Annotated in this window: 60 protein-coding genes and 1 tRNA gene (2 of these 61 cut by a window edge); 41 read left to right on the forward strand and 20 right to left on the reverse strand. The window is 44.0% G+C overall.

Annotated features, from left to right (window positions below; genetic code table 11):
- A protein-coding gene (locus tag OH456_RS21775) for a YaiI/YqxD family protein (protein WP_038229268.1) crosses the window boundary here: on the reverse strand, positions 1-441 show its 5' portion. Its footprint begins 12 nt before the window's first position; the window shows 441 of its 453 coding nt (coding positions 1-441); its start codon is at positions 439-441; the stop codon falls past the left edge of the window.
- The gene (locus OH456_RS21780) at positions 434-721 is read right to left on the reverse strand and encodes a hypothetical protein (RefSeq protein ID WP_006069864.1); all 288 of its coding nucleotides are present in this window, start codon (positions 719-721) and stop codon (positions 434-436) included. Before OH456_RS21780 ends, OH456_RS21775 begins: the two co-directional genes overlap by 8 nt.
- Positions 722-1571: 850 nt before the next feature.
- Here OH456_RS21780 and OH456_RS21785 point away from each other — a divergent pair.
- Complete coding sequence (locus OH456_RS21785; RefSeq protein ID WP_333482768.1) at positions 1572-2084, forward strand: GNAT family N-acetyltransferase; 513 nt, start codon at positions 1572-1574, stop codon at positions 2082-2084.
- Here OH456_RS21785 and OH456_RS21790 read toward each other — a convergent pair.
- Together OH456_RS21790 and OH456_RS21795 are read right to left on the reverse strand one after the other, a co-directional pair.
- Positions 1975-2274: a DUF3301 domain-containing protein gene (locus OH456_RS21790; protein WP_081875866.1), complete on the reverse strand. Its 300-nt coding sequence runs from the start codon at positions 2272-2274 to the stop codon at positions 1975-1977. The two genes, OH456_RS21785 and OH456_RS21790, sit on opposite strands and share 110 nt — an antisense overlap.
- 12 nt (positions 2275-2286) lie before the next feature.
- Positions 2287-3336, reverse strand: coding sequence for a DUF3549 family protein (locus OH456_RS21795; RefSeq protein WP_270034248.1), 1050 nt, complete (start codon positions 3334-3336; stop codon positions 2287-2289).
- Between the two features lie 124 nt (positions 3337-3460).
- Here OH456_RS21795 and OH456_RS21800 point away from each other — a divergent pair, with 124 nt between their 5' ends.
- The 11 genes from OH456_RS21800 (at position 3461) to OH456_RS21850 (ending at position 11711) form a co-directional block, all read left to right on the forward strand.
- Positions 3461-3757, forward strand: coding sequence for a YqcC family protein (locus OH456_RS21800; RefSeq protein WP_031497161.1), 297 nt, complete (start codon positions 3461-3463; stop codon positions 3755-3757).
- The gene (truC, locus tag OH456_RS21805) at positions 3754-4530 is read left to right on the forward strand and encodes a tRNA pseudouridine(65) synthase TruC (RefSeq protein ID WP_270034249.1); all 777 of its coding nucleotides are present in this window, start codon (positions 3754-3756) and stop codon (positions 4528-4530) included. The genes OH456_RS21800 and truC overlap by 4 nt, the downstream gene beginning before the upstream one ends.
- A 78-nt stretch (positions 4531-4608) precedes the next feature.
- Positions 4609-5058, forward strand: coding sequence for a transcriptional regulator NrdR (gene nrdR, locus OH456_RS21810; RefSeq protein WP_006069872.1), 450 nt, complete (start codon positions 4609-4611; stop codon positions 5056-5058).
- Between the two features lie 37 nt (positions 5059-5095).
- Positions 5096-6205 (forward strand): bifunctional diaminohydroxyphosphoribosylaminopyrimidine deaminase/5-amino-6-(5-phosphoribosylamino)uracil reductase RibD, encoded by a 1110-nt coding sequence (ribD, locus tag OH456_RS21815; protein WP_270034250.1) that lies wholly within the window; start codon positions 5096-5098, stop codon positions 6203-6205.
- Positions 6206-6209: 4 nt separating this feature from the next.
- Positions 6210-6863 carry a riboflavin synthase gene (locus tag OH456_RS21820; RefSeq protein WP_038229276.1) on the forward strand — a complete coding sequence of 218 codons (654 nt, stop codon included), beginning with the start codon at positions 6210-6212 and terminating at the stop codon, positions 6861-6863.
- A gap of 48 nt (positions 6864-6911) precedes the next feature.
- Positions 6912-8021: a bifunctional 3,4-dihydroxy-2-butanone-4-phosphate synthase/GTP cyclohydrolase II gene (gene ribBA / locus OH456_RS21825; protein WP_270034251.1), complete on the forward strand. Its 1110-nt coding sequence runs from the start codon at positions 6912-6914 to the stop codon at positions 8019-8021.
- A gap of 176 nt (positions 8022-8197) precedes the next feature.
- Positions 8198-8668, forward strand: coding sequence for a 6,7-dimethyl-8-ribityllumazine synthase (gene ribH, locus OH456_RS21830; RefSeq protein WP_004415274.1), 471 nt, complete (start codon positions 8198-8200; stop codon positions 8666-8668).
- Positions 8668-9135 (forward strand): transcription antitermination factor NusB, encoded by a 468-nt coding sequence (gene nusB / locus OH456_RS21835; RefSeq protein ID WP_006069876.1) that lies wholly within the window; start codon positions 8668-8670, stop codon positions 9133-9135. Before ribH ends, nusB begins: the two co-directional genes overlap by 1 nt.
- 90 nt (positions 9136-9225) lie before the next feature.
- The gene (thiL, locus tag OH456_RS21840; protein ID WP_171391828.1) at positions 9226-10197 is read left to right on the forward strand and encodes a thiamine-phosphate kinase; all 972 of its coding nucleotides are present in this window, start codon (positions 9226-9228) and stop codon (positions 10195-10197) included.
- Positions 10194-10697: a phosphatidylglycerophosphatase A gene (gene pgpA / locus OH456_RS21845; protein ID WP_270034252.1), complete on the forward strand. Its 504-nt coding sequence runs from the start codon at positions 10194-10196 to the stop codon at positions 10695-10697. Before thiL ends, pgpA begins: the two co-directional genes overlap by 4 nt.
- A gap of 129 nt (positions 10698-10826) precedes the next feature.
- Complete coding sequence (locus OH456_RS21850) at positions 10827-11711, forward strand: acyltransferase (RefSeq protein WP_252038285.1); 885 nt, start codon at positions 10827-10829, stop codon at positions 11709-11711.
- Between the two features lie 82 nt (positions 11712-11793).
- On the opposite strand, the gene OH456_RS21855 is transcribed toward OH456_RS21850, so the two are convergent.
- Complete coding sequence (locus OH456_RS21855; RefSeq protein ID WP_038167169.1) at positions 11794-12036, reverse strand: hypothetical protein; 243 nt, start codon at positions 12034-12036, stop codon at positions 11794-11796.
- Between the two features lie 199 nt (positions 12037-12235).
- Positions 12236-12532, reverse strand: a complete 297-nt coding sequence (locus tag OH456_RS21860; protein WP_031494511.1) for a hypothetical protein — start codon at positions 12530-12532, stop codon at positions 12236-12238.
- 301 nt (positions 12533-12833) lie between these two features.
- Here OH456_RS21860 and OH456_RS21865 point away from each other — a divergent pair, with 301 nt between their 5' ends.
- The 16 genes from OH456_RS21865 (at position 12834) to OH456_RS21940 (ending at position 31365) form a co-directional block, all read left to right on the forward strand.
- Positions 12834-13640 (forward strand): crotonase/enoyl-CoA hydratase family protein, encoded by an 807-nt coding sequence (locus OH456_RS21865; protein ID WP_006069881.1) that lies wholly within the window; start codon positions 12834-12836, stop codon positions 13638-13640.
- Positions 13641-13937: 297 nt separating this feature from the next.
- Entirely contained in the window at positions 13938-14771 is an 834-nt protein-coding gene (gene kduI, locus OH456_RS21870; protein WP_198558155.1) for a 5-dehydro-4-deoxy-D-glucuronate isomerase, read from the forward strand.
- 22 nt (positions 14772-14793) lie between these two features.
- Positions 14794-15777 (forward strand): TRAP transporter substrate-binding protein, encoded by a 984-nt coding sequence (locus tag OH456_RS21875; protein ID WP_006069883.1) that lies wholly within the window; start codon positions 14794-14796, stop codon positions 15775-15777.
- Positions 15778-15830: 53 nt separating this feature from the next.
- The gene (locus tag OH456_RS21880; protein ID WP_006069884.1) at positions 15831-16340 is read left to right on the forward strand and encodes a TRAP transporter small permease; all 510 of its coding nucleotides are present in this window, start codon (positions 15831-15833) and stop codon (positions 16338-16340) included.
- Between the two features lie 4 nt (positions 16341-16344).
- Positions 16345-17652, forward strand: a complete 1308-nt coding sequence (locus OH456_RS21885) for a TRAP transporter large permease (RefSeq protein ID WP_270034253.1) — start codon at positions 16345-16347, stop codon at positions 17650-17652.
- A gap of 11 nt (positions 17653-17663) precedes the next feature.
- Complete coding sequence (locus OH456_RS21890) at positions 17664-18437, forward strand: IclR family transcriptional regulator (RefSeq protein WP_006069886.1); 774 nt, start codon at positions 17664-17666, stop codon at positions 18435-18437.
- Between the two features lie 238 nt (positions 18438-18675).
- Entirely contained in the window at positions 18676-20022 is a 1347-nt protein-coding gene (locus OH456_RS21895) for a magnesium transporter (RefSeq protein ID WP_038229294.1), read from the forward strand.
- 378 nt (positions 20023-20400) lie between these two features.
- Positions 20401-20901 carry a DUF3332 domain-containing protein gene (locus OH456_RS21900; RefSeq protein ID WP_096443200.1) on the forward strand — a complete coding sequence of 167 codons (501 nt, stop codon included), beginning with the start codon at positions 20401-20403 and terminating at the stop codon, positions 20899-20901.
- A gap of 162 nt (positions 20902-21063) precedes the next feature.
- Complete coding sequence (locus OH456_RS21905) at positions 21064-22284, forward strand: DEAD/DEAH box helicase (RefSeq protein ID WP_240206903.1); 1221 nt, start codon at positions 21064-21066, stop codon at positions 22282-22284.
- 38 nt (positions 22285-22322) lie between these two features.
- Positions 22323-23327: a LacI family DNA-binding transcriptional regulator gene (locus OH456_RS21910; RefSeq protein WP_239920789.1), complete on the forward strand. Its 1005-nt coding sequence runs from the start codon at positions 22323-22325 to the stop codon at positions 23325-23327.
- Positions 23328-23475: 148 nt separating this feature from the next.
- A complete protein-coding gene (gene nhaC / locus OH456_RS21915; RefSeq protein WP_006069891.1) occupies positions 23476-24939 on the forward strand; it encodes a Na+/H+ antiporter NhaC in 1464 nt (487 codons plus the stop codon).
- A 12-nt stretch (positions 24940-24951) separates the two neighbouring features.
- Positions 24952-26124, forward strand: coding sequence for a MalY/PatB family protein (locus OH456_RS21920; RefSeq protein ID WP_240206901.1), 1173 nt, complete (start codon positions 24952-24954; stop codon positions 26122-26124).
- 245 nt (positions 26125-26369) lie between these two features.
- Positions 26370-27761 carry a hexose-6-phosphate:phosphate antiporter gene (gene uhpT / locus OH456_RS21925; RefSeq protein ID WP_006069893.1) on the forward strand — a complete coding sequence of 464 codons (1392 nt, stop codon included), beginning with the start codon at positions 26370-26372 and terminating at the stop codon, positions 27759-27761.
- A gap of 159 nt (positions 27762-27920) precedes the next feature.
- Positions 27921-28532, forward strand: a complete 612-nt coding sequence (uhpA, locus tag OH456_RS21930) for a transcriptional regulator UhpA (protein ID WP_006069894.1) — start codon at positions 27921-27923, stop codon at positions 28530-28532.
- On the forward strand, positions 28532-30043 hold the full coding sequence (gene uhpB, locus OH456_RS21935; RefSeq protein ID WP_270034256.1) for a signal transduction histidine-protein kinase/phosphatase UhpB: 1512 nt from the start codon (positions 28532-28534) through the stop codon (positions 30041-30043). Before uhpA ends, uhpB begins: the two co-directional genes overlap by 1 nt.
- Before the next feature lie 11 nt (positions 30044-30054).
- The gene (locus OH456_RS21940) at positions 30055-31365 is read left to right on the forward strand and encodes an MFS transporter (protein WP_006069896.1); all 1311 of its coding nucleotides are present in this window, start codon (positions 30055-30057) and stop codon (positions 31363-31365) included.
- Between the two features lie 22 nt (positions 31366-31387).
- Here the strand turns inward: OH456_RS21940 and OH456_RS21945 are convergent, their stop codons facing one another.
- From OH456_RS21945 to OH456_RS21975, 7 genes are all read right to left on the reverse strand, one after another.
- Positions 31388-32302 (reverse strand): LysR family transcriptional regulator, encoded by a 915-nt coding sequence (locus OH456_RS21945; RefSeq protein WP_270034257.1) that lies wholly within the window; start codon positions 32300-32302, stop codon positions 31388-31390.
- A 75-nt stretch (positions 32303-32377) separates the two neighbouring features.
- Positions 32378-32908 (reverse strand): DUF3332 family protein, encoded by a 531-nt coding sequence (locus tag OH456_RS21950; RefSeq protein ID WP_006069898.1) that lies wholly within the window; start codon positions 32906-32908, stop codon positions 32378-32380.
- A 412-nt stretch (positions 32909-33320) separates the two neighbouring features.
- Entirely contained in the window at positions 33321-34913 is a 1593-nt protein-coding gene (locus OH456_RS21955; RefSeq protein WP_270034258.1) for a BCCT family transporter, read from the reverse strand.
- A 456-nt stretch (positions 34914-35369) separates the two neighbouring features.
- Positions 35370-36455 carry a membrane-bound lytic murein transglycosylase MltC gene (gene mltC, locus OH456_RS21960; RefSeq protein WP_270034259.1) on the reverse strand — a complete coding sequence of 362 codons (1086 nt, stop codon included), beginning with the start codon at positions 36453-36455 and terminating at the stop codon, positions 35370-35372.
- Between the two features lie 194 nt (positions 36456-36649).
- Positions 36650-37015, reverse strand: a complete 366-nt coding sequence (locus tag OH456_RS21965; RefSeq protein WP_006069902.1) for a hypothetical protein — start codon at positions 37013-37015, stop codon at positions 36650-36652.
- A gap of 190 nt (positions 37016-37205) precedes the next feature.
- On the reverse strand, positions 37206-37922 hold the full coding sequence (locus OH456_RS21970; RefSeq protein ID WP_031493980.1) for a sugar isomerase domain-containing protein: 717 nt from the start codon (positions 37920-37922) through the stop codon (positions 37206-37208).
- Between the two features lie 174 nt (positions 37923-38096).
- Positions 38097-38495, reverse strand: a complete 399-nt coding sequence (locus tag OH456_RS21975) for a YgiW/YdeI family stress tolerance OB fold protein (protein WP_006069912.1) — start codon at positions 38493-38495, stop codon at positions 38097-38099.
- A 279-nt stretch (positions 38496-38774) separates the two neighbouring features.
- Here OH456_RS21975 and OH456_RS21980 point away from each other — a divergent pair, with 279 nt between their 5' ends.
- The 5 genes from OH456_RS21980 to OH456_RS22000 all read left to right on the forward strand — a co-directional run bounded on the left by OH456_RS21980 (position 38775) and on the right by OH456_RS22000 (position 42495).
- On the forward strand, positions 38775-39149 hold the full coding sequence (locus tag OH456_RS21980; protein ID WP_270034260.1) for a hypothetical protein: 375 nt from the start codon (positions 38775-38777) through the stop codon (positions 39147-39149).
- Positions 39150-39205: 56 nt separating this feature from the next.
- A complete protein-coding gene (locus OH456_RS21985) occupies positions 39206-39883 on the forward strand; it encodes a DedA family protein (RefSeq protein ID WP_124940123.1) in 678 nt (225 codons plus the stop codon).
- Between the two features lie 83 nt (positions 39884-39966).
- Complete coding sequence (rodA, locus tag OH456_RS21990; protein ID WP_006069915.1) at positions 39967-41052, forward strand: rod shape-determining protein RodA; 1086 nt, start codon at positions 39967-39969, stop codon at positions 41050-41052.
- Between the two features lie 97 nt (positions 41053-41149).
- The gene (gene dmeF, locus OH456_RS21995) at positions 41150-42079 is read left to right on the forward strand and encodes a CDF family Co(II)/Ni(II) efflux transporter DmeF (RefSeq protein ID WP_268665652.1); all 930 of its coding nucleotides are present in this window, start codon (positions 41150-41152) and stop codon (positions 42077-42079) included.
- On the forward strand, positions 42079-42495 hold the full coding sequence (locus OH456_RS22000) for a MarR family winged helix-turn-helix transcriptional regulator (RefSeq protein WP_006069917.1): 417 nt from the start codon (positions 42079-42081) through the stop codon (positions 42493-42495). Before dmeF ends, OH456_RS22000 begins: the two co-directional genes overlap by 1 nt.
- A gap of 1 nt (position 42496) precedes the next feature.
- Here OH456_RS22000 and OH456_RS22005 read toward each other — a convergent pair whose 3' ends face one another.
- Positions 42497-42868 (reverse strand): hypothetical protein, encoded by a 372-nt coding sequence (locus OH456_RS22005; RefSeq protein ID WP_088876053.1) that lies wholly within the window; start codon positions 42866-42868, stop codon positions 42497-42499.
- 596 nt (positions 42869-43464) lie between these two features.
- Here OH456_RS22005 and OH456_RS22010 point away from each other — a divergent pair.
- Both OH456_RS22010 and OH456_RS22015 read left to right on the forward strand, forming a co-directional pair.
- Positions 43465-45813 carry a S8 family serine peptidase gene (locus OH456_RS22010; protein ID WP_270034261.1) on the forward strand — a complete coding sequence of 783 codons (2349 nt, stop codon included), beginning with the start codon at positions 43465-43467 and terminating at the stop codon, positions 45811-45813.
- Between the two features lie 9 nt (positions 45814-45822).
- A complete protein-coding gene (locus tag OH456_RS22015) occupies positions 45823-46173 on the forward strand; it encodes a hypothetical protein (protein WP_006069920.1) in 351 nt (116 codons plus the stop codon).
- Between the two features lie 128 nt (positions 46174-46301).
- Here OH456_RS22015 and OH456_RS22020 read toward each other — a convergent pair whose 3' ends face one another.
- Complete coding sequence (locus OH456_RS22020) at positions 46302-46844, reverse strand: nuclear transport factor 2 family protein (RefSeq protein ID WP_124940119.1); 543 nt, start codon at positions 46842-46844, stop codon at positions 46302-46304.
- A 149-nt stretch (positions 46845-46993) separates the two neighbouring features.
- Here OH456_RS22020 and OH456_RS22025 point away from each other — a divergent pair, with 149 nt between their 5' ends.
- Complete coding sequence (locus OH456_RS22025) at positions 46994-47380, forward strand: winged helix-turn-helix transcriptional regulator (RefSeq protein WP_006069922.1); 387 nt, start codon at positions 46994-46996, stop codon at positions 47378-47380.
- Positions 47381-47536: 156 nt separating this feature from the next.
- Here the strand turns inward: OH456_RS22025 and OH456_RS22030 are convergent, their stop codons facing one another.
- Both OH456_RS22030 and OH456_RS22035 read right to left on the reverse strand, forming a co-directional pair.
- Positions 47537-47932 carry a PaaI family thioesterase gene (locus OH456_RS22030; RefSeq protein WP_006069923.1) on the reverse strand — a complete coding sequence of 132 codons (396 nt, stop codon included), beginning with the start codon at positions 47930-47932 and terminating at the stop codon, positions 47537-47539.
- A 122-nt stretch (positions 47933-48054) separates the two neighbouring features.
- The gene (locus tag OH456_RS22035; RefSeq protein ID WP_006069924.1) at positions 48055-48663 is read right to left on the reverse strand and encodes a LysE family translocator; all 609 of its coding nucleotides are present in this window, start codon (positions 48661-48663) and stop codon (positions 48055-48057) included.
- 166 nt (positions 48664-48829) lie between these two features.
- Here OH456_RS22035 and OH456_RS22040 point away from each other — a divergent pair, with 166 nt between their 5' ends.
- A complete protein-coding gene (locus OH456_RS22040) occupies positions 48830-50188 on the forward strand; it encodes an aminotransferase-like domain-containing protein (protein WP_270034263.1) in 1359 nt (452 codons plus the stop codon).
- A 141-nt stretch (positions 50189-50329) separates the two neighbouring features.
- Here OH456_RS22040 and OH456_RS22045 read toward each other — a convergent pair whose 3' ends face one another.
- Entirely contained in the window at positions 50330-50821 is a 492-nt protein-coding gene (locus tag OH456_RS22045) for a VOC family protein (RefSeq protein WP_006069926.1), read from the reverse strand.
- A 376-nt stretch (positions 50822-51197) separates the two neighbouring features.
- Here OH456_RS22045 and OH456_RS22050 point away from each other — a divergent pair, with 376 nt between their 5' ends.
- From OH456_RS22050 to OH456_RS22060, 3 genes are all read left to right on the forward strand, one after another.
- Positions 51198-51491, forward strand: a complete 294-nt coding sequence (locus tag OH456_RS22050; RefSeq protein ID WP_124940117.1) for a Fis family transcriptional regulator — start codon at positions 51198-51200, stop codon at positions 51489-51491.
- A gap of 1807 nt (positions 51492-53298) precedes the next feature.
- Complete coding sequence (locus tag OH456_RS22055) at positions 53299-53994, forward strand: hypothetical protein (protein ID WP_270034266.1); 696 nt, start codon at positions 53299-53301, stop codon at positions 53992-53994.
- A 449-nt stretch (positions 53995-54443) separates the two neighbouring features.
- Complete coding sequence (locus OH456_RS22060) at positions 54444-54947, forward strand: hypothetical protein (RefSeq protein WP_270034267.1); 504 nt, start codon at positions 54444-54446, stop codon at positions 54945-54947.
- Between the two features lie 720 nt (positions 54948-55667).
- On the opposite strand, the gene OH456_RS22065 is transcribed toward OH456_RS22060, so the two are convergent.
- Positions 55668-55744: transfer RNA gene (locus OH456_RS22065), tRNA-Arg, on the reverse strand.
- A gap of 55 nt (positions 55745-55799) precedes the next feature.
- Positions 55800-56933 (reverse strand): flagellar assembly protein FlgT, encoded by a 1134-nt coding sequence (locus OH456_RS22070; protein WP_124940115.1) that lies wholly within the window; start codon positions 56931-56933, stop codon positions 55800-55802.
- Between the two features lie 161 nt (positions 56934-57094).
- Between OH456_RS22070 and OH456_RS22075 the strand changes: the two genes are divergently transcribed.
- Positions 57095-57125 carry the beginning of a FlgO family outer membrane protein gene (locus OH456_RS22075; RefSeq protein WP_006069933.1) on the forward strand. Its footprint extends 605 nt past the window's final position, so only the first 31 of its 636 coding nucleotides appear in the window; the start codon lies at positions 57095-57097; the stop codon falls past the right edge of the window.

The raw sequence follows: 57125 nt of genomic DNA on the forward strand, positions 1-57125 counted from the left end.
TTTAGCCAAAAAGCGGTCTAAATTATTGGCAAATTCGCGTCGTTCAGTTTGTCCTAACGGTGCGGGCCCGCCAGTTTGAACGCCACTCGAGCGCATGGTATCCATAAAGTCGCGAATGTTGAGTCGTGCTTTAATTGTATCTTTAGTGTACATCTCGCCGCGCGGACTTAGCGCTAGGGCATTCTTGGTGATGACTTCATCTGCAAGCGGGATATCTGATGTGATGACTAAATCGCCCTCGCTAACACGCCTTACAATTTCATTGTCAGCGATATCAAACCCTGAAGGCACAGTGAGTGAGTGAATGTTCTCTCGTTTTGGTACAGGCACCGCGTGATTCGCCACGAATGTGCAGGTTAATCCGGTTCGCTCTGCTGCTCGACAAATAGTTTCGCGAATTACCTTTGGACACGCATCGGCATCCACCCAAATCTTAACCATTGTTCTGCTCCAGCTTGGTCAGTCTTTCCGTCAGTAGCGCGACTTGTTGTTCTAATTCCTTCACTCTGAGTTCCAATGGCTGAATCTCAGGCTCAGCAGCCACTTCAACTTTAGGAACGTGTTGGCTACTCTTCCAGGACTTAATTACAGTTATTAGTGCAGGCATAGGCACTTTGGTCTTCAAACGCGCCTTTACCAAAGCGACTGTTGGTTCCTTGCCCTCAGCATGCAATGAGTTTAAAGCCGCTTCAATTTCTGCGGAGACATCTTTCGTTAGCATGTTTTTTTCCATTCAATAAGGGATAACTAAATAGTACCTGTGATTTTGGTCGGGGTACAGAAAAGCAAAAGTCGATTCTCGTCACACTTTGGCATTGATGGCTTCATTAATAAGCGCGCTAAAACGGAAGAGGCTTGTGCGAGATCTCTCACAGCAGTTGTGAGAGAAAGAGATAAAAGCGCGAGAAATTTGGAAGAAAACAATATTAAGTGTTTGTATTTATTGATTTTTAACCGTTGTGAAACATTTTGGTGCGGAAAAAATTGAGTTTTCTGCATTGCTCAAAAACGGCAATCGCGTAAATTAGAACTTGTCGGAAGGATGCTGACACGGAACAGGAAAGACATTGGAAGGTCATCTTCAGGAAGAAGATTTGGTTACCAAGGGAATCGTAACCAGCAAGGAAGTTAGGATAGCGCGGGATGCGAACAATCATCAGGAAGATGATTTAAAAGGAAAAGGATACACTCAGGAAGAGTGAAGGAACCCCATCAGGAAGATGGTCAAGGACACCGCTCAAGGAACAAGTGAAGCGAGCTGACTGGGATGGTTAGCGTCATTGGATGAGATGGACACCGCTAGGACGGCGACGAATGGATATAGCTGAAGGATTCAGCCACTATTACGGATGATGCATGGAGCATTTTTAGTAGCCGGACTGCTGCGAGTAAGACTATAGCCCCAATACGCAAGTGTTGGGGCTTTTCTTATATCTGAGATCAATAAATCTCATGGAATCACTTGTTATAGTCTGCACGCGAAATCAAAGGAATGTAAGAACGTTATGACGATCGCCACGCTACGGACAGTATTAATCCCCTATACCGACCATCTCGAGTCGGATTTTCTCATGCTTAACGTCTGTGCTAAGAATAGAAAGCACATGAATGGCCCTCACACGTTGGCAAAAGCACGCACTATTTTTCAATCGATCTTAAGCGACCCTGATATTTATGCCATGGCAGTCTTGGACATTCGAACCAGAGACTATTTGGGTCATATATTTGTCGACAGGCATGCGAGTAGTGAAGGGGAACTGGGCTATATCTTTGATAAACAGTATTGGAATAAAGGTATTGCCACGGAAGTGTTGCGCGCGTTTATTCCTGACGTGGTTGCGGCCTTGGGATTAAGTAAATTGACGGCGAATGTCGATACTGACCATGAACCTTCCATCAGACTACTTAAGAAGCTCGACTTTGAGCAAATAGGCCATGCAAAAGATGAACACGGCCCGTATTTGATCTTTCAATCTACATTCGGTGCGGTGGCAGATGAAAATTCAGAACATGAAAGCCTTTCATCAACAGCTTTCCTTGATAGTAATCATCGCCCAGGGCTGAAAACTCAAATTCATAAATAGTATGCCAACCCCATCTACCGTTGGCATCTCTTAGCTTGTGTGCGCCGAACGACACGCTAAGCATCTGCAGATCCAATTCTTTGCAACGCCTACTTACCGCAGCTTTAGCAATTTCACCTTGTCGCCTTTGTTGCCAAAACAAAAAGCAAAATAAGCTCAATGCTAAGATCATCAGTAAATTGTCGATCACCGTTAGGTCTCCTTAATGCGTTCGGCCCTGCGTGGCACTTTGCTGTAGCGCGACCAACGCCTGTGCCAGTTCAGGGGACGGACTAGAGTGCAACAGTGGCAGCAGAACCAAACGTAAACTTGGCATCATAACCAGATCGGCAAACAGCTGGTTGAACAGAGTCTGGTTTCCTGTTTGTGCCAGCCTAATCAGAAATTGTTCTGCCAGCGCTGGTGTCGTTAACGGTAACCAAGAGCGACCCGCGATTGCGATGAGAATTTCTTGATGACTGAGTGTCGCACTGGCTAAGATGGTAGTAATCAGTGACTCAAGTTGTTCCGGTTTTCCTCCAGATAAGGCACGGACATATGCGGATAGTAGGAACAGATCGGCATACTCTGTCTCCACCTCTTTTTGTGCCAATTCAAATAAGGTATCAGAAAGTTTTGCTGGAAGGGCAATATGCTCCAAGGCTCCAAGCAGAGCATATCTCGGCTCGTTAGCAATATGTCGTAAACTGGTTCTTACTAGTCGATTGTTATCGTCAGTACTGAGACGAGCGGCAATGTCAGTAATACCTTGTAGACCGACTGTTTGCCAATTATCCCATCCCAGTTTACCGGCAAAATATTCTTGCGCATGCGTGTAGTATTGACTGGTTGGTAGTGCTAACTCAGCACGAAGTACGCTATGAAACACGGCAAGCTTGTCGTCTTTTGGTTTGAACGTAAATGGGTTATTCGCGAGCTTTTGTTGTTGCTCTTCACTCATTTCCTTACTCAGCCGAGTCCCCATCGCTTCCATCACAAACTTAAGAAACTGGCCCACATCAGCCTGACTAAGTAGACCGCGCTCATCGAGGTTAAACTTCAGAAACCATATCCAAGGTTGTTTCTCCGCGTTCCAGTAGGCAATCGCAAACTGTGCCTGTCTTTGAATCGGATAAGGGTACGGTTGGCTTGCTTGCTCAACGTTGGCAAATTGATCATTGTCGATGCGCTGAACTCGTCGAGAAATATCATAAATGTGATATTCGCAGCCACTGTTTACCAGAAGGTCCGACAAAGTATGAATGGTATCCATGGAGTAATTCCTAGTACGGTTTGGGTATAGAACAATAGATGGTATTCTATCGCGAATTTTCAAGTCATTGGTTGCCAATTTCATCGAATGATGAGACCGCAATCTAACGAACGGCCTATTTACCATGAAGCTATTGCTCGTAGAGCTAAAAGAGTTGCTTAAAAAACATGCACTGTGGCAAATCCAAGAGCCAACAGCCAGTGCGATGAGCAGCCAACAACCTTTCTCTGTCGATACTTTGGAACCCCATGAGTGGCTACAGTGGGTTTTTATTCAGCGTATTGAATCTATGATAGAGATGGGACAGCCATTACCGAAGGGCTTTGAGATCGCTCCTTACTTTGAAGAGGTATGGAAGCTGCGCCCTGAGTATCAAGAAATAATCCTTATATTGAAAAAACTGGATGATAACGCCAAATGACCGAAACCATGACTCTACCTGCCGTGGAACCACTAGAGATCGTTTATCAAGACCAATATTTAGTCGCGGTAAATAAACCTGCGGGTATGCTTGTGCATCGTTCGTGGCTTGATAAAAACGAAACACGTTTTGTCATGCAGACATTACGAGACCAAATTGGCCAACATGTATTCCCATTGCATCGCTTAGATCGACCAACGTCTGGCGTGTTGTTATTTGCTCTGTCTAGTGAAGTCGCTTCACAGGCTATGCCGATGTTTGCTGAGCACAACATTGAGAAAACCTATCATGCCATCGTTCGAGGCTGGATCACTGAGGGTGATGTTCTCGATTACCCTCTTAAAGTGGAGCTTGACAAAATCGCCGATAAATTTGCTTCTCAAGACAAGGAAGCGCAGCCTGCAGTAACCGCTTATCAGCCATTGGCATCGGTTGAAGTGCCTTATTCAACAGGGCGATTCCCAACCAGTCGCTATTGCCTGGTCAAGATGAAACCTAAGACTGGTCGTAAACATCAACTGCGCCGACACATGCACCATCTGAGTCACCCGATTATTGGTGATACTAGTCACGGTGATGGCAAGCACAATCGTTTGTTTCGCGAACACTACGATTCGCACCGCCTATTGCTACACGCTTCTGAACTGAAGTTTGTTCATCCTATTACAGAGCAGGAAATAACCATTTCTGCAAACTTTGATGCGGTCTGGCAAAGCCTTATTGATGCATTTGATTGGCAAGAGTGTGAAGCCATTCAGCAATACCATAGATAACGGGCTTAACTGGTCAAATAGTGGATTTCTTAATAGGTGAATTTTCGCTAAACTGGGAAATCAACCACAGGAGGTGTTATGCATTGTCCCTTTTGCACTGAAAATGATACAAAAGTTATCGACTCAAGGTTGGTAGCGGATGGCCACCAAGTGCGTCGTCGTCGTCAATGTTTGGCATGTAGTGAACGTTTCACCACCTTTGAAACGGCCGAACTGGTGATGCCTAAAGTCATCAAGTCTAACGGCAATCGTGAACCGTTTAATAAAGATAAAATGGTTGGCGGTATTCAGCGTGCTTTAGAAAAGCGTCCGGTAAGTGCAGACGCTATTGAACTTGCTATCAGTCATATTGAGTCACAACTTCGTGCGACTGGAGAGCGTGAAGTACCAAGTGAGATGATTGGTAACCTTGTTATGACTCAGTTAAAAGAGTTGGATAAGGTCGCTTATATTCGCTTTGCCTCCGTTTATCGAAGCTTTGAAGATATTCGAGAGTTTGGAGAAGAAATCGCTCGTCTCGAAGACTGATCGACCCAGATGCATTTAGCCATAGATATGGAAAGTTATGAGCCAATTTAGCGCTATTGATTATCAAATGATGAGCCGTGCCATAGAGCTCGCGAAAAGAGGGCGCTTTACCACTGCGCCTAACCCAAATGTAGGTTGCGTCATTACCTTAAACAACGAGGTAGTGGGAGAAGGCTATCATAAGAAAGCCGGTGAGCCACATGCGGAAGTTCATGCCTTAAGAATGGCAGCAAAGCGAGCTAAGGGCGCGACCGCTTATGTCACATTGGAGCCATGTTCACACTATGGACGAACACCTCCATGTGCTGAAGGGCTGATAAAAGCAGGAGTGTCTAAAGTCATTTGTGCCATGTCTGATCCCAATCCGCAAGTGGCTGGCCGAGGCTTTAATATGCTTCGTGAAGCTGGTATTGAGGTGTCCGTTGGTCTTTTGGAACAAGATGCGCGAGCGCTTAACCCTGGTTTCCTGAAGAAAATGGAAACAGGGATGCCTTTTGTTCAACTGAAAATGGCAGCCAGCCTTGATGGGCAAACGGCATTAGCTAATGGCAAAAGCCAGTGGATTACTGGCCCCGAAGCACGTCGAGACGTTCAAGCATATCGTGCCCAGTCAGGAGCTATTCTATCGACCAGTCAAACAGTCGTAGAAGATAACGCCTCTTTGAATGTACGTTGGGATGAGCTTCCAAGTAATGTCACTGATGTAATTAAGCCCGATGAATTACGCCAACCTACTCGCGTGATTTTGGATAGACAAAATGCACTATCGAGAGAGCTGAAATTGTTCCAATCTGAGGGTGATATGATTCGAGTGGCTCAGGCTGGTGGCGATCTTAACGTGACAATGAACTCAGCTAATCAATTGGATTTAGCTGAAACACTGCAAGGCTTGGCTAAAGACCAACAAATTAATCATGTATGGATAGAAGCTGGGGCAACGCTAGCGGGCTCGATGATTCAACAACAGCTCGTTGATGAGCTTATTGTGTATTTAGCACCTAAGCTTATGGGGGCCGATGGGCGAGGGCTTATTGGGGCACTTGGATTGACTGAGATGCAAGACGTCATCGAGCTCGATATAAAAGATATTCGTATGGTGGGAAGCGACATTCGCATTGTCGCCACACCACAACTAAAGCAGAAGTAGAACAATGTTTACAGGAATTATTGAAGCGGTTGGCACACTGAAGGGTATCACTCCAAAAGGAGAAGATATCAGTATTCATGTTGAAGTGGGCAAACTGGACATGAGTGACGTAAAACTAGGAGACAGCATCGCGACAAATGGCGTCTGTCTTACGGTCACCAGCTTCACAGACAACAGTTACCATGCGGACTTATCCGTTGAGACGCTAAAGAAAACAGGCTTTGCTCACTACAGCGTTGGCGACAAAGTAAACCTAGAAAAAGCGATGCTACCAACGACACGATTTGGCGGGCACATCGTGTCTGGGCATGTGGATGGTGTTGGAGAAATTGTGGACCGACAACAAGTTGGTCGCGCCATAGAGTTTTGGGTGCAGATGCCGTCTGAGCTAGGCAAGTATGTAGCGGAAAAAGGTTCTATTACCGTAGATGGGATCAGTCTGACGGTAAACGACGTTCGCAAAGATGCCTTTAAACTAACGATTGTGCCCCATACATCTGAAGAAACGACCATCGACAACTTTCATGTTGGCCGAAAAATTAATTTAGAAGTGGATGTCCTAGCTCGTTATATGGAACGATTGCTGCAATCGAAAGCCAGTGACGAATCTGAGTCTCGAATTACCATGGACTTCCTACAACAAAACGGCTTCGCTTAAAATCTGACGCAAAGCTTGATGCCCAACGAACCAATACAGGAATGTGAAATGCCAATTAGTACGCCGCAAGAAATCATTGAAGACATTCGCCTTGGGAAAATGGTTATCCTAATGGACGATGAAGACCGTGAGAATGAAGGTGACCTTATTATGGCCGCTGAACATATCACACCAGAAGCCATTAACTTTATGGCGACTCATGGACGTGGATTGATCTGCTTAACCATGACAAAGAGCCGTTGTGAAGCACTAGGCTTACCACCTATGGTTCAAGACAACAACGCGCAGTACACTACTAACTTTACTGTGTCTATTGAAGCCGCGGAAGGCGTAACCACTGGTATCTCTGCGGCAGATCGCGCACGTACAGTTCAGGCCGCAGTTGCAAAAAACGCAAAGGCTGCAGACTTAGTGCAACCAGGACACATTTTCCCATTGGCAGCTCAAGACGGTGGTGTGTTAACTCGCGCTGGTCATACTGAAGCTGGCTGCGATCTGGCAAAGCTCGCGGGTTTTGAACCTGCCTCTGTGATTGTCGAGATTCTTAATGACGATGGCACTATGTCGCGCCGTCCTGACTTAGAAATATTCGCCGAAAAACACAACATTAAGTTGGGAACGATTGCTGACCTAATCGAGTATCGTAACAATAACGAGACCACTATTGAACGCGTTGCTGCGTGTCATTTGCCGACTGAATTCGGTGACTTTGAGCTAGTGACCTACCGTGACACTATCGACAATCAAATCCACTACGCGATGTGTGCTGGTGATTTGACGGCTAGCACTCCATTAGTTCGCGTGCATTTGCAAGACACCTTCACTGATATCTTACGCTCAAATCGAAACTCCGATCGCAGCTGGACTTTGGACAAAGCAATGAAGCGCATTGGAAAAGAAGGTGGTGTACTGGTGATTCTTGGTAATGAAGAAAGCACTGACGCTATTGTTCACAAGATCAAGGTATTCGAGCAACAAGACAATGGCTCAGCACCGACCATGGCTAAAAAACAAGGCACATCACGCCGAGTAGGCGTAGGGTCGCAGATTCTTGCGGATCTTGGTGTACATGAAATGAAGCTTCTGTCTTCGGCGGATAAAAAGTATCACGCACTGGGTGGCTTTGGTCTGAGTGTCACCGAATACATTACTGAGTAATTTATCCAAGCCTTTGCTTATGAAACGCAAAGGCTTTTTCTTTTTCGTCGCGCAGCAACCGATTTCAAGTATTGTGAAAGCAGTGTTTGACTAAAGTTAGCGGTGGATATTAATAATTGAGTTGTGCTAGAATCCGGCGATTCTCGCGCGATGAACATAGTTTATAAGGAAAGCATATGAAAGTTATCGAGGGTGGCTTCCCAGCACCGAACGCAAAGATTGCTATTGTAATTTCTCGTTTCAATAGTTTTATCAATGAAAGCCTATTATCTGGTGCTATCGATACTTTAAAACGTCACGGCCAAGTAAGTGAAGACAACATCACTGTTGTTCGCTGCCCTGGTGCGGTAGAGCTACCATTGGTTGCTCAGCGAGTTGCTAAAACAGGTAAGTTTGATGCAATCGTGTCTTTGGGTACAGTAATTCGTGGCGGTACACCACATTTCGACTATGTTTGTAGTGAGTGTAATAAAGGTCTTGCGCAAGTGTCTCTGGAATATAGCCTACCAGTAGCATTTGGTGTATTGACTGTTGATACTATCGATCAAGCAATTGAGCGTGCCGGAACCAAGGCTGGTAATAAAGGTGCAGAGGCTGCACTAAGCGCGCTTGAAATGATCAACGTTCTTTCTGAAATCGATTCCTAATGGGGGCCAGTGTGAAACCAGCCGCACGTCGTAATGCACGTCAATTTGCTCTGCAAGCAATTTATTCTTGGCAAATTACTAAAGAAAATGTTGCCACTGTTGAAGAACAGTTCTTATCAGGTGGTAAGTATGATGAAGAAGAGCATCATGCTGCTGAACCTGCGTTGACTGCGCCAGAGACTGACGTTGTATATTTCCGTGATTTGCTCACGGGTGTCGCGTTGAATCACACGGAACTAGACAGCAAGTTACGTCCGTTCGTTTCTCGTCCAATGCAAGATCTAGACATGATGGAGCTTGCGCTTCTTCGTCTAGCTATGTACGAAATGACGAGCCGCGAAGACGTACCTTACAAAGTGGTTATCAACGAAGCTATTGAGCTTGCGAAAGTATTCGCAGCAGAAGACAGCCACAAGTTCGTTAATGGTGTTCTAGATAAAGCAGCACCTCACGTTCGCAAAAAGTAACGATTAACGTTTGTCTATTCGTAAAAAGGTCAGCAAATTGCTGGCCTTTTTTATATACTCTTCTCACCTTTCCAGCACAAAGCCTACAAGATGTCCGGTGAATTTAGTTTAATCGACAAGTACTTCGCGCATAAACAGCAGCAACGCAAAGACGTGGTCTTAGCACAGGGTGATGATTGTGCCATTGTTGCCCCTCCAGCTGACAGCCACATCGCCATTAGCACTGATACCTTAGTATCCGGTACCCACTTTCTCGCTGACGCCGATCCGGCTTGGATTGCACATAAGGCACTTGCCTCGAATATCAGTGATTTAGCTGCAATGGGTGCATCACCTGCTTGGGTCTCCATGGGGATCTCATTACCAGAAGTGAACGAACGCTGGCTTGAACGTTTTTGCAATGCGTTTTTCTCGTTAGCAGACTATTACGGTATCCAGCTCATTGGCGGCGACACCACAAAAGGACCGCTGGCGATTACTCTTACTGTGCAAGGCACACTGCCACAAGGCAAAGCCTTGACTCGAAGTGGGGCAAGTTCTGGAGACTGGGTATATGTGACAGGTCACCTCGGTGATGCCAAAGCCGGCCTTGATGTGATTCTGGAAAAAAACATCAGCGCGAATACCGAGCTCAACCGCGAATTAGAAAAGCGCCACTTTGAGGCGACGCCGAGAGTGCTTGCAGGCATTACCCTCCGTGATATCGCTTCTGCTGCGATTGATATCTCTGATGGCCTTATTTCTGACTTAGGGCATATTTTAAAGCGCTCAGACGTTGGCGCTCGTATTGATGTCGACTTGCTGCCTGTTTCGTCTGAACTCAAGCAATTCGTGGAGTCTGATGACATCGCAAAGCAGTACGCATTAACTAGCGGAGAAGAGTATGAACTCTGCTTTACGGTGCCGGAAGCCAACAGAGGGCAACTTGAGATCGCGCTATCAAATACGCCATTTACCTGTATTGGACAAATAACGGGCACGGGCTATCTTGATCTACATTCTAACGACCAACCACTTGACTGGCAGTTGGGTGGATTCGACCACTTTAAGGTGAGCCAATGAGTAACCCCCTTGACTTAATCTCTTTGAAAAACCCTTGGCATTTGCTTGCGACTGGCTTTGGCAGTGGTCTATCGCCTGTTGTACCCGGTACTATGGGTACACTGGCAGCGATTCCGTTATATCTACTGTTAGCACAATTGCCTTTGAGCATGTATCTTATCGCGGTTTTAATGTCTTGTATTATCGGTATCAAAATCTGCCAAGTGACCTCAGATGATATGGGTGTGCACGATCATGGCTCTATCGTATGGGATGAGTTCGCCGGATTTTGGATCACCATGGCGATAGTTCCAGCACTCAAACTACCGATTGACGATTGGAAGTGGTTACTGACAGGCTTTGTGCTATTCCGTTTCTTCGATATGGTAAAACCATGGCCAATAGGTTGGCTCGATAAGCGCGTTCATGGTGGTTTAGGTATCATGATTGACGACATTGTTGCGGGTGTGATGGCGGGTATTTCACTTTACCTGGTCGGACGACTAGCAGGTTGGATTTAATAACGCTTTGTAATTAAACAATAAAATAAACGTGCCTTTAGAAAGGCACGTTTGAATGACAAAGCTTTACTATACGTTTAGCCAAAAGTTGCTATGATTGCGGCCTCTTTAAGTTTTGTAACAATTGGTATGTTCAGCAATCTACGTCTCTTCATCAATTCTTTTCTAGTAATGGCAAATACGGCTGTGACTGCATTCGTAGTTTGCACATTCTCGATCATCAAATTACTACTGCCACTGAAATTCGTTCAGACATTGATGACCAGCCTATCTAATAAACAGATGTGGCTTTGGGCGACGATTAACTTATGGCTGCTAAACTTGAATAACAACATTGAATGGGACGTTGAAGGCGGTGAAGATCTGACGCCAGACCAATGGTATATGTTGTTGTCTAACCATTTAAGCTGGGCTGACATTGTTATCATCACATCCGTGATGAAAAACAGAATGCCAATGTGCAAATTCTTACTAAAACAAAGCTTACTGTATGTGCCTTTCGTTGGTCTTGCTTGTTGGGGCTTGGATATGCCATTTATGAAGCGACACTCGCAGGCCTATCTGGTTAAGCACCCCGAGCGACGCAATGATGACTTTAATGCGATTCGCAAGGCTTGTAAAAAGTTTGAGCACGTGCCAACAACGATGATCAGTTTTGTTGAAGGGACGCGATATAGCGAAGAAAAGTTGGCGACGGTTAAAACACCTTATCGACACCTATTGAAGCCCAAAACAGGTGGTGTAGCGTTCACACTTAACGCCATGAACCATTTGTTGGATGGGGTCGTTGATATCACACTGGCGTATCCAGAAAATCGAGAAGACCCATTTAATGATTTGTTGAAGGGTAAGTTGACGAAAGTTGTGGTCAAAATCGATGTATATCAGATGGACGAAAACCTCAACGGCGATTACTTCAACGACAAAGTCTTCAAACGTCGCTTCCACAACTGGCTCAACGATGTATGGAAGCGCAAAGATGAAAAATTGGAAGCTATCTATTCGCAGAGCTAATAATAAGTGACAAGAATACAAAAAAGGGTCTACCAGTTGGTAGACCCTTTTTAATATCAATACATTAGGTTATCAATACAGACTACCCAACCGGTAATCTTGGAATGACTCGACAGCACCTTTCTGCTTCATTGATTAACACAGAAACAGCATGTGTATGGTAATTCTCTCCGCTCTTCCAAACGGTTTCTCCGAATATCTGACACAACTCAAAATCAGAAATAGTTCCCTTCATTTCTTGGTAGGCGACGGCAGAGATGATTTTCTGTTCCAATGATTCTGGACAGGATTCAACACGCCAACGACTCACTTGAATATTCGGCAAAGCACACTCCTTGTGGTCATATTTTCGTCATCCAAGCCACAGTAACACTATGAATTTACAGGATCAAGTTGATCTTGCTCACGGTTTTTTGGGGCTATTAATGTGCCAGTCGTAACCTATTGTAAACGTGCGAACTTATTTTTATTTGGTTGAAACTTAATCATTAAAATAGTTTTTTGCGAGTGATATAACGTTTGAGTTAAATGGTTTTCTGTACGGTTTCTATGTCGGACTCTGATTTGAAAGATCTTACTAGAGCGATCAGCTCTGGTAACAGCCACAGTGAAGAGACATACAGAGCATACTCGGCAAGAAGCCCAACAAGCGCCATGCCAACAGCAGTTTCTGTTCCTAAATAATTAGGTAGTACGTAGCTAAGAAGTAGGTAGGTAAAGATGGTATAGCTGACCGTAAGCCATAAAGGGTCACGACTGTTTTCAGAGAGCTTATTAGCTTTGGATTGGTGTTTAGAGCGTGATTGATTTTCCTTAATCATGGACAGTACTTCCTAATTATCCGTTACGTCTAAGATATTCAAACACTCTAGTCGCTGTTCACAAGAATACTCGACGGCTAATTAGAGCAATCTCATAATTCTATAAATTAATATTGTTAAGAATGAACCTCGCTCACAATTACTCGCTTAACACCATGGATCCAAGTATCTAGCTTTTTTCGTGATGACCTCTCATTTTAGAGTATTGATTCTAATTGTGATGGTTTGCCGACTACACTTTGAGATAACTATTAGAGTTCGCATATCGGATGCGATAGACGATTAGATAGAGGATACAAGGATGGATTATCAACGCATTAAAGTAACTAGGGACGAGCACGTCGTGACTGTACGCTTAAACAGGGCGGATAAGCTTAATGGCGTCGACATGATTATGTTTAATGAGTTGATTCATGTGAGCAAAGCGCTTCGTAACGACCGAACGCTGAGGGCAGTTATCCTGACGGGAAGTGAAGGCAACTTTAGCTCAGGACTCGATTTCAAATCTATGATGAAAAACAAGAGCTTTGCTGCAAGACTCTTGTTTAAGTGGCTTCCTGGCCAATCAAATCGTGCACAGCAAGTAAGCAGTAATTGGCGAAAGCTATCCGTTCCTGTTATTGCTGTAATCGAAGGATATTGCTGGGGAGCGGGTATGCAAATCGCGCTAGGGGCCGATTTTAGATTCTGTGCGCCTAATGCCAACCTTTCAATCATGGAGTCGCGGATGGGATTAACCTCAGATATGGCGGGATCCATTGCTCTTAGAGAAATCATGCCGAAGGACCAAGCGATGCGAATCTCGATATGCGCTACAGAACTTGACGCTAAGGCTGCATTATCTATGGGATTAGTGACCGAAGTCAGCGATGATCCTATGAAAGAGGCATTGACACTTTGTACTCAAATCGCCCAAAAATCCCCAGATGTGACCGCCGCTATGAAGCATATGTACACTCGCTATTGGACCGCACCTGCATGGAAACTTTTGGCGTATGAAACTTATAGCCAGATACGCATTATGCTGGGGAGAAATTTTGTTCGCGTACAACAGGCTTTGAAAAAGAAAACATCACCACAGTTCGAGCCAAGACAGCGTCACTGGTAAGTTCAACTATTTACGCTCACCACTTTTTATGATCAATGTAACGTGGCTGTGCTCTAGCCAGCCACGCCCATTGAGTTCATCTCTGCTTAATATTCAAAGTTAATTTACTCATATCAAATACCTCTCCTTGTGTTTTTAAAACGCAGTTTCAAAATAAGATCTAGTTCAAGATTTAACCGTTAATTTTCCAATTTTAAGGATCAGTGATCACGTCTATAGTTGTTCATATGTGAATGGTATTGATCACATAAGAACGACTGTTACTATTAAAAGCATAAATTACGGTTAAGGAAAGTTATGTTAACGAAGTATTCAGCGAACCCTAGAGACGTGAAAAAGTACTCCACTGCACAACTGCGTGATGAGTTCTTGATCGACGAGCTATTCATACCATCTCGGGTATCGGTAGCGTATAGCCATATTGACCGAGCGGTTGCTTTAGGAATTTGTCCTCAAGATAAACCATTGATTTTAGAGGAGTGGATAGATAGTAAGTCGTTCGGGACCGAGTTTTTTCTTGAGCGAAGAGAGCTTGGGTTAGCTTGCTTAGAAGGAGCTGTAAAAGTAACCGTAGATGCAAAAACGTTCCATTTAAATGCTATGGATGTGCTTTATGTCGGCCTAGGCTCAAAGACAATTGAGATAGAGAAAGTAGAAGGTAACGCGACAGTCTACGGATTAAGTGCACCAGCGCACAAATCGCTACCCACAAGGGTAATTCCTCAGAGTGAGGCTCGCGTGGTAGAACTTGGTTCAATAGAGACGGCAAACCAACGCGTCATTAACCAATACCTGCATCCGGATGTGATAGAAACCTGTCAGCTATGTTTAGGAATCACTCATTTAGCACCGGGTAGCGTTTGGAACACGATGCCTGCACATACTCACGAGCGTCGAATGGAAGCGTATGTGTATTTCAATATCAAGCCAGAACAAGCCGTGTTTCATATGATGGGCGAACCTACCGAAACTCGTCACATTCTAGTTAGAGATAAACAACTCGTACTGTCACCAAGTTGGTCGATTCATTCGGGGTGTGGTACGCAAAACTATAGCTTTGTTTGGGGAATGTTAGGTGAAAATCAAACATTCGACGATATGGACTTTATTCCAATGGATACATTGGCTTAGTTGATACTAATAGGAAATTAACATGAACAAAACTCTGAAAAATGTACTTCTTACTACCGTAGCGGGCGCAGCAGTCACAGTATCATCAATGACATTTGCAGCAACGGAAATCAAAGCGGCATTTAACCAATCTGACAAGCACCCTCAATATTTGGCTTTGGAAGAGTTTGGTAAACAGTTAGAAGCGGAAACGGATGGTCGTTACAAAGTTACTATTTATCCCAATGCACTGCTCGGCGATCAACGTGCGTCGTTGGAGCTGGTTCAAGCTGGCGCAGTGCAAATGGCAGTAGTAGCAAACCCGTTGGTAGAAAACTATGACAATACCTTCACTGCAATCGGCATGCCTTTCGCTTATACCGGTATTGAGCATCAAGAAAAAGTGTTTACTTCCGGAGCTCTAGACAAGCTATTTGCCTCTACCAAAAAGTTTGGTTTTGAAGTATTGACGGCTTATACCGCTGGTTCTCGTAACGTTTATACCAAGGGGCATAACGTTAAGTCAGTCGAGGATATGAAAGGTCAGAAAATCCGCGTGATGCAGTCGAATACTATGGTAGAGATGCTAGGGTGCATGGGCGGTACTGGTGTGCCGATGAGTCAAGGTGAAGTGTATACTGCGGTTCAACAAGGTGTCCTTGACGGTGGTGAGAATAATGAAATTACTTATGCCGATATGAAGCACTATGAAGTGGCTCCTTACTTTAGCAAAACTTCTCACTTGATGGTGCCTGACCTAGTCGTTATCAGCGACGACTTCATCAATTCAATGTCGAAGGAAGACCAAGCGACGATTCGTCGTTTAGCTAAAGAGTCGACTGTTGACGAGTTTGCTAAATGGAATGCTCAAATTGGTAAGGCTCGTGCGTTAGCGGAGGAGAATGGTGCGACCTTTATTGATGTCGACGTGAGACAATTCCAGGAAAGCTGCAAACCTCTACAGCAAAAATTGATTAAAACTGACGCACAGAAAGAATTAACTAAGGCGATCAGTGAACTGAGCTAATTAAGAAGGAGTTAGGCGCCAAGCCTAACTCCTTTTTTGCAAGGAAAAGTCTAGTGGAAAAGTTGTTAGTCTGGACAGATAAGTTCAAGAAAATCATCGACTGGGTAGTGGAACGAGCTTGTATCGCTATTATGGCATTCTTGACAGTTCTTGTTACTTATCAGGTCGTTACTCGTTATGTCTTCAATAGTCCAAGTGCGGTGAGTGAAGTGCTGTCACGATACATGTTTGTCTGGTTGGTGTTGATTGGTGGGGCTTATGTGTTTGGCTTGAGAGAACATATGGCTATTACCTATGTACGAGATAAGTTCTCGCCGAAAATAGGCATACTGGTTGATATTTTCACTGAATGGACAATTGCTATATTTGCTTTCGTGGTTATGTGGCAAGGCGGATTCAAAGCGTCCGTTCGTCAAATGTGGCAGTTAGATTCGGCCTTAGAAGTGCCAATGGGTGTTATTTACTCGGCATTACCTATTGCCGGAGTGCTTATTCTTGTTTATTTCGTTATCAACCAACTGAAACTAATACATCAGTTTCAGCAACTTAGTGTAAAAGGATAGACATATGGATGCTGCTACCCTCGCTGCCCTTATTATGTTCGGCGGCGCTATCATTCTACTCGTTTTAGGTGCGCCGATAGGTATTAGTATTGGATTGCCTTCATTTGTTGCCATGGTCAGTATTCTGCCTTTAGCAGGCGCTACGACGACAGCCGCCCAACGAATGTTCACGGGTTTGGATAGTTTTGCATTGCTAGCGATACCGTTTTTCATTTTAGCGGGCAATATTATGAATAACGGTGGCATAGCCATACGACTCATTAACTGCTCGCGCATAGTAACGGGTTATTTTCCTGGAGCATTAGCCCAAACTAATGTGGTCTCCAATATGTTGTTTGGTTCAATCAGTGGCTCTGGCGTTGCTTCGGCAGCGGCGATTGGTGGAATTATGAACCCTATTCAAGAGAAGGAAGGGTACGACTCGCCATTTAGAACAGCGGTAAATATTGCATCTGCTCCAACTGGAATGTTGATTCCACCAAGTAACACGTTAATTGTTTATGCGACAGTCGCTGGTTCGGTATCTATTTCAGCACTCTTTATGGGCGGTTATTTGCCCGGCTTACTCTGGGGGGGTGGCGTTATGCTAGTGGCAGGGCTTATGGCCTATCGCCGTGGATATATGTCGAAACATGTGATGAGCCTTTCTGAGCGCGCCAAACTATTTATTGATGCAATACCTAGTTTGTCATTAGTAGTGGTAGTGATAGGAGGTATTCTCGCAGGCATCTTTACACCGACAGAAGCTTCAGCTATTGCGGTCGTTTACTCTTTGGCGCTTGGGTTTATATACAAAGCTCTGAAAGTTGAACAGCTCCCAAGTATTTTGTTGTCGACTGCCAAGTTAACTGCGATTGTCATCTTTATGATAGCCGCTTCGTCAATCATGTCGTGGGTAATGGCGTTTACGCAAATTCCTGGAGCTATAGCCGATGCTTTGTTGTCGTTAACCGATAACCCGATTGTGATTCTTCTAATCATCAATGTGATTTTGTTGTTTGTAGGGACCTTTATGGATCCCACGCCAGCGGTATTAATTTTCACACCCATCTTTCTACCGATTTGTATGAATTTGGGTATGGATCCAGTCCAGTTTGGTATTTTGTTGGTGTTTAACTTGTCACTTGGCACCATAACACCACCAGTTGGACCAATACTATTTACTGGTTGTAAGGTTAGCGATATCAAAATTGACCATGTGATCAAAACGCTGCTACCATTCTTTGCGGTGATATTTTTAGTACTAATGGCAGTGACTTATATCCCGGCAATTTCGATGACGATCCCACAAATGATGGGCTTAGTGAAATAAGGAGCAGGTACTTGGAAAAAGTTGTTCGGCAGGAGTATAACGCCCCAGCCTTAGAGAAAGGGTTGGATATACTGGAGTTGCTAGCAAGTTCAGCTGAACCCATGTCAAAGAAACAGATCGCAGAGATGGTCGGTCGTAGTGTGGGAGAGATTTTCCGAGTACTCTCCGTGTTGGCTCGTCGTGGTTATGTGACCTTTAATGAAGATAGCGGTAAATATATGTTTTCTATGCAAATGTTTACCGTTGCTAATCAGTATCCACCTCAGTCTCAACTGTTAAATATCGCCAAGCCATTAATGAAAATGGTGAGTGAAAAAGTCAATCAATCATGCCATGTTTCATGGTATGACAATCAGCATCTGGTGGTGATCGGAAGGGAAGAGAGTCCATATAAGATGGGCTTTAGCCTTAAGATTGGCGCTAAGTTAGACGTATGTTCATCCGGCTCTGGAATCGTACTGTTGAGCTTTAGTGATGAGCTCAAAAGAGAGAAAATACTCAAGCAGAGTGGTGCAACTGATTACGAAATAGAACAAGCGAACGCTTTACTCAACCAGACCAAGAATCAAGGTTACTTTATTGGTCCCAGTCCACAAATTTCGGGTATTACTAATATCAGTGTGCCGATCTTTACGGGCAGTGAGATGCTGGCTGTGTTGACTGTTCCATATGTCACTTTAGACTCTGATGCAGTTCATCATGCTGTAGATAGTATTGAAACGACAAAGAACGAGTTAGTCGCTATTTGCCAATCAATCAGTCATCAGTTAACGCCTCAAGTGTAATACTTTCAAAGGCGTGTGGTTATTTCATAGATAGCGACATGCCTTTACTCTTCTTAGGTCTAATTGTTCAATAATGCCTCTGAATTCATCAAGACCACGCTAGATTATTCATCTGTGACAAGCTAAGATTTCTTCTTTCTATTCAGCACATTTATCACAGAGTTTTTTAACTCTAACGCGCTAATTTATCGAACAAATTTACGAGACTAACAACGTATAGCACCATGTGGAGCCACGAGTGAGCGAATTCCAAGATCTATCCATACAAATCGAACAAATCTCTCAAGCTGAGGAGCATGAGCAACCAAGTGTGCTTAATGAACTTATAGAACAGGGGATGGAGTCGTCGTCGGTGGGGTTGATATTGGAAGCCTTTCCTATAGAGCAAAGGGTTCGTTTGTGGCGTGAGTTGCCGCTGGAAATGCACATCGAAGTGCTCACAGAGACTCGTGCGGAAGTACGTGTTTCTATTCTGGATGCGTTATCGGAAACTGAGCTTAAGCTTACGCTGGCGAAGTTGGATAACCTTTCGCTTATCGAGTGGGCGGACTCACTGCCTGATGACATCATTGCCGAAGCTATCTCTTTACTTGAAAAGGATGAGCTAGAGCTTTATGACCAAGCTAATGAATATGAAGAAGATCAGATTGGCCGCTGGGCAGATAGGAAAGTCATTACGATTCCTTTTAGTATCTCAGTAGACAGAGCCAAGCTGTTGATTGATAAATACAATTATGAGCAGCCAGAGCATATCTATCTAATTGATAAGCAAAAACGTTTTCGTGGGATGGTGGATTATAGCGATGTCTTAAAAAGTGATCCTAAAACGCGAATCAAACAATTGGTTTTGGAGCACGTCACCACGCTTAGTGCAAAGCTAACATTGGCCGAATCGGTGGAAGCAATGGAGCGTTCCTCCTTCAGTGCATTGCCTATTCTTGATGAACGTAAATTGTTGGTAGGGGAGATTGACTGGAAGTTTGCTCTTAGCACGCAACGAGAAATCTACGAGACGCGTTTAATGGCCGGTACGGGTATGGATGAAGGCGATGACCTCTTCGCACCAGTATTGAAAAGTTCGCAAAAGCGTGGAGTTTGGTTGGGGATTAACTTGCTTACCGCTATTTTAGCTTCAGTGACAATTGGCTTGTTTGAAAACGTCATTTCGCAGGTTGTTGCCCTTGCGATCCTTATGCCTATTGTCGGTTCTATGGGTGGGATCGCAGGAAGCCAGACACTAACTTTGATCGTGCGTTCTATGGCTCTCAACCAGATTACCTCCGGTAACCGATTTGCCCTTATCAAGAATGAGTTGGGCATTGGTGCAATTAACGGGCTACTGTGGGCGATCATCATAGGTGCGATGGCTGGATTGTGGTTCCAGTCTTCGATCCTTGGTGCGACCATAGCGTTGGCTATCGTCGTCAATATCATCACAGCAGCGCTGTTTGGTGTCTTGATTCCTCTAGTTCTGGATAAGCTCAAGCTTGATCCTGCTTTAGCGGGTTCAGTCATATTAACGACGGTTACCGATGTGGTCGGCTTCTTTGCGTTCCTTGGTACCGCAAGCCTAGTCATGTTGTAAGTCTTCATTAAGAGGGTTGTAAGAATTGGACTGCAACCCTCTTTTCCTATGATTTTAAAACGAAAAACCTTCCCTTTTTCCCAGGTTTTAATTTAGCCTTTTTGTTTTGTAATTAGTTGAATATAAAAGTAAATTCACCCTGTTTGATATTGTTTTGGCTATTTGGGACCTTCTCTTTCTAATTCCTTTGTTTTTATCAATAAATCTCTAGTTTTTAAGTGCTTGCGATGCTCTAAAGTCTGGCTATAATCGCGCGCCATTTTATTAATGGTGTGAATGGGATGAGCCGCTCGCCTGGCGCCTCTCCTGTAATAATCCACTTTAATCAACTTGCTCATCATTTATCTATCGTGATGATGCGAGAGGATCGCGAAACAAATGAAACTAATTAAAACCACGATTGCTGCTGCACTAATGTCTACTATGCTAACTGGCTGTATTGGCCAGATGGCAACAACGAGTATGGTGATGTATGAAGTTAACCTAAAAGGTGTGGACAACCGTTATGCTCGTGCTGGCCTATACACTTTGATGTCACCAGTTTATGCCATTACAGCGGCAGCGGATCTATTCGTGATTAACTCTATTGAGTTCTGGACTGGTACCAACCCACTAACTAAGAAAAAGGCGGTAGCGGACACTCCCGCTGAAGCGTACATCAAAGTAAACCACAAGGTAGGAAAGAAGCTCTCTACTGCACCTGTTAAGTTATCTAAGCTAGATGACAATACAACACAGATGGACTTCATTGATGATTCTGGCAAGGCACGCACACTTGTAGGAGTGAGCGGTAAAGATTCTGTTGATTTCTACCTAGATGGTGAGTTCATTACTACGGCATCCCACGCAGAACTAGAACAGTACGCAACGGCGTCTTAACTGTTATCAGAGCCTGCTCATTGATTCGAGCAGGCTCGTTTTTGCCAGCCGCTTACCAACTTAACACTTCAACTATCAACACTTTTATTGATGCAGAAACTGGAGTTCCACACGCTTTCCTCCTATCATCCGCACATATTTCTGCGATCGTGTAAACCTATCATGTCTTTTTCTGAGTTAACGTTAAGCTCGGCATTAATTGATGCCATTCCTAGTGAATTCTCTCATGCTACTCATATTCAAACCCTCGCTATTCCTGCAATTACCGCACAGCACGATGTCTTGGCTCTTGCACAAACTGGCAGCGGTAAGACCTTAGCCTTTGGTCTTGGGCTGATAGAGCAGTTGCTTAACAACGAGATAAAGCAAGCCTTGATACTAGTGCCTACGCGTGAGTTGGCGAAACAGGTAACAGAGACCATCGATCCTATCGTCGCTCTATTAGGTTATTCAGTCGCTGTGGTTTGCGGCGGCGAGGATGTAGAGCCGCAGGTGGGTCAGCTTAATGCTGCTCCAGAGATTGTAGTGGCAACACCAGGACGTTTGCTCGATATCATGAATAAACAGCTGGTGGACACTCAACGTATTGAAACTGTGGTGCTTGATGAAGTTGACCGTTTACTCGATATGGGTTTTTGGCCAGACATTCAGAGTATACTCAATGGATTGAGCCACAGAAAACAAACCTTAATGTTCTCAGCAACGCTACCAGAACAATTGGAAGCAAAAGTCACGACTTTGCTTAACAATCCAATCAGAGTTGTAGCCAATAAAACCAATAGTGTGGTGGAGCAGATTGCAGAGACATTGTATTTGGTAAATAAAGGCAGTAAAGCCAATGTGCTGATTAAGAAAATTACTGAGTATCAATGGCCTCAGGTGTTGGTGTTTATTGGTGCACGAGACAATGCCGATGCGCTTTGTAAGAAGTTGAATAAAGCAGGTATTACTAGTGGCGCCTTACATGGTAATAAGGAGCAAACGGAGCGTGAACGTACCTTACAGGCCTTCAAACAAGGTGAGATTCAAGTACTGATTGCTACCGATATTTTAGCTCGAGGGATCCATGTAGATGATCTTCCAGTCGTGATTAATTATGAGTTGCCAAGTGACCCATCTGTATACGTGCATCGAGTTGGGCGCACCGCCAGAGCAGGAAAAATGGGACAGGCATTGTCGCTAGTTTGCCATGGTGAAACCGAATATCTTGAGGCGATTCGTCAACTCACATCACGAAGCTTAGTGTTGGAAGAGCTGGCTGACTTTCCGGTGACGGACAAACCCTCGACAGGAGAAAGCAAGCGCCCTAAACGAGATAAGCAAGCCAATCGACGCACCAATAAAAAGACCCGTGCGAGTCAATTCAAGAGCAAGAAACGTTAGCATCGAGTTCGCAACAGAGAGCGTTAAGGAAAACAGTCATGGCAACCATGAAAGACGTAGCAGAGTTAGCAGGGGTTTCGACAGCGACAGTATCGAGGGTAATTAATCGCTCACACTACGTAGAACCAGTAACGTTGGAGCGGGTGGAGAAAGCGATTAAAACGCTTAACTATCGTCGTGACCCTCGAGCCGCTGCGTTAGCGAAACGAAGCAATAACACGCTAGGTCTACTCACAGGTAACTTGGCTGATCCCTTCTTTGCATTAATCGCCAAAAATGTGGAAGAGGTGGTACGTCTTAATGGTCATCAACTGGTAGTGGTGAGTGGCGGTCACAATGCGGAACGTGAAAAAGAAGGCTTGGACTTTCTTATCAGCCAAGGCTGCGAAGCTATGGTTGTGCATGCCAAAATGCTTGATGATGCCACTTTGCTCCGCTACGCTGCCCAAGCTCCTGCTATGGTTCTACTCAATCGCACTATTCCACAGATCTCGAATCGCTCGGTATGGGTGGATAATCGAGCTGGAGCAAAGGTCTCGGTGGAGCATTTGATTGCTTTAGGTCATCGCAAGATAGCCTACGTCACCAGCGACCTGCCGATAGAAGATAGAACCGATCGCCTTCAAGGCTATAAAGACGCCATGTCATCCGCCAACATTGAAGTACCGCCTAGCTGGATTATTAACGAGAATTTCAGTGAGTCTGGTGGTGAAGCGGCAGGAAAGGCGTTGATGGCGCGGTGCCCAGAAGTTACTGCTGTGGTGACGTTTAATGATGTCATGGCGGCGGGGTTGATGGCAAGTCTCTACGAACAAGGCGTGGTAGTACCTGACGATATGTCTATTGTGGGTTTTGATGATGTGTTGTTGGCACGCTATCTTTATCCACGTTTAACCACAATGCACAACCCTATCGACGAGATGTCGGTGCATGCCGCGAAGCTAGCACTGAACCTCAAAAAATCAGCCTATACTCCTCCCCATAACCATCGTTTTGAAGCCAATTTAGTCGAAAGACAGACCGTCAAGTCGTTAAAAAGGTAATTATCAATGAAAAAACGTGAGAATGTTCACATCAGATAATCTCATGTAAGCGCTTACATGAAACAGTCATCTAGCTCTCAATTTTGGAATGAGGCTAAGGATATTATCTCTGCGAACAAACCCTACACAGTTTTTGAGGATATACATTATGACAAATTCAAAGCCTCTGCCCTCATTTGGTTTAGCGCTCGCCCCTATCGCGGTGATGTTTTTGCTTTTGGCAATCGGCTACGGAGCGCTAGGACTACGAATTGAAGTCTTGCTGCTGATTTCTGCGGCATTTACTGGTTTCATCGCTTGGAAGATGGGCTACAACTGGGATGACATTATTGGCGCTATTGTTGAGAAGCTTGCCAAGGCGATGCCAGTCATCCTAATTCTTGTTTCTGTTGGCGGCCTTATCGCCAGTTGGATGGTGAGCGGCACGATCCCTTATATGGTGTATTGGGGACTTAAAGTGATCAGTCCCGAATACATCCTTATCGCTGCCTTTTTCGTGACTAGCGTAGTATCGGTATGTACAGGTACATCCTGGGGTTCAGCAGGTACTGTTGGTGTTGCACTAATGGGTGTTGCGGCTGGCCTAGATGTGTCGCTTGCAGCCGCTGCGGGTGCAGTAGTTTCTGGCGCTTATTTCGGCGATAAAATCTCTCCACTGTCTGATTCAACCAACTTTGCTCCAGTGGTATCAGGCACAACCTTGTACGAACACATCCAACATATGCTCTACACTACCTTGCCAGGCTTTGTGATTGCCGCAACCGTGTTTTTCTTTGCTGGTCAAAGTGCCGATGTGGCAGGAGTGAGCGAACCAGAGAAAGTCGTTGAGATCTTAGCGGGCCTTGAAAGCCTTTATAACCTCAACATTGTTCTTATTATTCCACCAGTGATGATCCTTTGGGGTGCTCTTACTAAAAAGCCAGTATTACCGCTGATGCTTGCAGCGTCGGCGATTGCTATAGCACTTGGCATGCTACTTCAAGGCTTCTCGCTACAACAAGGTTTCCAAGCGTATGTTGATGGCTTCAATCTATCAATGTTTGAAGCGAATGGTCACGAAGTATCAGGCATCATTCCGGATGTAGCGAAGCTGCTTAATCGTGGTGGTCTGTTCTCAATGATGAGCACTATCTTGTTGGTATTCTGCGCCTTCTCTTTCGCAGGTATTTTAAGCTTAACTGGCGCATTGAACGTGGTACTTGGTCGCTTCCTGCATCTGATTCACTCAACGGGTCAACTGATTGCTTCAACGGTTATCGCGACGATTACGGTTGTGTTCACGACATCAGACGGCAAATTAGCACTATTGATTCCGGGAGAACTGTTCCAAAACGCCTACCGAAAAATGGGTCTAGATACCAAGAACCTCTCTCGTACTATCGAAGATGCAGGCACAATTATTGAACCGCTAGTGCCTTGGACCGCTGCAGGTATTTACATGGCGGGCACGCTAGGCGTAGCAACGCTTGATTATCTACCTTGGGCGATTCAGTGCTATACCGGCGTTATCTTCGCGCTGATTTACGGTTTTACTGGTTTTGGTATTGCTAAAGCAAAGCCAGAATCAACAGATAATACAGAATTACAAACTGTTGCTACCCCAACAAAATAAGGTAACTGCTGAATGAATTGCTTCGACCAAATGTTAGAACGTCGTAACACTGGCTCGCTTAAATGGGATTTTATGGGTCAGAAGCTAGGATTGCATCAATCGGATTTACTCCCTATGTGGGTCTCAGACTATGATTTCAAAGCGCCACAAGTGGTGTTAGATGCGCTAACGCAGCGCACTGAGCATGGTGTCTTTGGCTATGCAGAGCGAGATGCTGACTATTATCAAGCCATCATTGACTGGTTTGCTACTCAGCATGACACCCATATCGATAAGGAGTGGGTCACAACGGTCCATGGTGTGTTGCCTGGGTTATCGATCGCACTGCAAATGCTTACCAATATTGGTGACCAGATTGTCATGCAGTCTCCGGGCTACGGGTCCTTTCGCAAAATCATTGAGTTCAACGACCGAGTAGTGAAGGAAAATCCATTAACGCTTGAGAATGGCGAGTACAGTATTGACTTTGAACACCTCGAGCAGTGCTTTGCTCAAGGTGCAAAGGCGATGATCTTTTGTAATCCTCACAACCCAACGGGACGTGTGTGGTCACAGCAAGATGTGCTAAAGCTTGCAGAGCTTTGCGAGCGCTATCAAGTGTGGTTGTTAAGTGATGAAATTTGGTGCGATCTTACGCTTTCCGGCCAACAACACTATTCGGCGCTGAAACTGCCGCAAAGCCTAAATCAACGTTTGATAGTGGCAACGGCAGCGAGCAAGACCTTTGGCCTTTCGTCACTGCGTATCTCTAATTTCATTATTCCTAATGAAGAACTGAGAGCACGCTTTGTTAGACGATTAGATGCTCACGGCATGGATGTGTTTAATAGCTTGTCTTTGGTCGCCGCGACTGTTGCCTATCAGCATTGTGCCGAATGGTTGGAGCAATTAAAGCAGTATCTAGAACGAAATATCGAGCGACTTCAACGCTTTGTAGAATTGGAGCTTTCAGGTACAGGGGTGAAGTTTTTACCTCCTCAAGCGGGCTATCTAGCATGGTTGGATTGCCGAGCACTTGGCCTTACTGACAACGATCTGGAGCAGCACTTTATCAACTCTGGCGTGGTGCCAAGTATGGGCACAGCCTTTGGTAAAGAAGGTTCGGGCTTTGTCCGCCTTAACCTTGGTTGTCCAGAGACTACGTTGCAAAGAGCACTTACTTGTATTAAACACGCCTTAGTATAACCCTACATCTGTGATGTGATTCACGTATTCTTTGATAACTAGCGAGTACTAGGAATTTTTCCTAGTACTCCTAAGACCGCCTCTCAAGCCATTATCCCGGCCAATTCTTACACTCTTGCTCATAGATTTTCAGCGCTATTAGCGCTGATCCTCAAACGAATTTACTTTTTGCACCACACCAAGACCGGCGATGGGTCGCTCTTTGGGTAGTGCTGCCCCTTATGTTGAGAGTCTAAGGATTCATCATGTTGAAATTTCTAGAGCAAGTGCGTAAGCCGACGTTGGATCTTCCCGTCGAGCAAAGACGCAAAATGTGGTTTAAACCCTTCTTACAGTCCTATTTAGTAGTCTTTATCGGTTACATGACCATGTACCTGATTCGTAAGAACTTCAATATCGCGCAAAACGATATGATTTCGAACTATGGGCTTTCCATGACTGAACTTGGTTTGATTGGTCTTGGTTTCTCCATCACTTACGGTATTGGTAAAACCGTGGTGTCCTACTATGCCGATGGCAAGAACACCAAACAGTTCCTTCCGTTTATGCTGATCCTTTCAGGTCTTGCGATGCTTGGCTTCAGTTTCAGTATGGGTGGTGGCAGCGTTAGTCTATTCCTAATGATTGCATTTTATGCACTAAGTGGTTTCTTCCAAAGTACCGGTGGACCTTCTAGTTATTCAACCATTACTAAGTGGACGCCACGTAACAAGCGTGGTTCATACCTTGGCCTTTGGAACATGTCGCACAACGTAGGTGGTGCAGGCGCGGCGGGTGTTGCGCTATTCGGTGCTAACTACCTGTTTGATGGTCACGTGATTGGTATGTTTGTGTTCCCATCTATGATTGCTTTGGTGGTTGGTTTCTTTGGTCTTCGTTACGGTAGTGACTCTCCCGAAGCTTACGGTCTAGGTAAAGTAGAAGAATTGTTCGATGAAGCGGTGAGTGAAGAAGACGAAGCGGCTGAAGAAAACCAAATGACCAAGCGTGAAATCTTTGTTGAGTATGTACTTAAAAACAAAGTGATTTGGTTACTGTGTTTTGCCAATATCTTCTTGTATATCGTGCGTATCGGTATCGACCAATGGTCAACGGTTTATGCCTATCAAGAACTTGGTCTATCCAAAGAAGCGGCAATCTCAGGTTTCACTTTATTTGAAGTCGGTGCATTAGTGGGTACCTTACTTTGGGGTTATCTGTCTGATTTGGCGAATGGTCGCCGTGCTCTGGTAGCTTGTGTGTCATTGGCGCTAATCATCGTAAGCTTGGAGTTCTACCAGCATGCGACAAGCGAATTTATGTATCTTGCATCGCTATTTGTCTTAGGTTTCTTGGTCTTTGGTCCTCAACTACTTATCGGTGTAGCGGCAGTAGGTTTCGTACCTAAGAAAGCCATCAGTGTTGCCGACGGTGTGAAAGGGACGTTTGCTTACCTCATTGGTGACAGCTTCGCGAAGTTAGGTTTAGGTATGATTGCCGATGGTACGCCCATCTTTGGTCTAACCGGATGGAAAGGCACTTTTGCGGCGCTGGATACATCTGCAGCGATTTGTATCGGTCTACTTGTCTTCGTAGCTATCGCAGAAGAGAAGAAAATTCGTAAAGCTAAGAAGCAGTTACAACAAGTTACGGCTTAATATACCCCTGAAAAGCGCTGTCTACGATTTCGCATTTGGTTTGCCTGAGCCATTGGAATCATAGATAGCGCTTTTTTTAGAACCAAACGCTATTTGCTTAATCGATGCGTCGGCGTTAAGTTACCCCATTTTTCGCCTTTCTCTAGTCGGTACTTCATCATGATCAATGTTGTTTTAGTGGATGACCACATCATCGTACGTTCTGGGTTTGCTCAATTACTCAATCTAGAGGAAGACATTAATGTAGTCGGTGAGTTTAGCTCGGTTGAAGAAGCTAAAAGAGGGCTGCCGGGCAGTGGTGTGCAGGTATGTATTCTGGATATCTCGATGCCGGACGAAAGTGGTCTCGCGTTACTAGAGTCGATGCCCAAGGGCATTGCCTGTGTGATGCTCAGTGTGCATGACTCTCCTGCTATGGTGGAAAAGGCATTGGAATTAGGTGCACTTGGTTATTTGACCAAACGTTGCAGTCCTGATGAACTGATTCAAGCGGTGCGAACCAGTGCCAACGGTGGTTGCTATCTTACCCCGGATATTGCCATGAAACTGGCTTCTCCAAGACCGTTCCAACAAGCCTTATCTCGACTCACTAAACGTGAATATGAAGTGTCAGAGCTCTTGGCGACGGGACTCGATGTGAAAGCGGTAGCGGCCGAACTTGGATTAAGTCACAAAACCGTTCATGTCCATCGTGCTAATGCACTGGATAAACTTGCTGTCAAAAACAATGTGGAACTTGCCAAGTTGTTTAGGGCAGAAGCGACGTTGTAATGCGAACTTACCTCGTTGCCAGCGCCAGTGCATGGCTGATAACCCTGTGCAGTTGGTTTTGTTTATGGGTGATTTCCTATTACTTCGTTAATGACGCTGAGTTGGCAATTCTGTTTTTCCCGTTCGCTCTTAGGCTTGGGATTACCCTGCATGCCGCTAAAAAATACTGGGGTGCCGTTTATGCTGCTGAGTGGTGCTTAACCATCTCTCTGGCTATTTTGCTTGCGCAGCCTCAGTGGTCGGCCATTTTGGTTGCTAGTGCGCTAAGTATTCCTGTTGTCTTGGTTGCTGAGCGTTATTATCAAGGTGCTCAGTGGCGACGATTACTTATTCAAGCCGCAGCGATTGTTGCCTGCGCTCTGATTAACATGCTTGCTGTCGGCAGTCATAGTGACTCTCTGAGTTTCGTCGGTTTGGTGAGTGTTACGGCGGGGCTTATGCTGGTGCCGAGTTGTTACCTCATCTGGAATTACCTGTTTCAAAGTACGTGGCGACCTTTGACATCTAACCTCATTCATCAACCAATCGAATTTCACTATAAGCCCATTTTGCTGTTCATTGCACTGTTTGCGGTGAGCATTTCTCTGCAAGTCGGGCTGCCTGACGAGCTCAGGCGCTTTGCTCCGTTTTGTTTGGCAATACCCATCATCTTGCTTGCGTTTCGTTATGGATGGCAGGGTGCTCTGCTAGGTACGCTTCTTAATAGTTGTGCATTAATAGCGGCGCGTAGTGGGGTGTCACAGTTGGAAGTCACGGACCTACTGCTATCAATAAGTGCTCAATCATTAACGGGAATATTGCTGGGTGTGGCGGTGCAGAGACAGCGCGATTTAAACCATCAGCTTCGCTCTGAACTTACTCGCAATAAGCACTTAGCGAAACAGTTGGTGCAAGCGGAAGAGTCTGTGCGTAAGGACATTGCTCGCGAACTGCATGATGAAATTGGTCAGAATATCACTGCTATTCGAACGCAAGCGAGCATTATTAAGCGCGTCAACAATCCTGATTTGAGCATTGGTTGCGCTGATACCATTGAATCCTTGTCTCTGAATGTCTATGACACCACAAAAGGACTGCTTACTCGATTAAGACCAAAAACCTTGGATGATTTAGACGTGATCTCCGCCATTCAGCAAATGGTGCGTGAGATGGAGTTTGAACAGCTTGGTATTGAAGTTGAATTTACTGTCGACAATGTTAGCCAGCGAGTGCTCTCGGATATGATGGAGGTGACTTTGTTCCGTTTATGCCAAGAAGCGCTGAATAACATTCTCAAATACGCTCAAGCCAAACAGGTGCGAATAGAGCTCGTCATTGATGCGACAATCACGCTAAAGATTGCTGATGATGGCATTGGCTTTCCGCTTCAAGATAGCCAAAAAGGGTTTGGCCTTAAAGGCATGAAAGAGCGTGTTCAAGCGTTAGGTGGCCAGTTTGAGATTCGTAGCGTTGTTGACGGAGATGCAGCACAACGTGGCACCGAAATTGATGCACGACTTCCATTGGTGTAGCGGGGTAGTTCATGACAGTCAAAGTAGCAGAACAACAGATGAAACATCAAGATAGCGCGAGTGTCGATACTCGCTATCGGTACTGGCGTTTTCACATCATGCTGGGAATGTATCTCGGCTATGCCGGTTTTTATCTTACCCGAAAAACCTTCAATTACACCGCGCCTGCACTTATTGCCGACCTTGGTTTAGACAAGGGAGACATCGGCATGATGGGCACCATGTTCTATTTGATGTATGGGCTATCAAAATTTGTCTCAGGTATTATTTCAGACCGTTCCAACCCTCGTTATTTTATGGGTATCGGGCTTATTGCCAGTGGAGTGGTTAATATTGTCTTTGGTTTGTCGAGTTCGCTGTTTGTTCTTGCCAGCTTATGGATTCTTAATGCTTGGTTCCAAGGTTGGGGCTGGCCGTCCTGTTCCAAGCTTTTGACCACCTGGTACTCCAGAACCGAAAGAGGATTTTTCTGGTCGCTTTGGAATACGGCACATAATGTCGGTGGCGCGATGATTCCTTTGCTGGTGGGCTTTCTAACCTTTCATTATAGTTGGCGCGAAGGGTTTATTATTCCGGGCGTAATAAGCGTGCTGATAGGTTTATTTCTCTGTTGGCGACTGCGTGATAAACCCACGTCAATGGGACTGCCTACCGTAGGTCAATGGCGCAATGATAAGTTAGAACTAGCTCAAGAAAACGACGGAGTAGGGCTGAAGCCGAAGCAGATTCTCTGGTCGTATGTTCTCAACAATAAATACATCTGGTTGCTCGCTTTTAGCTACGTATTGGTTTACATCGTGCGTACGGCGATTAATGACTGGGGTAACTTGTATCTGACTGAGCAGCATCATTACAGTTTAATCAACGCCAATGCATCAGTATCTTTGTTTGAAGTCGGCGGCTTTGTGGGGTCTTTAGTAGCTGGCTGGGGCTCAGACAAGCTATTTGGCGGTAATCGTGGACCAATGAACCTGATTTTCGCAATGGGGATTTTCCTGTCTGTTGCCGCGCTCTGGTTAATGCCATTAACCAACTTTGTGTTTCAGTCTGCTGGTTTTTTCGCCATTGGTTTCTTTGTATTTGGACCGCAGATGCTCATTGGTATGGCGGCGGCTGAGTGTTCACATAAAGACTCAGCAGGTGCGGCTACAGGATTTGTTGGACTGTTTGCCTATATGGGCGCAGCTCTTGCTGGCTACCCACTTGCGATGGTATTAGAGCAGTTCCATTGGACTGGGTTCTTTGTGGTGATATCGGTCTGTTCGGCTGTCATCGGTCTATTGTTGTTACCTTTTTTACAAGCACAATTCAGTCAGCGTTAATTCATGGTTTGATGGCTCGGACTCATTGCTGTTGTATCCAATCAACCAGTGTGGAGTGAAGCCATTTTATCGCGTGTGTATCTCGGCTTTGGGCTGGGTAGATAAGCCAGAATTTGACGGGTTCAACCGGACCCGGAAATGGCAAGATCTTGATTGGTAGCCGATTGGCATGCTGCTCAGCGAATCGTCTGGTACAGAGGCACAGTGCTTCACTTTCTGAAGTAAGCGACAGCATGGAGGTTAAAGAGGTTTGCGTGCTTAAGATACGTCTTTTGGGTGGCGGTGAATTATATAGCATTTCAAACAGCGAAGACTCTCCAAATTGGTAATTCAATATGATGTGCGACTCTTCGGCAAACTGCTCTGGTGAGATAGTGGAGCCTACTCGTGGATGGTTTTTCGAAGCGATCACCACAATTTCATCTTCAAATAACAGGTCGTTGCAAATGTTCGGTTCAGCGAGCTGGAAAATATCTATGATGGCATCGGCATGTTTGAATTTTAAAGTCTCGTAGCTATCGCTATTACTATAAAGGATATCCAACCATTCGAGACGAAAACGAGTTTCAGTGTGATTGGCAAGCTCGGTGCTTTTTATGTGTTCAAATATGATGGGTTCAGGTGCTTGTACAACCACTTTTCGTGGTGTTGATTGGTGAACACCATAAAGGCAGTCATTGGTAATTACATCGAATTCATGGAGCAGAGGGGCAATGCGTTCTATTAAATGATGCGCTTGTAGGGTTGGAGTTATACCGCGGCCTCGACGCATAAATAGCGAGGTGTTGAGCTCAATAGAAAGCTTTTTAATTGATTGGCTTACTGATGCTGGAGTGACGTTGAGCTCTTCTGCGGCACGACTAATCGAGTCATGTTTGTATACGGTAGCAAAAGTTCGAAAAAGGTTTAAATCAATCTTGTCACTGTATTGAGTCATAGAGTTTGCCATGAGTTAAAGTAGGTAACCTTCCGTGGTTACTTAGTTAACTATAGGAAAGATAGAGATTATTTCCTACGATTCTGAGAACTCATGCTCTAGCGCATCAAGTGTTGTTTGAGACACTAGTTGGTCATCAATGTAGTAACTGATCTTGTCGCCTTCTTTTACACCTATCACTTTCGATTGCTGACCATCCGCCAAGGTCACTTCCATTTCAATCGTGTTTTCATCGAGGTAACGAATGGTGCCTGAGTTAGGCGTGCTCATTGTCAGTGGATCAATCGGTGCATCGTGCAGGCTAGAATCAACCTTGTCATTCACTTCTAAATAGGTCTCTGTTTTTGTATCAAACACATGAGGCTTACCGTTAATTGGGTTGGTACCAGACCAGAATTCGATTGAGTTCACAACGAACAAGTCAGCCACTAGCGTAAAACCATAGACAGGAGATAGCAGGAAGTTAACGCCTGCACGTGCGTAACGGTTATCCACGACTTTAACGTTGAAGCCCATCAGCTTTTCGGTCACAGCGTTACTGCCGACACAACCACTGAGTGTCAGCGCAGAAGCGAGAAAAAATGCAATTTTAGTTTTGGTGTTCATAACAAGCCTTAAGCAGTAATAATAAGTTGGTTGTTACCAAAGATGTTCAGGTTCTAGGGGGTTAGACAGGAACCTAAACAAACCTTTGGTAACGGAGGGGGCGCAGCCTAAAGCGGTGGAGGGAACAGATAAATGTGTTTGGTTTAAAAGACGTTTAAGTGCTGCTTAATAATGACAGAAGACAAATTTTTCTTTAATTAACAGATAGTAATGGAAAGCTGCTGAGCGTGATGTCATAAGGTGAAACAAGTTGACATAACTCTGATGTATCTGATGATGAAATGTATCAAAAGTGGAGGCGGATATTTGTAATGAATAGGGAACGTAGAACACAGATAAGTGGAATGAAAACGGCAAGCGTAAAGTGCTTGCCGTAAAATAGTTTTAACTCGCTGGTGACTTTGTTATAGCGTCAAAGTCGTTGCTGCTTTGCCATCTGATTGGCAATTTTGGGTGCATACCAAAGACTCGGCGCAATAATGAAGGAGGCAGGCACTGCGGTGATAACAATAAATGACTGTAATGCAGAGATCCCACCACTGCCCAGCGAAATCAGAACAATGGCAACGGCACCCATAATGATTCCCCAGAAAGCACGAATCGTCGCGTTCGGTTCTTTGTCTCCACTGATCACCATGGTGATGGTGTAAGTCATGGAGTCACCCGTGGTGACAATAAAAGTCGTGGTGAGAATCAAAAATAAAATGGAGATCAGCGTCGGGAATGGCAACTGTTGTGTAATCGCTAACAGTGCCCCTGGCATATTGAATCCCTCAAAGCCTGCCTGAATCACACCAGGATTTTCCAATTCAAAGGCAAGTCCAGAACCACCGACGATGGTGAACCAAAAGCAAGTTACTAGTGGGGCGGCGATACTAATGGCAAGTACTAATTGGCGGATAGTGCGGCCACGGGAAATGCGGGCAATGAAAATCGCCATCATCGGAGCATAGCCAATAAACCAACCCCAGAAGAACACGGTCCACCAACCTAACCACTCAGGGTTTCCTCGATAAAGTGCCATTGGAACAAATTGGTCAATCATTTGACCTAAACCTTGAACATAGCTATCGATAATAAAGCCAGTGGGACCAGCAAATAGAATAAACACGATAAGAGCCACGGTAAGAATAATGTTATAGCGACTCACCAACTGGATACCGCGATTGACTCCGCTTAATGCCGAGAGGGTATAAAATACCATCGCAACGACCACTACTATAGCTTGGGTTATGAAGGTGTCCGTAGTACCAAAGAGCTCTTGCATGGCATAGCTGATTTGCAGCCCCAGAAAACCAATAGGGCCAATTGTGCCAGCGGCAACAGCGATAATACTCAGTGCATCTACCGTGTTGCCGATTCCGCCTTTAATAGCTTTTTCCCCAAGTAGCGGATATAGCAAGGTTCTTGGTTTTAGAGGTAAGCCTTTGTCGTAATGCAGATGCATTAACACAATAGAAGATAAACAACCTAAAACAGCCCAAGCTAAGAAACCCCAATGAACAAAAGACTGAGAAAGTGCGTTGATGGCATTGGTTTTGGCATCTTGAGAGCCAAATAAAGGTGGAGGTGAAACAAAGTGTGCGATTGGCTCAGCAGCAGCCCAGAACACGCCGCCACCTGCGAGCAGCGTACACAATACTATCGATAGCCATTTGAAATTCGTTAAATCAGGAGTATTGAGATCTCCTAAGCGAACATCACCGGTACGACCAAAACAGAGTGCGAGACCAATAACGAAGTTGGCTAACAACAAAATTTGCCAAAATGCGCCAAAATAGCGAGTTGCCAGCTGAAAACCAGAATCGACAAAAGAGGAAAGAGTAACAGGATGGGTGAGGGCAAGTAGAACAAATAGAGTTAGAAAAGAGCCGCTAATCCAAAACACAGGATTGTTCATTTCCAGTTTGGCTGCGAGCTGTCTCAGTCGTTCAGGTGGATGGATAGCATCGTACGCTGAGTTTGAAGCTGCTGAAGTAGATTCAACAGTATTAGAATTTAACATTAAATAATCACTATTCACTATATGCTGCTGTTAAGCGAGCAATGTGGATTTGGACACAATTTTGCAGAGAAAAATGTGAGCTGCGTCATAAAAAGTCGGCCATCCTAACATATTGCTTGGTGGGGAACAGAGATTTTTTACGGATATATGGTGCTTCAATAAGAAAGCGTCTGATGTTTAGGAAGTTTTAGAGCGCAGATAAATATAAAGGCCTATCAGATGCTGAGTCTTTTAGGCCTTATTAACCAACAAATAGGATGTCGAAAATTGGAGGTTCATTGGTTTGCGATGATCATATCAGTCTGGTCGCGGACTGCTAGAAAATTCGGACACAAATATTGTAAGTATCAGTGTCCTTTTTCTTTAATTTTTCATTTTTAACTATATGAATAATATAGGTTTGTTAATCTTTTGATCGTTTGTTGAGCAGGCTGGGTAATGTTGTAAGAAAGTGCGTTATTTGGTTAACACATTCTCATTAAAGTCCTTCTGAAAATACAAAACTTTTTGTAAATAGCGCCGCGCTTCATCTTTCGGATGTTGTGTGGTGAGAGCGGTATAAACTTGCTGTGGTTCCATCTGGTTTAATTTGTTCATCGCTCGTTTCCTATCTTTATCAAATGTCGCCAGTACCCCACCAGTTCCGCCGTTATAGGCCGAAATCATGCTGAAATGCAGAGAAGTAGGGTGCTTTACATCGCGTAAATAACGATTCTTTAGGATGTAAAAATAGGCAGCGCCCGTATCAATATTATTAGCAGGATCAAAAAGGTATTCTTTGGTCGGTATGCCGGGTTTGTTCTTGACCAAATTGAACACATCCGCCCCTGCGGTTTTAGGAATAACCTGCATGAGACCGTAGGCACCTGCGTGACTCACTGCATATGGGTTAAAGCTACTTTCGGTTTTTATGATCGAGTAAATGAGATCTTCAGATAAGCTGTAACGTTTTGCTGCGCTTTGGATCAGATCCGCGTATTGATACTCGCGCTGCTGCAAGTGATCGTCCGTCATCGAGATCTCGACATAGTAAGCGTTACCATTTTTAATTGGCTTGGTGTGCAGTTGAGTAGCGATCAAATGTTTGGCGTAACGATTGGCTCGCCACTGCCATTCAATCGGCTTGCCATCATGGTCGAGTACTTGACCAAGTAGAAAAGGCTTTCCCTTTAGAACCACTTCTTTGTCGGAAAACAGCTCAGCATGTTCTGGATCGGCCGGCATTAGCAGCGTTTGTACAATGGCTTTTTGCAGATGTTGTTTTGGGTGACTTTGAGACAGTGTAGAGACGTAAATCTTCCCGCGGTCAAAATCGATATGCGCTCGTGTTCGGTAGCCGTCTAGGTATTTCACGTAGCGATGCTTACCAGCCTGAACAAACTCGTCCTCTCCCCACTTTTCTTTGGCTTGATTTGCCACATAGTTCAAAAGTTGATTGATAACTTGCTTTTGGGTGTTCGATGATGTGGAAGATCCAGGAGGATTCGTGTGGTTAGCACAGCCAAATAACAGCAGTACTGAGATAAGAAGCGCTTTCTTCACCAAGTGTTACTCATAACATGGAATATACGAGGCTAAGTATCTGATAACTCGCGTGCTTTAAAAATCTACTTTCTCATTGAGTGAGTATTTGCTACTACAGAGTTGAAGTGGAAAGCCTCAAAGCGACGTGCCTGGTGGCGAGTGAGCAAAACAGCCTACGATAACCAGAGGCTGCTTTTACCTAGTTGAGATGACTAGTATGGTTTGGGTGTCGGTGCTTGATTACTTGAAATACGCTTTGCGGTGACGATAAGCCCTTGGGTATAGCTAAAGCCATAACCATAACCGTAGCCGCCATATCCGCTATCACCACGCCCTCCTGGCTCCAGTAGCGCTTTAAAATCATAGTCACCACTGGTAATGGGTGTAATCGAAATCACTTCGTAGCCATCGTGGTTAAGAGTTTCTACGGCTTTTTGAAGATCTTCTGTGAGGCGAACACTGTCAATGACAGACTTAGAGTAACCCGTTTTGGTCCAAACAGGCGTGTCACTATAGTCGACAGCTTCATGCTTGCCGACTTCACAAAAGTGAGCGGGCACATGAACAACTCGATTCATACTGATACCTTTTTATATTGTTATTCTGATATACCTAAGGCGAGTTAGTCTTAGTGCTAACTTTTTATATAGGTGCGGTCATTTTACATAACTATATCGTCAAGTCTTGCAATTTATTGTTTTTCATCAGTAGTTTGAATGTACTAGTGAGTTGGTTTCTTCTCGACAAAATTGGCAATGTGACGCCGTATTACATGGACTTGAGGCGACCGTTAAAGTGCGCATAGACATCATCATTATTAAATCCATCTACATTCTGACTTGAGAATATCAGCGGCTCTACCCCTTTTTCGAGTGCAAGCTTTTGCGCCTCGGTGGTAATTGTATTGACCAGCGCCATACCTGAGATGCTTGAAAAGGCACCGGTAACGCGTTGGTTGATTTCGCATAGACCATCGCCACTTGGAACTTGGTTATCTAACACGATATCAGCGATGTCCATCAGCTTTAATCCAGAACTATGGCGGCTCGGGTATTGAGACGATTGGGTGACGGAAGTAATAGCGATCACAGGGTGATTTTTTTTCTTAGCTAACTGAGCAAATTCGACCGGTAGCGCATTTCTTCCCGAGTTTGATACCACCATAATGACGTCACCACTCGAAATGTTCTGCTCTTCCCATAAGATCTGCGCAAGACCTTCTAGCTTCTCGAGCTTTGAACCTCGCAAGGCACCATCTGAAGTCAGTACGGTTGAATCTAAGATAGCATTCACATTACCAAGCCCTCCTGCCCGGATAAAGCCTTCCAACCCCACCATATGCGAATGTCCGGTGCCAAGGATGTGAATCATGTTATCGCCGACAATAGCATCAGCAAAAAGCTGAGAAGATTGAATAATCTGAGATTGATTGGCTTTAAAAAGTGTATCGAGTGCAGAAATGAGTTTTTGGCTGTATTCAAACATGGTTCGGTTCTCTTTTATCGTTGAGATAAATGGATTAGAACAGAGATATACTGAGATAAGAAGGGGAGATGATAAGGAGTGCGCTGTCGAGCAAGTGTTTTATTTAAAAGGAAAATAAATAGCGCCAATGTAAATCGGCGCTGAGTACGTAAAGATTCATTGTATTAGACGGGACTACTTGATAATTCGAATTGATTCCGCCTCTACAGCAACATCACTGTCACCTTTTTCAATCTCGCCATAGATTTTTACTTTGTCTTTTGGCGTGATGGTTTGTCCTGCCCATTGGTCGGCGTCGATTTCTACCGGCATTTCACCAGTATCATCTTTAAACATATACACTTCATGACCCATTGATTTTACCAAATAGCCCACGATGGTGACCTTGTTACCGTCGGTTAACCAGCCCGCATCCATGATTTCTTGAACCGTGTTTAAAGAGTCTTCCGCTGACGGTCCTTGAAACCCACCCGTTGTCGTTTCCATAGCTTCTTGATTAATCGTGCTTTGAGCAGCGAAAGCAGAGGTTGAAAGAATGAGTGAGGTAATGATAGCAAGAGGGATTTTTTTCATATTGATTCCTTAGAAACCAGATCGAGACAGTGTGACTGCCCAGCCATTGAGTATGTGCAAAACCATTACTCGTAGTTATAGAGCAATATGCAGGAAATGCCATATTTCAATGAGTGGATAAATATCAGCTACGAAGATTTCACGCAATTGGATCTGATGAAAAATAAGCTATCGAAAATAGAGAGTTAACCGGGTGTATTGTCGTCTAGTGATAACAAAGATTGCTTTTTAGCATGGATAGCAGTACATATAAGCAGATTCCACTACTGGGCTTTTTCTTTGAAGCGACTCATTGAGCTTTTTCCACTGATTGTGACCTTGCTATCGATACTGCTGTTGGGCGGGATCGTTAATGCTATGGAAGTGGATTTGCCTCAATATCAAGCGACGGTCATCACTCCTGATCGTACTCCTGACCTTGCCAATGATAACCAGTTGCTGCGCAGCTCAACGTTTCGAGTACCTATTCCCAAAGCTCAGTCAGCCTCAAAAGAAGTCTTGCCCTGGCTGCTTGTCGTTGCGGCTTTCGCGTGTCTGATAACTACTTGCTGGGGAGCCCGTTACACCCCACGCAGTTACTTGTTTTCAGACAGTCGACGCTTAGCCGGATGGCAGGACAGTAACCTTCAATATCGGTTTATCCATTCTCGTTAAGTACGCCTCATTCCTGCTGTTATTTCCTTAGTTAACTGTTGGTTTTTGGAGTCGTTATGTTTGAAGCTACTCAGGATGTCTTGATTGCTATTTGGAATCAGGACTTTAATGCGCTGCTTGCACCAGAGAGCGCCATTTTAATCTATGTATTGGTGACTTTTTTTATTGGGTTAGAAAGTAGCTTTCTTCCAGCTGCCCCCTTGCCCTGCGACAGTGTCGTCGTCTTAGTTGGGACGTTGTCGGCAGTCGGTGTTCTCAGTCCATTTGTCGCGTTTCCACTGCTCATCGTTGCTGCGGCTGGTGGTAGTTGGCTCGCCTATCTACAAGGTAAGTGGCTTAACAAGCTTCCAATTGTTCGTGGTTGGTTAGCGAAAGTTCCTGAGAGCAATATGCGTTTGGTGGACAATTTACTTTGTCGCCATGGGCTTGTCGCTTTGTTCTGTGCTCGCTTTGTTCCGGGTGTGCGTTCTTTAGTCCCAATGGTCATGGGGATTCGTGTTCATGATGCCCCTCGCTTTCACTATTTCTCATGGCTTAGTGCCACGCTGTGGATTGGCTTGTTGGCGGGTGTAGGATTTCTCTTACCCTCGTTGCCTGAGCCCATTAGCAGAGTGACCACTATGGTTTTAATGGCTGCTCCCTTTGTGACGCTGTTTGCGGCGATTTTTACCTTTATGACATGGCGACTGCGTAAAGCTATTCGCGGATTTAGGCAAACCGCTAAAAAACACTAATTGAGAGCGGCTTCTTCGTTGTTCCTTTCACCATTTTATCAATCCAAGTGGCGATATTGTGCGTCACTTTACCGAGCTATATTTTGAAAAAGTACCTTATTCCACAAATAGACCTGTCTATTGTGTTAGCGATTCTGTCTTTGATGTTACTGAGTACCTTAACGATATGGAGCGCCAGTGGTTATAACGAGGCCGTTATCACCAACCACCTAATTCGATGCGTTATTTCACTGTCTTGTCTTGCGATCATGTCGTCGATTCCTGCCAAACAGTACCGCCGCTTTTCACCATATCTGTATTTTTTGACGGTAACACTTCTGGTAGCGGTCGTGTTTGCCGGTGATAGTACTAACGGCTCCCAACGTTGGCTGAGCATTGCTGGGTTCCGTTTTCAACCTTCTGAACTGGTGAAATTAGCCATTCCTATGATGGTGGCATGGTTTATCCAGCAAGATGGTGAGAGACCAACAGGGATGAAGATTGTGTATGCCATGATACTGACCGCCATCCCCGCTGGGCTTATCTTTGTTCAGCCAGATTTGGACGGGGCGATATTTGGTGTGATTTACATGCTATTTGTACTCTATTTCGCGGGAATGAGCTGGAAGATCATCGGTGGTTTTATTGGTTTGGTCGCGACAATGATCCCTTTGCTCTGGTGGTTTGTTATCGAGAGCTATCAAAAGAAGCGCATCCTGCAGTTTCTTAACCCCGAAAGTGATCCATTGGGCTCTGGGTATCAGATTATTCAGTCACATATTGCGATTGGTTCAGGTGGTATCACGGGTAAGGGTTGGACTAATGCAACGCAAAGCTCGCTGGGTTTTATTCCTGAAAGTCATACCGACTTCATTTTTTCCGCCTACGCAGAAGAGTGGGGGTTCATTGGTAGTGTACTGCTGTTATCGCTCTATTTATTCATCACGCTGCGTACGCTCTGGCTTTCCTGTCATTGCCACCATGCATATAGCCGCCTGGTGACGGGCTCGTTGGCATTAAGCTTCTTTCTATATGCTTTTATTAACACGGGCATGGTGAGCGGGATATTACCGGTGATGGGTAGCCCCCTGCCTTTCTTTAGCTATGGCGGGACCGCCATGATCACTCAAGGTATCTGCTTTGGAATCATTATGTCGCTATGTCGTGCATCCTCACGATTTGAGTCCTGACGATAACGAGGAAGCAGTTATTGCTGCAATCGAACATTGACATTGTTTGATGATCAAACTAAATTTAAATCAAATAATTTGATAATCAAACAATATAATGAAAATAGCTAATGACACACTGACTCATCATCACCATTTTTCTAGCCACAATCATCAAGGTGAAAAGCGAACGTTTTACGTGCTGCTTCTTACGTTGACCACGATGGTAGTCGAAATTGTTGCGGGTACGGTCTACGGCTCTATGGCGCTTTTGGCAGACGGTTGGCATATGGGTACACATGCTGCCGCGTTCTGTATTACTTTGTTCGCCTACCGATATGCCAAAAAACATCAGAGTAATGATAGATTTTCATTTGGCACTGGAAAGGTCAGTGTGCTTGGTGGCTACACCAGTGCCATTGCACTTGGGATTGTTGCATTATTAATGTTGGTAGAGTCGGTCCATCGCTTGCTTAATCCACAGTCGATTCAGTTCAATGAAGCGATTATCGTCGCTTGTATTGGCTTAGCAGTGAACGTCATCAGTATGCTGCTGCTAGGTGACCATCACCACCATGGACATGATGATGCTCATCATCACGAGCACTCACACCATCATGGACATACACATCACCATGATCATAATTTGCGAGCAGCCTACTTACACGTGCTAGCAGATGCGCTGACTTCCGTGATGGCAATTGTGGCCTTGGTATTAGGAAAGTTCTATGGCTGGAATTGGCTCGATGCGGTGATGGGCATGGTCGGTGCGTTAGTGATCAGTAAGTGGACATTGAACTTACTCAAGCAAACAAGCCCGATTCTGCTTGATGAAAACATCGATGATAAATATCGAAAGGCAATCCAAGATGAGCTTACGCCAGTAGCCCTTGTTACGGATTTACATATTTGGAAGGTGAGTGGACACCATCACGCAGCGGCGATTACGCTAATAGACAAAGCGGGTATTTCACTGGATGAGTATAAGCAAAAGCTAAGCAAGTTTGATAAGATTGACCATCTCACTTTAGAAGTACATTCAACATAATGCGAAACTTAGAATCGTTAAATCAGTTGCTTACCGAGTTTTATGACAAGATGTCTTCATGGGAACAGTCAGTGGTCAAAGAGACAGGCTATTCCCTTGCACAAGTCCACACCATTGAAGTGCTCGGTATTCATGGTGCAATGAGAATGAAAGAGCTTGCCGACAAGCTCGGCATTACTACGGGCACATTAACGGTTCAAGTAGATAAACTTGTTGCTGCCAACCTGATGGAACGTTTGCCACATCCTAATGATCGTCGTGCCATCGTGGTGGCGCTGACACAGCAAGGTCAAGAGATTCACCGTCATCATAACCAGTTGCATTTGGATTTGGTTAAAGATTTAACTAGGCATATCGAGCCAGAACAAGAAGCCTTGTTGATTTCATGTCTCACAAAAATGAATAGCGAGTTCTAGGCTAGTCGAAAGCCAGGCTATCGACGAAGAGTTGATAGTCTAAATAGGCGCGACGTACTCGCTCTGGTATTGGCTTTTCATAAATCCGAGCATCGTCAATTTTCGCCATTGACCAACCTTGAAAAATGACGAGCTCATAACCACTCAATTCTTTCCCATTTGTCTGTGACAATAGCTGATAGCGGATATTCTGGACGTGATACCAAGGCGAACTCTTGCCTCGAAAGTGATTAAGAATAGGGTACTGAATTAAAAATATTTCACAGCACATCAACTGAGCCAGCATACAATCGACGCTTGATCTCTGTTCTTCAGGGTAGAACAACAACACCTTTTTGAGCTCTCGATTACATTCCTGAATGATACTTGGCAATTCCTCCTCCCTAATCTCATTGATAATGATAAGTTGCCACTCGTCGTGTCGAGTTAAGTCACAAGGGACTATTTCAGCTTAGCAGTGCACTCAAACAAAACAAAAGTATTGGTCACTATTAGTCTCTTATTGGTTTGCAATAAACTTATTTGTTACCTAAATAGCCGTAGTCAAATTTAATTAATTAAAATGTTATTAATGAGTTTGATAGATAACGAGTGCATATTCCAATCGTAATTTAATTAAATAAGCTAATTGTTATTTTTTCGCTTTGTTATTTAAGAATAATTTCTCGCTTTTTACGATTAACTCTTAATTAATACTTCAATTTTTATCTTGAGAGTTGCCATAAAGTAGCTTTAAATCAATGGTTTAAATTTCAACTTTGTCAATTTAATTTTCTAGAGTATATGCTCTTATTGAGTGTTCACTCTTCGGGTTTATTTAGTGATTTGAAGTGCAAAAAACAATCAATAGTAAACCTTATTATTTGCAAGTTAGTGACAACACCTTATAGCTAAATAGTTCATAAATGGTCACCGAGGTGATAGTTCGTGAATGAAAATAATTAAAATGGCTAGATAAGGAAAGATTACATGCACAACACAAAAGGTTTTTTTACCCTGTCATCACTAACCTTGGTTCTACTTGGTACCTCTATAGCGAATGCTTCTCAGATAGCGCCATTCAACGAGGATGATTTTCCAGCTAAGTACATTATTAAGTTCAAAGAAGAGGTTTCTAGAGACGCCTTCTCTGCGGACGGTCCAGAGCCAAGTTTGAATCAGTTGCCAGAGAATGTTCTCCAAGCTGCCCAAGCGCGTGCGGTGGAGAAGATCAGCGCTGAGCCGATTTACAGCATAGAGGTCAACGATGCTGAGCTTTCAAAGTTAAGAAGTCATGAACAAGTAGAGTATGTGGAAGTTGACCCTCCCCGTTTTCTACTAAGCGAAACAACGCCGTGGGGATACAACGCCGTTAATGCGCAGTTGCTTAGTGATAGTAATGCTGGCAATCGAACCGTTTGCATTATTGATTCGGGCTACGATGTTAGCCATAACGATCTGAGTGGAAATCGTGTTCGTGGTACCAATGACAGTGGAACGGGTTCTTGGAGTGAACCGGGATATAACAATGCTCACGGTACGCATGTTGCGGGAACCATTGCTGCCATTGCAAATGGTGAAGGTGTGAAAGGAGTCATGCCAAATCAGCAGGTGAATCTACATATTGTTAAGGTTTTCAACGAGTCGGGGTGGGGTTATTCGTCAAGCTTAGTGAAAGCAATACAAACCTGTGCAGAGAATGGTGCCGATGTTGTGAACATGAGTTTAGGTGGTAGCCAAGCCAGCCGCACTGAGCAAAATGCTTTGCAGTCATTGTCCGACCAAGGCGTATTGCTCATCGCCGCTGCAGGTAACGATGGGAATACCGCACATAGCTATCCAGCGTCATACGAGGCGGTAATGTCTGTGGCAGCTGTTGATAACAACGAGGATCATGCAGCGTTTTCTCAGGCTAATGACCAAGTAGAGATTGCTGCTCCGGGTGTCGCAGTACTGTCTACGGTAACCGTTGGAGAAGGGGTGTTGAGTGACATTGTATTCAATGGCGTCAGTCAGTTTAAGCGTGGTGTGGTATCGCACAACCGCAAGTCAAAAACCTCTGGCCGTTATTTATCGGACCCAATCTCAGGATCCTTTAGCGGAGAATTAGCACAATGTGATGTGTCGTCTGGCGATTATCGCTGCGGCGATCTTACCGACAAAGTGTGTTTGACTGAGCGTATCGAGAATCAACGCTCTGGCGTTCGCCCTGAGATAAATGCTGTAAAAGCCTGTTATAACGCAGGTGCTAGGGCTGCTATTGTCTACAGCAACAGTGAATTACCAGGTTTACAGAACCCGTTTGTATTGGATGACAACGACCAATATCGCTTGATTTCAGTAACGGTAAATAGGGAGTTCGGGCTAGAGCTTGCCGCTCAACAAGGCCAAATTGTTACCGTTTCCACATCAAAAGGGCAAGACTACGAGTATTACAATGGAACTTCCATGGCTACGCCACATGTTGCTGGTGTAGCAGGACTAGTGTGGAGCTATCATCCAAATTGCACCGCGTCACAAGTTCGCCGAGCATTAACCGCAAGTGCAAAAGATATCGATGTTGCTGGCAGAGATAACAGAACCGGTTATGGCTTAGTCGATGCTGATGCGGCAAAGCGCTATCTCGATCAAGGTTGTAATGGTCCGGATGGTGGGCAGGGAGAAACGGTGTTAGTTAATGGTATTGCTAAAGGGCCGCTCCAAGGTAGTGCTCAATCAAGTCGTCTGTTCACATTTGATGTACCCGATGATGCAACCGAGCTCAGCTTCTCATTAGTGGGCGGCAGCGGTGATGCTGATCTTTATGTGAGTTTTGAGCAAGAGCCGACGAATCGTCGTTATGATTGTCGCTCATGGGAATCTGGAAATAATGAACGCTGCACAATAAGTGACGTCTCAGCAGGCACGTATCATGTGCTGGTGAAGGGCTACTCGGCGTATTCTGGTGTGATGCTCACCGCCGCTCATAATGGTGCAGAGAGCGGCACTCAACCACCATCCACTTACACTAACAACAGCGCGGTCGAGATCCCTGATAACAATACTAGCGGAGCAACCAGCCAAATAGAGGTCTTACGCTCTGGTGACTCCGGAAGCCTTGAGGTCACCGTGGACGTTAGCCATAGTTATATCGGAGATCTTAAACTGACATTGATCTCACCGACCAACAGTGAAAAAGTACTGCATGAAAATAGTGGGGGTTCTGCCAGCGACATCAAGACCAGCTATTCTTTAGACTTTTCTGGTGTTGAGTCTAAAGGGAACTGGACGCTTAAAGCGGTAGATAGCGCTCGCCAAGATACCGGAACAATCAATAGTTGGACACTGTCATTTCAGTAAGGAGTGGATATGAAGAACTACATACCTTCTCGCTTTCAATGGCTAACTTGGTTAATCGGATTTGCCCTTGTATTTAGCATGACAGCAAGCTACGCGGACAACCCGGCCTTTCCACCAATAGATGAGAGACCAGTGGACATGGCAGAGCAGCCAACCCGATTTTACGTTAAGTACACTCAGGGAGCGGAGCAACAGGTGAGGGAGTTATTAATGTCTCATCAATTAGAAGTAGTCGAGGTATTGGACAATCAGAGGGTGTTTGTTGTCTCTGGTGAGCAGGAAAAGGCTGATTCCTTAGCTGATAACGCATTGGTTGAGTACGTGGAGCCTGAGCCAACGAGGAAACTGTATTCTCAGTAATCCGATGCTTCATTTCAAGATACTGAGTAGGCGTTAACGAGAATGCCTCGGTCTGATAATCAGGCCAAGGCATCTATTCAACGCCATCTAAAGAGGTGGCGTTGATAACAAGACTAGCGAAAAGAGGCCTAAAACACGCCATTTTCATTTTCGATATTGCCACCACTGATAAGTGAATATACTCGCATTGAGAAGTCGAGCGCTTGAATCGAATCCCAATGCTCTACAATCCGACCATCTTCAATACGCCAAGTATCGATAATATTCATCCCTTTTTGATCGTTTCCTCTGTCTTCACTGTTGAGTGTGGCGTGAGAGTGAAAAATCACATAGTCACCGTCAGCATAGATATGTTTTACATCATAGCTGTACTCTGGGTAGTCCTCGACAAACTCCTTGAGAAATCCAACTAGCCCAGTGACTTTATCGGGGAGGTTTCGGTTGTGCTGAACGTAAGAACTATCATTGTAGTGCTCCATCACATAGTCAAAGTCATGGTTGTTCATTAGGTGCTGAACAAAATCAGTAATTAGTGCGGCATTTTTCGCTTCTTGTTCTGTCCAGTTCGCTTTTGTTAAGTTTTTAAAATCAATAGTTAAAGTGTCTGCTGATTGTGCGCAGACGTGGCTAGTCACGATAATAAGGATGAATGTAGTTAGTGCTTTAAACATAGTTAACTCCCTTTCACAGTTTTCCATTGGTTACTTTTAGTAACTATAGTAATTTATAGTAACTTGCAGTACAATAAGGCACCAAAAGATGCGTTAGTTACCTTTTGGTAACTGTTGGCGGGTTTGGTACAGAGAAAAGGTAAGAAGTTATGGTCAAAGCAACAAAGACGGAAAGGCGTGTGTTTTATAACACTCAGGACTGTCCCGTTAGAAACGTGGTAGCTCAAATCGGTGACAAATGGTCGTTGCTTATTTTATTTGCACTAGTGGATGGGCCTGACCGATTTAACGATTTAAAGTCTAGAATTGAAGGAATCTCTCAACGTATGTTGACGCAAACTCTTCGTGACTTGGAAAGAGAAGGTTATGTAAATAGGACCGTTTACCCAGAAGTACCTGTTCGCGTGGAATATGCGTTGACTGACTTAGGTAAACAACTAGTTAAGCCATTATATGAACTTGTTCAATGGGCCGAGAATCATAAACCTAATATTGAGCAAGCTCGCGCTGAGTATGATAGTAAAACAAAAGGCTAGAAAATGATGTGCATGTCATAGCGTCTAAAGAGTCTTAAAAGTTCAACCATATGCGTTTTATTCTACATATCTAACTCTCTATTTTCATTGGACTACATACTCCTGAAGCCCTTCTCTTGCGCGAGGGAGACTGATGATCATCCGCAATGAAGGTATTTACATAAACTTCGCTTCAGCTCTTGAATAACACTCACCATCCACATAAATACCACTATTTAATATATACAAACCTCGTTTGCTTTTTAAGCAATGAGCTTGTACTTCAATTAACGTGTTAAGAGGTATTGGCTTGATAAAGCGAACATCAAGCTGGGCTGTCATGGCACAAACGTCGCGAGAGAAAAGGCAGTGGGTCATGGCGGCATCATGTAGAGCGCTGATTGCCCCACCTTGCATGACATCTTGGTAGCCTTGCACATTCTCCATGGGTACGATTTTAGCTCTTACTCCACCATCTAACGTAGGAATGAACTCAAGAGTTGTATGTGGGTTGAAAAAAGGCTGGCAGCAAATGGCGCATTGCTGGTGGTTGATAGGATGATGAATAGACATAACGTACCTTCAGGTTAATGGACTCCTTAAGCTTTGCCAGAGATACTATAAATATAACTGGCATATGCCAATAATTAGTTGTGAGAAATTAGTGTTCATATAACAAGGGTGACAGGTGTTTTTCAGATAGAGTGCTCCAACACTGGCAACAATGATATAAACGTTATAGCGGCTAGGCTGATATTAAACATGCGCTGTTTTAAGGTGGTATTGAGATAAACTCGGATTTTTTGACCAACCCAAACCCAAGTGATATTGGCAAACAGTCCAAATGTCGTAAATACTAGGGTAATCAGTGCCACAGAGAGCCAATAGCTGGAGGGTAGGCTATAGCTTGTTACCAAAGCGAGTGATGCCATCCAGGCTTTCATATTACCCAGTTGAAATAACGTAGCCTGAGTCATATTGATTGGTTTGCTCTTGGTGGATTTTCCGGAGAAAGGGTTGGTACATAAAAGCTTTATCATCAACCAAAACATATAAGCCAGACCAAGGTATTTTATTGCTAGATACCAACTAGGGTGAGTCGTAAGAGCGACACCTACGCCACATGCACAGAGCAGGATCAGCCCGGCTACACCAATACGAATACCAATCAGATGTCGCCATGATTTCCGGATACCAAATTGTGCCCCTGAATTGGCGAGCAATAAATTGTTCGGTCCCGGGGTGATGGCGGTAACAAATGCGAATAAACTCATGGCCGGCATTAAGTCCCATAATGTCGTCATTTCCTTTCTTCTCCTCTCAAACAAGTACAGACAGCCCAAGAGTAAAGGTGCTCAGAGAGATTGACCTACAGTTAATGCGTCATGGTGACAATTCTTTGGTTTCATTTTCGTCAGGCCTTATTTATCCTGATTACAAGAAAAAATTGTACCCCTTTGGAGAGAGGCAATGTTAGTCCCAGATATATCGGGTCGTTCCGGACCTAAGTTTATGGCACTGGCTGATGCGATTGCTGAGGTGATAGAAAGTGGTGAGCTGGCGCCGGATACTAAATTGTTACCCCAGCGTATTTTGTCTTATCGATTGGGTGTGACAGTTGGAACGGTGACAAGAGCTTATCATGAGCTTGAGCGAAGGGGATTAACGGAGCCCAAAGTAGGAAGCGGGACCTATGTTCGGAACAGAGAAACTGAACGGAACCACTTTTATCATCCGGTATTGGAAGAAAAAGGTATTGATTTGGCACGCTGCCGACCTTTTTTGTTATCGCAGCCGAAACTTCTTGCTGACGCATTGAAGGAGTTATCTCACGAAGAAATCGCGCAAGCAGCGGTACTGGATTATTACTCCGCTGATGGCATTCATGGTCATAGCGAGACCCTTCGACAATGGCTGATGACCAAATTCAATATAGATATTGATGCCCGACGTGTGGTTTGGACACATGGAGGGCAGCACGGAATATCGTTGATTATACAAGCACTAAGCCGTCCCCAAGATACTATTCTTGCTGAAGGCTTGTGTTATCCGGAATTCATGCACGCATGTCAACAAGCCGAACGAAAGTTAGTGCCAGTAAAAGTTGATGAGCATGGATTAGACCCGGAAGATTTGGCTTTGCACTGTAAGAGACATCGCCCCAAACTACTTTACCTAACACCGGGAGTTCAAAACCCGACCGGAGCCCAGCTATCGGACAGCCGAAGACTGAAAATCATTGAAATATGCCGTCGCTACAACGTGCTAATTATTGAGGACGATGTGCTCTACTGCCCGCCGTCTCATCGAAAGAGTCCGTTAGTTGCTATCGCTCCGGATATTACCTTATACGTGGGTAGCTTTTCTAAGTACTTTGCGGGTGGGTTGCGACTAGGCTTTATCATTCTACCATTGTCTTTCAAGGACTTAATGCAACGTGCGCTACGAGCCAGTTGTATGTATGTTAGCCCGCTAATCATTGATCTGGTGTGTCGCTGGCTAACCAGCGGTGCGATGCAAGCTGTGGATGAAGAGATCGCGATGGAACTCAATGCACGTCATCGGGTCTGGAAGACGGTATTTCCCAAAATCCAGATTGATGTACCTGGCTACAATGTTTGGCTACCTTTGCCGGAACCGCTAACCGGGTATCATTTTAACCAATCGTTGCTGAAATATGGGGTCAGAGTGAGAGAAGCAGAAATGTTTGCTGTGGGTCGTTATGAAGTTCCGGCAGCGGTGAGGATATCTCTGGCAGGTCCATCAAGTCGTCCACAATTGCAATCAGCTTTAGAGATTGTAAGAGAGCAAATTGCACGGCTCACTTAAACTTTATCGTTTGTGTTGTTTGCGTCAGCAAGAGGCTCACTAATTCACTTTCTTCGAGATTCATTGAGGCAATAAAACAAAAATGCCCACGAGACAAATATCTAGTGGGCATTAAAATTATTTAATTAGCAACTGAGAGAGTTACTCGTAGTCAGAAGCGTAAGTGTCTTCGTAAGAGTGCGAGTAGAACTCAAATAAGTTACCAAACGGGTCTTCTAGGTAAACCATTTGCGCTTGCTTAGAATCATCTTCTGGGTGGTAACGGTGGATATCCATGCGCACTTTACCGCCAAACTCTTCTACACGTTTGATTGCTGATTCAAACTGCTCTTTTGGCAATTGTAGACAGAAGTGGAAGATACCTAGGCGAGAAAAGTCAACGTTATGACGTTCTTCACGGTCAACCATTTCGAACAGCTCTACACCGATACCGTCATTAGTTACTAGGTGAGCAATGTTGAAGCCTTTGAAGCCTTCACCAAATACTGCAATACACATACGACCGATTGCACTTTCGCGCTCTTCGATTACTTTAGTGTTGTTCATTACAACGCGAAGGCCTAGCGCTTTAGTGTAGAACTCTACCGCTTTGTCCATATCGCCAACCATGATACCAACGTGATTCATTTTCATAACTTTCTCCAAAAACTGATTTGATTATTCGTTTCGTGTTTCGTTTCGATGTGGAGAAGTATAAGTATGACTGGTGGTTTTTAAAAATTATCAATAATTATAAAAATGATAACATAGCGTTATTAATGGATTTCATAGGGCGTGTGCTGGCAAACATAGGCGTTTCGTTGTTGTCCAACAGCCTTCGAAAGCAGACAGATTGCTAGCAAGTGTCGAAACAGGCTTTTCTCTATTTCTGAAAGGCAGTTGCTCTTTATGAGCTTGATGTGGGTATACTCCAACCTCAACCTCTGTTGGTTGACCTGCTTTCCAAACATTGGGAGCGCTAAGTACGTGGTCATATTTATTTATCCATTACAAATAGGAAATTCTCTCCATGCGTAAATCAGATAAGAAAGTTGAAAATTTAATTAGAGACGTACTGACCGAAGTATGTGAAGGGACGCTAAAAAACTACGATGGTTTTCTTTGGGTGACTCATACTGTTAAATTCTTTTCTTTTCCACAGAGCTTAAAAATCGTCTGCGTATTCGAAACGAATCAAGATAGAGCAAACTTTTTAATGGGAGAAGGTCAGCAGCATGTCTCAACAACTATCTATGAGGCGTTTAGTAAGGTCGGGGTGCAACTAAAGAACGTAAGTAAGCAAATTAGTTACGAGATACGGTAAAGTGCCCAAATCCAGTCATTCCTGTAGCTTACTTTTGCCCCAAAGTTAGTTAGATCAAATACTCTACACATTTTAGGGGCGTGCATTTTCCCTACAAAATCTTATCCGATGAAAGAAGATTGGACCATTCGCTCTTTTGAGGCATGAATTGGCTGAAAATCGTCTTGCTCAATATCGCTGGAATTACGTGAGAACTTTCGGCAATATCTAAAGTTCGCATCCTAGATGTTAGGCCTATAAGGGCATTAGATTGAACGCGAGTATTACTAGCGTTATGATTGGTTTAAGTTTGAGCAAGAACGTAATGAAAAAGCCTTGCGTGAATGGTGTTCCCTACAAGAACTTGATGTCAGCGGTTAAAAATAAGGATTAAGCGTTGCGTAGCCAGAATTAAATTGCAGTCAATAAAGATACGGATTTCAACTACAAATACTATGCTTATGGTATGCTAGCTGACCAAAACCTATATATGTCATAGGGTTTGTTATCTTCGTTCGGTTCTTATGAAAGTTTCCAGAGAGGGGGGCGAGGTGCTGCTTAAACAAGAGTCTACCCCAAGTATGGATTTATACCTCGACTATTCATCAAAGCAAAATACAGGGTTACAAACTGATTCTAGTTATCTGAAGGAACACTCGAGTAGTCCTGATTCTGGCTCTACAAGGCGTTATTTATGAGCGAACACATACAGGCTTCTACTTAGCGTGCTCCAAATGGCAGGTTTATATGAGGTAATATCGGTATGTATCATTTGATTGATTTGATTGCTTTCTTGAAAAGTTACTACTGGGTAGCATTTTTACCTTTATTGGTTTTAGTAGCGATACAAGGTCTAGGGCTGATAAAGAATAGGACAATTAGGTTAGTTGCTTGTGTTTCATTCGCGATGATATGGGTGTGCACACTTTTTTTATCTAGGCACATTGTAAATATCAACATTAAAGATAAAGTTGTGAATTTCCTTTCTCATCCAGTATCAGGTTATACAGTATTAGTTAATGATGTCAAAACAGATGGCACTCAAATTATCAAGTCACTACGAAAACTGAGAACAAACCAAGAGTACAGAGGTTTCTCAAGAAACAACTATACATATAAACTAACGATTTACAGAGGGAATGAGGCCTATGAATTTCAAGTTCGTAGCCACGACTCAAATCCTCAAATGAAGCTAGTTAGGTTTAACATAAATTATAAAAGCTATATCTTCACAGGGAGATTTAAATTGGATCTCTAGGCCATGGTTGTTTCTAGCAATATGTAAAGCAGTGCCTGTTAACTGATTACATGATGTTTTCACTGAATCTGCAATGCCTGAAGTTATTCATTAATTGCTAATGTTCAATTTTCCGAAACTGATAATTGTCCAGAAGCTTCACAGATGGCACTTAGAAACTCAGAAGTACCCCAAACCTTCTTACGGCCTGATAGCATGAGGCAACGTAATAACCCAATTATCCTAATCTAAAGACTGTCTATAGGTGTCAGTCCTTACGAAACAAAGCGTTGGTTACCAGTAGCAAGTTGAACGAGTTAGTGGCGAACTAGCAACAGAGTGGGCCATAATACTTGATGAATTTAGCAAAGCGGTATATTCAATGTTACTTTCCGCACAAGCTCAAAATGAGAGAGTGGTTGTTTATGGAAGACATCGTTGTGGTGACTGCATGATAGAGATTCTACTCATCACATAACACTAGTTGATTAACCGTCGCAAAACTTATGTTGATCTGTAGCTAAAAATACTGAATACATTGTCCTGAAGAGTATACTGTAGAACCTCACTACATCAGGTGGATAGATAAAAATGACAGAGTTAATCAGTTTGGATATTCAAGGTGATTTTCTAGTGTATCTGGAAGGTACAGCATTGATATTAATGTTTACTACTGCTTCTCTGGCAGGGCTAGCGTTCTCACCGATAAAAATTTGGAAACCTAGCACTAAACTAATAATTAAATTTATTGGTTCTACAATCTTCGCCTTTGTTGCTTTGTCGTGGGCTGTTTACGAGCATACGCAGCTAGTGCGAAAAGAAATTAGAAGCGTATTAAAGTCAAGTGAAATAGCAATAATTAATAATTCTGTAATTAATATTTCGAGGGACTTATCAGAAAATATAAAGGAACTTGCTATCAAAGCGACATTAGATACAAGCATCAGTAACCGAAGCGCGGCAAGAGATATTCGCCTTAGGTTATTAGTTAAAAACGAGAACGAAAAGAGTTTTGTTATAACTGCTTCATATCAGACTAAGTCGAAGTGGTCGTTTTATGCTTCAAAAACTATTTCCCCATACTTTAAGGGGCGTTATTTTATAGGAAATGCTAATGATGAAGATAGAATTTATATAAAGCATGTTGTATTATCAATGCTTGTGATAATTCCAGGTTTAGCAGGAGCTTTAACAATTGATGGAGATAGCAGAGACTGGAGCAGATCATATGTCCAAAAAACTGTTTCAGCAGGAGCAGTACTTCCCCAAAAAAGTTCGCATCTTTAATGTAAAAGTTACGAACTTTATTGTCAGAATCTCAATCTACCAACACAGGTCAATTCTTGAATAAATCTGGAAAGGTACAAGAGAAACGGTACTTGAGACTTTTCCAGAAAAATCGATTTTTGGAACTAACTTTCCTAAAGTTACGTTGTACTAAAGAAAGGTGCTACAAAAGTAGCGGTTGATATTGTGATTGAAACCGCTGGTGAGGAGATTCGTGGTTAGCAGTCGGACGGTTTTGAAATTATTGACGACTGCATTAATCTCTAAAGCAAAGATAGACGTGCAAGTATCTGGATGCGACATAGTGGGTGTGTACCTAAAAGAGAAGTACTGAGAGATATGAGGTAGAAAATTTTGTCCCATTCATGGAGAAAGGATAAAAAACAGAAGAAAAATGAGCGTGCTTTTATTCGAAAAATACATGCAATAAATTGGGAAATATGACATAAATGAGTATAAAAGATTATATCGATATTCAATACATTTGGGGGTTGATGCTAGTTTTCTCTTCTCCCTTACTAGTAGGATTAATATTTTTTATAAACAGAAGAGCAACTAAGCCTCTAAAAAAAACATTGTTAATATTTATCCCTACGGCATCACTCTGGTTATCTTTCTTTTTGTATGACAATTTTCTGATGCTTAAGGTAGAATCAGAAATTAGAGAATATGCCTCTAATCCTTATGAAGAATACATTATCATCAAAGACGGAAAAATTCAGAGTTCAGAAGCTTTAATCTATGCACTACGAAGTATGTCAACAAAATTCACAAACAAAACTTTTTCTTCTAGAATCAATGAAAGGACTTATAAAATAATAGGAGGTAGTCATTCTCTCACTTTAAGAGTTTTTGATTCATCATCTAGAGAATCGTTTTACTGGGTTGTGTACACAGTACCTGGAACAAATTATGAATACATAGGGAGAATCCAACCTAATGAAACTTATTAATACTATACCAGCTGCTCTTATAGCTACCTCTTTTGGAGTGGGGGCGATAACGATAGATGGGGAATTAGACGACTCGGGTATATTTCATAAATCAATCTTGTGATGATTTTCTTCAATCTAAACTAGTTTTTTGGTGATTTCGGTACAGAAGCCACCTTTACAGACAGGTAGCACTACCTTGGGGTGTAAGCAGTGTAAGTTAGCATCTGTAGCACAGCGTCTTTAGATCGAGTACCTCGTTTTTAGTTGTAGGTAACGTGCGGGTTGGCCATCATTGTGAACCGCACCATTAGCTTTGGACACCAAGTTAAGCGTACGACTTTTCCATACTTTAACTAATTCAAGAAGTGCTAATGTTCTAATTTCTGAAACACGTTTATGTCCAAAATGAGTCGAAACTCTTATTTAGGGCTCATTCCTTAACGAGAGCTTTTAGAGTTTCCACTTAGTCAATCAGGCTTTTTCAATAAGCTATACGCACGCCTCAAGTCTTGACATCATGCTATGGAAAGCGAGTCTCCTATAGAGTCTCAAGAAGGGGGTTGTATTTGGAAGCGCCGAATCGCTATAAAAACAAGCGGCTAAGATTGCAGCTTGGTGAGGTTGCTCGATTTATCGTCAAAATGTATTAGATATCAAAGTCTAACCTATGATTTTCCTACACAGAAAGCCAAAAACAACAAAGGGCTAGCAATCACTAACTTGCTAGCCCTTTTAATATGGCGCTCCCGACAGGATTCGAACCTGTGACCTGCCCCTTAGGAGGGGGCCGCGCTATCCAGCTGTGCCACGGGAGCTTATGACTAATAATACTCAATTATTTTAATAAGTTAAGTCGCTTTTCTACATTTATTATAGTTTGTTCATCACGTCACCAATTTGAATACTGTTGGCGAGGCTTGGTTGGTCGACGGTTGCTTCAGCATCATTTTCATAGACGCGTGACACGGTTAGGGTGATGTCGCTCTGACTCACTTTATTGCGCGGCAAACCATTCTGGTCGATAAAGGAGCCTGTATGCCAAAGTTGCAATCGGTCTCCCGCTTGCACACCGTGGACTCGGCCTAAGTCGATGGTGACTTTATTGCCGTAAGAGGCGACCACTTCAGGCAAGGTCATCTTACAAGAGATCTCTGCTTCGAGATCGAGCATGATATTACGGCTGACTTTCTGCATCATTTCGCCGTAAGCGGATGTCCAGAAACGAGCACTTTTGGTGTCGACTTTACTGGTTTTAGCAAATGGCCACTGGGCGATTTCACGGTAGTTACGTTGATAGATTTCATGGCCGGTTTTGCCGTCGTAGACCGACATATCCATAGCAAACTGGCGATTGATTACATCATCGGACAGCAATCCGCCCTGAGTTATGGTGGCTGTCAGATCGTTAATCTGTCCGGTTACTAAGTATTGTGCTCCCAGATCTTCGGCGATCATCTTAATACGCTCAGGTTGGCGTTTATTAATCTCATAGCGTGTGGTACCGACCGAAACAAAACTGTATGAGCGATGTTCAAGCTGATTAGAGATAACAGAACTGAAGTCTTCACCCAGGTCGTATATTTGCCCCATGACCGCTTGTTGTGGGTCAACGATATCAAACATTGCCACGCCAAATGTCTTTTTGTATTGCTCGTTATGGCAAGCCTTTGCCGTTGGGTAAATGTCGATCCGCGCTTTGACGACCATTTGATTGCCGCTTTTGTATTGATCGTCGATGACGATCTGGCGAACTTCGGAATCAATGAATTGGTATTGTTTTCTATCGTCTTCGAGCAACGGCGCTAAGTTTGCAAGCCCACCGATATCAGCTCCAGAGAAGTCTACTGCTTTGTAGACGGCATCTTCTAGTGCGTAGATCCTTGCCGCTTTCTCAGAGGAGACGATGGTGGAAGTACCGGTGACTTCATACCATGCAGCAAAGGCAGAGCTACTGCTAAAAGTAACCAATACCGTTGAAATTAAAGAAGAAACGATTTTTTTCATACAACCAATCCAAATGCGGAACAATATTTGCTAGCTAGTTTGTAGCGAATATTGGAGCGGGCTTTCTTATTAAGGACAGAATGAGAATAGCAAGGATTGTTCCAACCTTGAAAAGGTGGGGAACCTATCCATCCAATTAATAACTTTTTGGAGAGTGTGTAATGAAAAAGTGGCTCCTGATGGCATCAGTGT

Origin of the sequence: Vibrio sp. La 4.2.2 (assembly GCF_027586995.1) — a bacterium.
Lineage (GTDB): Bacteria > Pseudomonadota > Gammaproteobacteria > Enterobacterales > Vibrionaceae > Vibrio > Vibrio mediterranei.

Excerpts from the sequence above, each read along its gene's own strand:
- OH456_RS21780 (WP_006069864.1), bottom strand. The coding sequence starts at position 721 with ATGCTAACGAAAGATGTCTCCGCAGAAATTGAAGCGGCTTTAAACTCA.
- OH456_RS21785 (WP_333482768.1), top strand. The coding sequence starts at position 1,572 with ATGCTTAACGTCTGTGCTAAGAATAGAAAGCACATGAATGGCCCTCAC.
- OH456_RS21795 (WP_270034248.1), bottom strand. The coding sequence starts at position 3,336 with ATGGATACCATTCATACTTTGTCGGACCTTCTGGTAAACAGTGGCTGC.
- OH456_RS21800 (WP_031497161.1), top strand. The coding sequence starts at position 3,461 with ATGAAGCTATTGCTCGTAGAGCTAAAAGAGTTGCTTAAAAAACATGCA.
- truC (WP_270034249.1), top strand. The coding sequence starts at position 3,754 with ATGACCGAAACCATGACTCTACCTGCCGTGGAACCACTAGAGATCGTT.
- nrdR (WP_006069872.1), top strand. The coding sequence starts at position 4,609 with ATGCATTGTCCCTTTTGCACTGAAAATGATACAAAAGTTATCGACTCA.
- ribD (WP_270034250.1), top strand. The coding sequence starts at position 5,096 with ATGAGCCAATTTAGCGCTATTGATTATCAAATGATGAGCCGTGCCATA.
- OH456_RS21820 (WP_038229276.1), top strand. The coding sequence starts at position 6,210 with ATGTTTACAGGAATTATTGAAGCGGTTGGCACACTGAAGGGTATCACT.
- ribBA (WP_270034251.1), top strand. The coding sequence starts at position 6,912 with ATGCCAATTAGTACGCCGCAAGAAATCATTGAAGACATTCGCCTTGGG.
- ribH (WP_004415274.1), top strand. The coding sequence starts at position 8,198 with ATGAAAGTTATCGAGGGTGGCTTCCCAGCACCGAACGCAAAGATTGCT.
- nusB (WP_006069876.1), top strand. The coding sequence starts at position 8,668 with ATGGGGGCCAGTGTGAAACCAGCCGCACGTCGTAATGCACGTCAATTT.
- thiL (WP_171391828.1), top strand. The coding sequence starts at position 9,226 with ATGTCCGGTGAATTTAGTTTAATCGACAAGTACTTCGCGCATAAACAG.
- pgpA (WP_270034252.1), top strand. The coding sequence starts at position 10,194 with ATGAGTAACCCCCTTGACTTAATCTCTTTGAAAAACCCTTGGCATTTG.
- OH456_RS21850 (WP_252038285.1), top strand. The coding sequence starts at position 10,827 with ATGTTCAGCAATCTACGTCTCTTCATCAATTCTTTTCTAGTAATGGCA.
- OH456_RS21860 (WP_031494511.1), bottom strand. The coding sequence starts at position 12,532 with ATGATTAAGGAAAATCAATCACGCTCTAAACACCAATCCAAAGCTAAT.
- OH456_RS21865 (WP_006069881.1), top strand. The coding sequence starts at position 12,834 with ATGGATTATCAACGCATTAAAGTAACTAGGGACGAGCACGTCGTGACT.
- kduI (WP_198558155.1), top strand. The coding sequence starts at position 13,938 with ATGTTAACGAAGTATTCAGCGAACCCTAGAGACGTGAAAAAGTACTCC.
- OH456_RS21875 (WP_006069883.1), top strand. The coding sequence starts at position 14,794 with ATGAACAAAACTCTGAAAAATGTACTTCTTACTACCGTAGCGGGCGCA.
- OH456_RS21885 (WP_270034253.1), top strand. The coding sequence starts at position 16,345 with ATGGATGCTGCTACCCTCGCTGCCCTTATTATGTTCGGCGGCGCTATC.
- OH456_RS21900 (WP_096443200.1), top strand. The coding sequence starts at position 20,401 with ATGAAACTAATTAAAACCACGATTGCTGCTGCACTAATGTCTACTATG.
- OH456_RS21905 (WP_240206903.1), top strand. The coding sequence starts at position 21,064 with ATGTCTTTTTCTGAGTTAACGTTAAGCTCGGCATTAATTGATGCCATT.
- OH456_RS21910 (WP_239920789.1), top strand. The coding sequence starts at position 22,323 with ATGGCAACCATGAAAGACGTAGCAGAGTTAGCAGGGGTTTCGACAGCG.
- nhaC (WP_006069891.1), top strand. The coding sequence starts at position 23,476 with ATGACAAATTCAAAGCCTCTGCCCTCATTTGGTTTAGCGCTCGCCCCT.
- OH456_RS21920 (WP_240206901.1), top strand. The coding sequence starts at position 24,952 with ATGAATTGCTTCGACCAAATGTTAGAACGTCGTAACACTGGCTCGCTT.
- uhpT (WP_006069893.1), top strand. The coding sequence starts at position 26,370 with ATGTTGAAATTTCTAGAGCAAGTGCGTAAGCCGACGTTGGATCTTCCC.
- uhpA (WP_006069894.1), top strand. The coding sequence starts at position 27,921 with ATGATCAATGTTGTTTTAGTGGATGACCACATCATCGTACGTTCTGGG.
- uhpB (WP_270034256.1), top strand. The coding sequence starts at position 28,532 with ATGCGAACTTACCTCGTTGCCAGCGCCAGTGCATGGCTGATAACCCTG.
- OH456_RS21940 (WP_006069896.1), top strand. The coding sequence starts at position 30,055 with ATGACAGTCAAAGTAGCAGAACAACAGATGAAACATCAAGATAGCGCG.
- OH456_RS21945 (WP_270034257.1), bottom strand. The coding sequence starts at position 32,302 with ATGACTCAATACAGTGACAAGATTGATTTAAACCTTTTTCGAACTTTT.
- OH456_RS21950 (WP_006069898.1), bottom strand. The coding sequence starts at position 32,908 with ATGAACACCAAAACTAAAATTGCATTTTTTCTCGCTTCTGCGCTGACA.
- OH456_RS21955 (WP_270034258.1), bottom strand. The coding sequence starts at position 34,913 with ATGTTAAATTCTAATACTGTTGAATCTACTTCAGCAGCTTCAAACTCA.
- OH456_RS21965 (WP_006069902.1), bottom strand. The coding sequence starts at position 37,015 with ATGAATCGAGTTGTTCATGTGCCCGCTCACTTTTGTGAAGTCGGCAAG.
- OH456_RS21970 (WP_031493980.1), bottom strand. The coding sequence starts at position 37,922 with ATGTTTGAATACAGCCAAAAACTCATTTCTGCACTCGATACACTTTTT.
- OH456_RS21975 (WP_006069912.1), bottom strand. The coding sequence starts at position 38,495 with ATGAAAAAAATCCCTCTTGCTATCATTACCTCACTCATTCTTTCAACC.
- OH456_RS21985 (WP_124940123.1), top strand. The coding sequence starts at position 39,206 with ATGTTTGAAGCTACTCAGGATGTCTTGATTGCTATTTGGAATCAGGAC.
- dmeF (WP_268665652.1), top strand. The coding sequence starts at position 41,150 with ATGAAAATAGCTAATGACACACTGACTCATCATCACCATTTTTCTAGC.
- OH456_RS22000 (WP_006069917.1), top strand. The coding sequence starts at position 42,079 with ATGCGAAACTTAGAATCGTTAAATCAGTTGCTTACCGAGTTTTATGAC.
- OH456_RS22010 (WP_270034261.1), top strand. The coding sequence starts at position 43,465 with ATGCACAACACAAAAGGTTTTTTTACCCTGTCATCACTAACCTTGGTT.
- OH456_RS22015 (WP_006069920.1), top strand. The coding sequence starts at position 45,823 with ATGAAGAACTACATACCTTCTCGCTTTCAATGGCTAACTTGGTTAATC.
- OH456_RS22020 (WP_124940119.1), bottom strand. The coding sequence starts at position 46,844 with ATGTTTAAAGCACTAACTACATTCATCCTTATTATCGTGACTAGCCAC.
- OH456_RS22025 (WP_006069922.1), top strand. The coding sequence starts at position 46,994 with ATGGTCAAAGCAACAAAGACGGAAAGGCGTGTGTTTTATAACACTCAG.
- OH456_RS22030 (WP_006069923.1), bottom strand. The coding sequence starts at position 47,932 with ATGTCTATTCATCATCCTATCAACCACCAGCAATGCGCCATTTGCTGC.
- OH456_RS22035 (WP_006069924.1), bottom strand. The coding sequence starts at position 48,663 with ATGACGACATTATGGGACTTAATGCCGGCCATGAGTTTATTCGCATTT.
- OH456_RS22040 (WP_270034263.1), top strand. The coding sequence starts at position 48,830 with ATGTTAGTCCCAGATATATCGGGTCGTTCCGGACCTAAGTTTATGGCA.
- OH456_RS22045 (WP_006069926.1), bottom strand. The coding sequence starts at position 50,821 with ATGAAAATGAATCACGTTGGTATCATGGTTGGCGATATGGACAAAGCG.
- OH456_RS22050 (WP_124940117.1), top strand. The coding sequence starts at position 51,198 with ATGCGTAAATCAGATAAGAAAGTTGAAAATTTAATTAGAGACGTACTG.
- OH456_RS22055 (WP_270034266.1), top strand. The coding sequence starts at position 53,299 with ATGACAGAGTTAATCAGTTTGGATATTCAAGGTGATTTTCTAGTGTAT.
- OH456_RS22060 (WP_270034267.1), top strand. The coding sequence starts at position 54,444 with ATGAGTATAAAAGATTATATCGATATTCAATACATTTGGGGGTTGATG.
- OH456_RS22070 (WP_124940115.1), bottom strand. The coding sequence starts at position 56,933 with ATGAAAAAAATCGTTTCTTCTTTAATTTCAACGGTATTGGTTACTTTT.